The organism is Rossellomorea sp. FS2 (assembly GCF_047915635.1).
GTDB classification, from domain to species: Bacteria; Bacillota; Bacilli; order Bacillales; family Bacillaceae_B; genus Rossellomorea; species Rossellomorea marisflavi_A.
On record NZ_JBLRVS010000004.1, the window covers coordinates 796,550 to 854,220 of the forward strand.

Below are 57,671 nucleotides of genomic sequence, written 5' to 3' on the forward strand. Positions count from 1 at the left end.
ACACGAAAGCCGATGGGCACGCCCCATCGGCTTTTCTTATTCTGCATTCTGATAATAAACGAGCTGATCCTGCCACATCCCCCGCTCATAGATGAACCCCTTCCTCGTGCATTCGTATGTCATGCCGACGCTTTCCACCAGGGAGATGGACGGGATATTGTCAAGGTCGATGTGGGCTTCGATCCGGTGGTAGCCGATTTTGGTAAACGCCAGTCGCAGTGTAGCTGCCACGGATTCTTTCCCGAATCCCTTCTGCCAGTGTTGATTATGGAGCACATAGCCGATCCTTCCCCAATTGAAGTTATACCTCATGAGAGTCGAGACGTCGACGGTTCCGACCATCACTCCCGTCGCTTTCAGGAAAACCCCGAAGATATAGACCTCATCCTTCGCCATCATCTCATCCTGTTTGCCGATCATCTCCGCGAACCACTGCTCCGTGCATCCCGACATATCCTGATACCCGGCATCATACTTATGCTGAGATGGCAGGCGATCGAGATGTGACTGCAGCCAGTTCCCATAATCCCATCGGGTGAAGGGTCGGATCACCAGACGTTCTGTTTCCATCACTAGTTGTGTTCCTGTCATCCTTTTCACCCCTACCCTTTGTTTCTATTATCATATCAATCCGTTTTGAGGAATGGTATCTTCTTTCAACAAAAAATATCATCTTTCCGTAATGAAAAAAAATCCCCCTCATCCGAGAGGGACTGCTACGTTATCAGCATGTGTTTCCATCAACCGTGCCACTCTTCCTGCTCCTCCTCAAGGTCATCTTCTCCAAGGAGCGTATTCTCCTCAAGCCGCTCAAGGATCCGGCTTACTTTGAATAGGATAAGGAACAGCGTAACGACTGCAACGGCGAGCAGCACAACAATCATGATTTCAATATCCATAAGTTGTCCCCCCTTACCAAACTCTATGTCGAGAATGGTAAGAAAAGACGATGATGGAAAAAGAAAAGAAAAATAGGGCGAATGTTCGGGGGGAATTAGTACGCCTTTGCCCAGTACACCATGTCCCGCGCTTCCTTCCCGCAGCACACACAGGTGTCGGCTACCTTCTCCTGTTCGAACGGGATGCAGCGGCTGGTGGCGGTGGTTGCTTCCTTGATCTTGTTCTCGCATGCTTCCTCTCCGCACCACATCGCTTTGATGAATCCACCTTGATCGATTTGAGACTTGAACTCTTCGAAGGTGACCGCTGTGCTCGTTTTTTCTTCACGATGCACAGTGGCTTTTTTGAGCAGGTTCTCCTGGATGTCATGGAGGAGAGCCGTGATGGTCTCTTCGATTCCGTCGATGGATACCGTCACTTTTTCCCCTGTGTCCCTGCGGACCAGGATGACGTGCCCATTTTCGATATCACGAGGTCCGGCTTCCAATCGAAGCGGAATCCCCTTCATTTCATACTCATTGAACTTCCAACCCGGTTTCTTGTCGCTCGCGTCGATCCCCACCCGTGCGACGGAGGATAGGCGCCTCTTCATATCATAGGCGAAATCGAGGACTCCTTCTTTGTGCTGGGCGATCGGCACGATCATCACTTGAGTCGGCGCGATCTTCGGTGGCAGGACGAGCCCCCTGTCGTCTCCGTGCACCATGATCATGGCGCCGATGATCCTTGTCGTGAAGCCCCATGACGTTTGCTGGACGTACTGAAGCTTTCCGTCACGATCGGTGAACTGGATGCCGAATGCTTTGGCAAAGCCGTCGCCGAGATGATGGGAGGTACCGGATTGGAGGGCCTTCCCGTCATGCATGAGGCTTTCGATCGTATAGGTGAATTTTGCACCGGCGAACTTTTCCTTTTCTGTCTTCTGTCCTTTGATGACCGGAATCGCCAGCATGTTCTCGCAGATATCTGCATACACGTCGAGCATCTTGATCGTTTCCTCCAGGGCGTCTTCATCGGTTTCATGACAGGTGTGCCCTTCCTGCCAAAGGAATTCGAGTGTCCTCAGGAACGGACGCGTCGTCTTTTCCCAGCGCACGACATTCGCCCACTGGTTATACAGCTTTGGAAGGTCTCGATACGAGTGGATGATGTTTTTGTAGTGCTCCCCGAAAAGGACCTCCGATGTCGGTCTGACACACAGTCTTTCGGCAAGCTCCTCTTCTCCGCCGTGGGTCACCCAAGCTACTTCTGGAGCGAAGCCTTCGATATGATCCTTTTCCCTCTGGAGCAGACTTTCCGGAATGAAGAGCGGCATATAGACATTCTCATGCCCCGTCTCCTTGATCTTCCCGTCGAGGGCATCCTTGATATTTTCCCAAATGGCATATCCATAGGGGCGGATGATCATGGAGCCCCTTACGCTTGAATAGTCGATGAGTTCAGCCTTGGTCACGACGTCCGTGTACCATTGGGCGAAATCCTCATCCATGCCTGTGACATTTTGTACGAATTGCTTTGCCATAATTGACACCATCCTTATTAAAATGAATTCCAGTGAAACAAAAAAAGCCCCGCTTCTCATTAGGGACCATTCCTGGCGGGACCACCCTAATTCAAAGCAAGGCTTTACTCTCATCATGCATGATAACGGTATCGAACCGCTGGGGTTACCAGAACTCAAGGGCAGGTTCACGAATGTTTTCCATAGGAGCTTCTCACCACGCGGCTCCCTCTCTGAATGGACACGATGTTCACTACTGATCCCCATCAATGTTTCAACATTTAGATATTTTAGATGATTATATAGAGATTCTTCTTGGGTGTCAATGAATTGTTCATCATTCTATCCCGGTCCTGTGGATTTCATACGTGGCCGGGCTGCTTTCCCGACGGATGGACAGGAGGAGCAGGATTGACGTGATGAGCATGATGATAGCACCTGCGCAAACGGCCCACCGGATGGACACGAATTCTGCGCCAATTCCGATGGAGATGGTCATAATCAGTACGAGGGCACCCTCTGCCAGTCCATAGATGCTCGCGATCCTCCCCATCATCTTCACCGGGATCTTCTCTTGGAAAAACGTCTCAAAACCCGTGCTTGCAAATGCGAGGGCGAAGGATAGGAAGGCAAAGCCAGTGGCCGCCCACACCATGGTGTCAGAAGACGCATACAGGAGATACCCTGCAGCGACGGCGACTCCCCCACCTCCCATGAGCTTCATATAGGACAGGCGATGGGCAAATGCCGTATTCACGATGGATCCGAGGATGAAGCCGGCGCCTGCGATGCTGACCATATATCCATACGTGCTGTCGGACAGATGGAGCACCTGCTTCGAGAAAGCCGCTTCCAGGGAATCGACGGCCGCGGTCATGACAAGCAGGCAACTGAACAGGAAGTAAATGAGCATGATCGATGCATGCCGTTTCGTATAAGTGCTCACCAGCTTCCAATCTTCCCGCACAGCCGATAATGAAAAGCGGCCGATGTCGGCATCGGCCAGAGCCTCCCGTTCAAGGTTAGGCAATAGCAGGGTGATAAGACCCGACCCGCACAGGGCTGCTGCCGTGACGAACAGGGATAAGTGAGGCGTTCCGAGCTGAAAGAGCAAGCCTGCGACGGCCGGTCCCATGATGAAGGCTCCCGATCCGATGAGTCCTTTCAGGGCGTTGAAGCGTTGACGGCTGGCCTTCGGGATCAGCTGGATCATATACGTCCTGCTTGCCGGATGAAACACAGCGCTCATCATATTGATGAAGAACACCACCGCATACATGGCAATGGACATTGGCATTAGCACCACTACAATAATTGAAACAGCCCGTGAAAAATCGAGGATGATCATCAGGTTCCGCTTATTCACCCGGTCGATGAGACTTCCCGACCACGCATTCACCACCATGCCGGCCGCCGGCTTCAATAGGTAGAGTAGCACCACGGCCATCGGTGATTGTGTTTCATTGAGGACGATCAGATTCAGGGCGATCAAGTAAATCCAGTCGCCGATATTCGCTATGCCGATTCCCGTTAACAGGATGGCTGGGTATTTCCACTTATTCATCATTCTTCCTCCCGCGATTCGTAGTAAAAACGAAAAAAACCCACCCCCAAGACGTTTGGTCTTGGGGGCGAGTCTGTCATCGCGGTGCCACCCCAGTTCATCGATATGTCGCCATACCGACCTTTTCGGGTACAAGTCTATACCCTAGCTCTATAACAGGAGCTCCTGTCACACCATCCCCGGCTGGTTCCGATGCACTGCTCAGAGGCTTGCTTCACTCCCGTTCCTCCTTCCCCTTTTCAGCTGCCGGGGCTCTCTGTCTGAAGGTCATGGAAGCTACTCTTCTCATCATCGCATGTAATTTCCAGTATCATAGCACGGGTGGAAAAAGAAGTAAACTGTTTTTTCACAGGGTGACGGCTCTTTTCGCTTCGCTGGATCGGTAAGCGACCATGGCGACTTCCACTGCCTTCAAGCCATCAACCCCTGTGATGGACGGCTTTCTTCCTTTCCTGATACAATCCACGAAATCACGGATGAGCGCTTCATCCATATCTTCTCCCACAAACACATGCTGCATCGGCCCGTCACTGAACAAACGGTAATGTTCCTTGAACGCATCGGCCTTGATCGTCTTCTTGGTCCCGATCACTTCAAGGGTGGCGTCCCCCCATGTCGGATAGCGGTCGAACCGCGACCAGCTCGCATCATGGGTCGCCATGATGCCTCCTTCAAACTCCAGGGTCATGATGCCCGCGTCGTCGATCTCGATATCATGAAAGAAAGAATCCACCATGGCATCGACTTCTTTGACTTCCTTACCCGTGAGCCAGCGCATGATATCCACCATATGAACCGTATGATCGAGCACGGCTCCTCCTCCTGAACGGGCGGGGTCAATGAACCATCCTCCGGGATTCTGACCGCGATTGGTTGACCTGAACGCAACGATCTCTCCAATCTCTCCCCGGTCCACCCTCTCCTTCAGTTCCATCATCGGCCTGCTGAAGCGGACGGGGAAGGCCACCTGAAGGATGACGCCATTCTCCTCGCAGGCATCGATCATGGCCTGTGCGTCCTCCAGGGTGGTCGCAATCGGTTTTTCACACAGGATATGCTTCCCTGCCTTTGCTGCATCCAACACCATGTCCTTATGCCGGCTGTTCTCGCTGCATATGATGACGGCCTCCATCTCCTGTGCCAAAAAGTCCGTTTGATCCGGATAATAGACTGTACCGTATGATCCGGCTGCTTTTCTACCCCGGTCTTCGTCCTCATCGAAGACACCGGCGACGGACACACCCTTCATCTTTTGCAGGCTGGAAGCATAGCTGTAAGCATGCATGTGGGCAAAACTCATGATCCCGATTTTCACGCTTCCACACCTCCCTTCACCAAGTCAAGATAGGCCACGTACTTCCCGGCATCCTGCCGATTCTTTGCATGTTCCAGGATCCGCTCCAGTGAATACGTAAGCTTCCCATCCATTCCCGCACAATCAAACTCGACAATCTGCTTGATTCCGCTCCATTCCACCTCGAGGGATTCGGGTGCGTTGGAACGCGTATATTCCAGATGGGACATGACCCCACCGAAACGGACCATGGCAATCTCATGGCTGACACTTCCTAGCTTCCTTGTTTTCAGCCTGACCTCATCCGGCTCCCCGAAAATCCCTGACAGGACGAAGAGATCAGAGGCCATGATCTCACGTTCGTACGGCCCCTTCCTCCTCAGTCGAAAGACACCTTTTTCACTTCCGCCCTTTACCTCTTCGACCATCTTCCCGAAAAAGGACTGCACCTCCAGATCGAAGTAGACTTTCACTTCCCCTTCTGGAAAAGAAGATGCGACCCGTTCGGGAACATACAAGGATCCTGCATTTTCGGGGACCATGCCCCCAATCGCACATAGGACAACATCTTCTTCCCTCAGGAGATTTTCATTGGCAAGGATCCTTCCCGTATCACCATAGACGAGATGTTTCATCATGCCCCCTCCCTGACCAGGAGATGGCGCAGGCGCCTAACCGCTTCCTCATTGGCTTCCCTCGCATCGTCGTGACCTTCGTACTCAATGGATAACCAGCCTTCATATCCTTCCTGTTTCAATCCGTCAACGATGTAGGATAAGTCAACCTGGCCATCACCTGGCACCGTGCCTACGAGCTCAACTCCCTGTGTCGATTTGAATCCCGGTCCGTCCCCCTCTTCCTTTTCCCTGAAGTCCTTGAAATGGACGTGGACGATTTCACGTTTTAGGCGATCGAAGGCAAGCTGCGGCTCTTCATGTACAAGGAGGAAATTCCCTGTATCAAAGGTCGATTTCACCCATGGACTGTCCACATTCTTGATGATGTCTTCCACCTGCCTGCTTTTTCCTGCAAGCAGCCCATGATTCTCGATTGCCAATGTGACACCTGCCGCTTCCGCCTTTGGAGCACAAGCCTTAAGACCGTCAATGATCCATTGTTGCCCATCCTCATACGTAAGTGCTCCGTGAAGGTCACCGCAGAAAACCCGGACGATATCCGTTCCGAACTCCTTCGCGACGGAAATCCCCTTCAGGATCTTTTCCACCTCCGCTGCCCGTTCTTCTTCGGACTCCTTGACGAAATTATTGCTTACATCATAAGCGGAGACCACGAGACCCGTGTCATGGAGAGCTTCCTTCGCTTCTATGATCTCGGATGACGGATCCTCCTCCTTCCAATAGAAGTCGAGGAGTTCCACCCCATCCAGGGAGATCTTTTTGGCATAGTGGATGAAATCGGCGACCGACCATCCCTCCTGCTTGATGGTGGACGCCAGACTGTACATGCTCACGCTTACTTTCATCGCTCATTCCTCCTTATTGTTTGGCCAAGGCCATTCCAGTTCAAATCCATCCTGCCGCAAGACATCCTGAAACTGATCCATCCGATGTTCCCTCAACTGTCGCGGATTCAGATCATGCTTGAGGCAGAATGCGACGGCTGCCCCGCCAGCCTCCCCGATATTCCACTCCACAGGATGCAGTCGAAAGCAACCATTTGTAATATGGGTGGTACCGATGTTCTTGCATCCTGCCAGGAGGTTGTCGGTGTCCTTCGGAATCAGGGCCCCGAAAGGGATATAAAACGGCAGGGCCTGGATATCCAGGTACGTCCTCCCTTTCATGCTCGGGTGCAGGTCGATGCTGTAGGAACCGACCCCGATCCTATCGGGGAACCTCGTTCCTGTCGGCCCTGTGCTAAAGTCCGGTGATACATCCTGCTCCACGACCGTATATTCGGCTTTGATCCTTCTTGATTCCCTGATATAGGGAGCCTTCGCCAGCCCGTCTTCTGTCATGAACAGGTCCTTCCTGAGTTTGAGTCCCGGATACCCTCTCCCCCCATCCTCCCTGGGCGCTTCCGTCTGTAGCCAATACAGGAGGGATAGACTCAGCTGCTTAGCCTGATAAAGGTTTTTTTCCTTTTCCGCTTTGTTCACATCGTATACATTACCGAGAAAATAATCGTTCTGGGGCCAGTTCATCAAGGTGACCTCCCCTATCCCGTCCTTCAACCGGAACAAAGATGGATCCAGGATGCGCCGGTAGGCCCAAAGGGGAAACCCCATCCCTCCGTCAAAGAGGGAGTAGGCACGCTTCTCCTTCGTAATGGGGTGGGGAGCGAAGAAGCTGAGGAGCTTATCCGGCCAGATCCCGGGCTGAAAGTCGCGCCAAAATGTATACATGTCGGGCTCGGGGATAACATGGTACCCGCCTTCCCGGTACTCCATGCCCAGCACGTAGGTGAACGCCTGGATATCCAACGGATCCGCTTCCTCCAACGCATGCGGTTCGCCCGTATCCTCCTTGGATTCAGCACCCGTCACGTACGAAATCTCCGCCAGGGGCAGAAGGTCTCCCGTTTCCGTCGCGTCAATGTAATAAGGGGCTTCAATCCCGGTCAGCCGACCGCCGGAACTTATCCAGACCTTCTCGACCCTCCTTCCCTGCTTCTCGACCTTGACCGGTGTCGCGTTCACCAAAACCGTCAGATGTCCCGTCAGCTGAAAAGGAAGGAGCAACTCCTGAAGGACGTGAAGCGTCACGCGGGGGTCATGGCAAATGGCACTTACGAGGCCGTTGCCGGGGTTAAGGGCCTTATCATCATCCACCACCTTCATGATCCTTCGATATGCGTCTCGTACTTTCCGCCGATATAGCTTGTATCTCCCGGTCGCCCCGAATTCCTCGATCCAGGGATGCTCATCGGGAGGGACTCCCTGGGACGTCACCTGCCCCCCGATCCACTCCGTCTCCTCCGTCAATATGACGGAAAGGCCTTTCTCGCATGCCGCGAGAGCCGCGGCGACACCGCCCAGCCCCCCTCCGATAATGGCCAGATCCACATGATGGCCGTCCATCCTAGAGGATCACTTCCCGGCCGGATTCCGCCGACTCATAGACAGCATTGAGCATCTTCATCACTTGGACACCGTCTGCAACAGGGGCAATCGACTCCTTCCCTTCAAGGCAGCATGAGACAAAGTGATTGATTTCCGTATAAAAAGCCCCTTCGAAATCAAAAGTGAGTTGATCCACTTGGGGGGTGACATTCAGGATCGTTTGATGCTGCTCCGTGACGATTGCGATTTCGGGTTCGAATTCAGCCCCGCCCTTTTCACCGTATAGCTTGACAGAGAGTTCATCTTTCTTCGCCTGCAGGGTGAAGCTGACATCCACCATGAGGGAGGCTCCGTTCTCAAACCGGATGAGGGCGTTGGCAAGGTCCTCCACATCGTTATGGTGTGGATCGTAATCCGCGGCCTGGTAGAATGATAGATTCTCGATATGATGGCGGTTGCCAAGCTTCCGGTACGTATTCCCGCTCACCGACACCGGGCGTGGTTTCCCCATGAAGTACCAGCAAATATCGATCATATGCACGCCGAGATCAATGAGGGGGCCACCCCCCGATTTTGTCCGGTCGCTGAACCATCCGCCAGGATTCCCAAGGCGTCTGAGACAGGTTGCCTTCGCATAGTAAATCTCCCCCAGGTCACCACTGTCGATGAACTTTTTCAGGAGGGCTGTATTGTTTCCGTGCCTCCGCACGAAACCGACCTGAAGGACCTTGCCTGACCTCTTCACGGCTTCCTCGACCCGGAGCGCCTCCTCCACCGTCATGCAGAGCGGCTTCTCAACGAGTACATGTTTTCCGGCATCCAATGCGGCAATGGCAATGTCAGCGTGGGAATTATTCCACGTACAGATGCTGACCGCATCGATGGCATCATCAGTCACCAGCTCATGGTAGTCCCTGTACAATCTGTCGACTCCATACTGCTTTCCCTTTTCCTCCAGGCGCTGTTCATTCACATCACATAGTGCCGTAAGTTCCGCATCAGCATGTGCCAGATACGGTTTGATATGAAACTGTGAAATCGAGCCAAGACCCACTACACCGACCTTCAACATAAGACCCTTCCCCCTTAATCGAAATAGATTTCTCTCCCTCTCCGGGAGGATTCATAGATTCCTTTCAACATCTTCAGTATGTGCATCCCCGCTTCCCCATCGATCAGCGGGTCTTCTCCCGTCCGTACACACTGAATGAAATGACCGACCTCATCCTTGAATGGATCCTCGCCCTTAAAGACGGGAAGGGTTTTGGACAGGACTCCATCCCTTTCCTTAAAGAGCGCCAAGGGCGAAAGCGAAGCCCCTCCCTTCGTCCCGTAAAGCTCTAGGGATATCCCTTCGTCCTGTTCCCCGTCCACCGCCCAGGCGATTTCCAGTGAGAGTGTACAACCGTTCTTGAACTGGACCCAGGCGGCTCCGAAATCCTCGACGTTGAATACTCCTTGCTCATTCAACCGATGATTGGCAGACTGCCAGCTTGATACATGCTTAGTCTCATAGTTTCCGTGAACGTTAAGGGTCTTGCCTGCTATACTCTTCACGTCAGGACATCCGGCGATCCACCAGGCCAGATCCAGGACGTGGACGCCGATGTCCATCATCGCCCCACCTCCTGAGTGCTTTAAGTCTGTGAACCATCCCTTCGGTGTCCCACGCTGCCGGAAAAGCTTCGCCTTCATGTAGTGGATGTCCCCAAGCCCCTGTTCCTCCACCATGCCCTTTAGGATCTTCACGTCCTTCCGGAAGCGGTGGGTCATCCCGACCATCGTCAGAGCCCCATTCTCCTTTGCAAGGGCCAGATATCCTTCCACTTCGGCAAGCTCCGTCCCGATCGGCTTTTCCACAAATACGTGGATGCCCTTCTCCGCCGCTTTCCTGGCAAGGGGGATATGCGAACTGTTTGGAGTACAGATCATGACGGCATCGATCCCTCCGTCAGCGATCATGGCATCCATATCTCCGTAAAATCGCGGAATTCCATGACGTTCCGCGATGGCTTTTGCCCTTTCCACATCCATGTCCACGACCGCCGCAATCGTTGCCGCGGGATGTTCCTTCAGATGGACAAGATGACTGGAGACGGCAATCGCCCCCAGTCCGATCAGCCCAATCGTAATGTTATCCTTCATACCATCCCACCTTACTTCGCGTAATCAATCACTTTCGTCAGCGTGGACGTCTTTTTATCCATCAGCTCCGAGAACACTCCCGTCACCTCGCTGAACCCTACGACCTCCTGGATAAACGGGGTGACATCAATCCTCTTCTCACTTACAAGACGGATGTATTCCGCAAGGTTCCGTCCCTCCGTCCACCTGACGAACCCATACGGATAATCCACCGCATCCGCTTCATAGCTCTGGTCATAGCGACCGGGACCCCCGGCACGTGAAATCAGGAGCTGCGCTTCCTTACTGAACATCGGGTGGCGGGGGAAATCAGGCTCGATGTCTCCTACGATGACCACCTTCCCCTTATTCCGGATCCACTCAAGGCTTTGAGAGGTGAGGGAAGATTTCTTCCCTCCTGCACAGAGAAGGACGGCGTCTGCTCCATGTCCATCGGTACAAGAGGAGATTTCCTCCTCCAGGGCTCCCAGGGATGAAACAGCCCTCACCCTGGGGGACCTTCGCGTCATAGCCGCCCTCTCATCATGAAGATCACAAGCGACCACCCTATATCCAGCTGCATCGGCAATCTGGGCGATCATCTGACCGAGGAGCCCGAGTCCCACGATCACACAGGTTTCCCCGAATCTTAGATCCGCAATGCGAAGGGCATGGATGGCGATGGCCCCGATTCCACCTAATGCCGCTTCCTTTGATTCCACTCTTTCCGGCACCTTCACACAAAGCGTCTTCGGGACATGAAGAATTTCGGCATGTTGTACATACGGGGCACCGTACACCGCGACCCGCTCCCCGATGACAAATCCTTTGACGTCAGCCCCCAATTCTTCAATGACACCCATTGCGCTGTATCCAAGCGTGATGCTTTGATGGTGGCTGTTTTCGATGATGGTAAGCTCCGTTCCTGGGGAAATCACCGAATACAACGTCCTGATTTTAAGATGGGAAGAATGGAGCTCCCCAGTATGATGAGGGGCGATCTCTACTTTTCCTCTGTTCGCAACAATCTTGTTCATCTTGATCCTCCTTATGGTATCTGCCTCCATCTCTCTACATTCGCCTGAACAAAGGCATCATCCTTCAAGTGGGGATACATTCTGGTGACACGATCGATCTCATCCAATTGCCCCGGACTCAGTTCCTCATGCTCCATCAGGCACCAACGTCCCTTCAGGATCCCCTGAGCAGCCAGCACCTGATTGATACCGGCAATGCTTCCCTTGAAACCGTTCCTGGCATCGAAAAACGCCCCATTCGCATCCGTCACCTCCTGGGACAAGGGGAGGAAATGTACCGGGATCACACCCGTTCCCCTTGCTTCCTTGATCTCCCTAAACATAGCCACTGCCCTTTTCGTCCAGACGGACCAGTGACCGAGAAGACCGCCGACAATTTGCTTCTCAACGACGGTTCCGTTGACGTCGAAACGGAATGGCGTCAGAAGATCCATCACGATATTGTCATCATTCCCCGTGTAGAGGGCGATGTCCTCGCTTCTGGTCGAGTGGACAACGGCCCTCACCACATCAAGCGTCAGATAGCGATCGAAGGGAGCGATCTTGATGGCATATACGCCCGGTATCTCCGAGAACTTTTCCCAGAAGCCATAGGAAAGGATCCTTCCACCTACAGCTGGCTGTAAATAGAAGCCGAAGACCGGTATGACAGAAGCAATTTTTTCGGTCCGTTCAAGGAGCTGTTTTTCAGAGAGGTGCCCAAGGCCACCCATGCTGAGGAGGACCAGATCATACCCCAGTTTCTTCGCCACGGTCGCCTCATGGAGCGCTTGTTCCACCGGCCCGCACACCCCGGCTATCCTGATGAAGGAATCCTGCACCTTCGCCGCTTCACATTCTTCAATGGCGAGCTGAAGGACCCTCTCATATAGATTGAACTGCCGATCCCTGATCTCGAACTGTGTCGTGTGCACGCCGACTGCAATCCCTCCGACCCCGGCTTCGATGTAGTAACGCGTGAGGGCCCGCTGCCCCGCTTCATCCAGCGTACGGTCTTCCTGGAGGGCAAGGGGATGAGCCGGGATGAAGGCTCCTTCGCGGAGGGCTTTCCTTGCTGCTTCTTTCATGTTCAAAATGCCCCCTGACGTTCCTGGAAGTGGGTCGGCTTATCGTACGTATGACCGCCTCCCAGCACCCAGTCCGCCGTCATATCGATCATCTGCTGAATCGTGACCTTCGGGTAGCCGAACAGCTTATGCGCCTGGGAAGCATCATTGAGGAGGGCCGTCTTTTGCTCCTCCCCGATGAATACCGGCTCCTTCCCGAAGCGGCGGCCGAACTCACCGGCGAGCCACCTGACGGAAATGGTCTCCGGTCCGGTGACGTTCAGGATCTTCGGAGGCGAATCGACATGAAGGAGGGAGCGGATGGCATATTCATTCGCGTCGCCCTGCCAGATGACATTCACATTTCCCATCGTCAGGTCGATCGGACGTCCTTCCTGCACCTGTCTCGCCACCTCAAGCAGCACACCGTAACGAAGGTCGATGGCATAATTCAAGCGAAAAAAGAGCATCTCCGTTTGATTCTTATGGGCAAAATATGTGAGCACACGTTCCCTCCCCAGGCAAGACTGGGCATACTCCCCAACAGGATTCACCGGATGATGCTCTGAGCAATGGGAGGAGATGACATCGATGAAGGGGTAGACATTGCCCGTCGAAAAGGCAACGATCCGGGAATCAGGGAACCTTTCGGCGAATCGGCCTGGCAGATAGGTGTTCATGGCCCATGTAAAGTGTTCATTGCCGACGGTCCCGAATTTATTGCCTGCCATGAAGATGATGTTCTTCACATCGGGGAGGGACTCCAGGTCAGCCTCATTCAAAAGATCAGCCACGATCGTTTTGATGCCGGCATCTTCAAGTTCCTGCCGCAGGCTTCCTGCGGAGAAGCGGGATACACCGTAGACAACCTTCTCCACCCCGGAACGATCCACCGCCTTTTTCACAAGCTTGGCAAGTGTCGGCCCCATCTTCCCGCCTACTCCTGCTATCATGATGTCACCCTCCAGGCCTGCTATATCCTTTACCAGTCCATCCGATGGTATGGTTAAAAACGCCTCTAACTCCTCTATTGTCTTCATTTATCCGCCCACTCCTTTGTTATAATTTTCTGATAATAACTCCCCTTCATCTTAAAAACTACTTTATTAAAAGACAAGTCTTTAAATAGTCTTTAACTTCCCTCCTTCATAATCCTCATAAATATTTATTTTGACAATTCTGTTAATTGAAATTATCATGTGAATATAAAGACATGTCTGTTAACAAATGAAAAGGAGGCCATCCTATGGATTCCAAGAGAGGAACCAATAATTCTGAAATCAATATCGGGATCATCTGCCCCGAAGCCCTTGTTGACCAAACGAAGGACACGCTGAAGTCCTTTCCGAACTTCAAACCGCATTTCGGCATCATGGGTCCCGGAAGCATGATCAGCGAGGTTGCCCGTGGGCTTATGTACGAAGTCGATGTCCTCATGTTCACCGACTACCACCTGTACAAACTTGCCAAGCCGTTCATCGATTTTCCGATCCCCGTCCACCACGTCCCCCTGATGGGTACAGGCCTCTATCGTTCTCTATTCCTCATCAAGAATCAATTTGGTCTCACCCATCTGTCAGTCGATACCGTCGAGCAGAAATATGTGAAGAAGATCCTCGGCGAACTGTCCGTCAAAGACTATGAGCTCCATGTTTTTCCTTCCTTTGAGAAAAACACTCCCCTGATTGACGACATCGTGACGTTCCATGCCGATAACTTCCACCGCGATGGATCCGTCGGGCTTACCGGCATCGAAGAGGTGTCCAGGCGCCTTCAAGCAATCCATGTTCCATGCCAGTGGGTCACTCCCACCCATCAGGACATGATCGTATCCCTCGAGAGGGCACTCCTTGCCACCGAAACAAGGCGGAATAAGGAGGCCCAGATCGTCTTCGGACTCATCAACATCGATGATTTCAAAAGGGTCGCCGAGAAGTATCAGTCCGAACACGATATACAGATCCTCAAGCTCAACATTCAGCAGATGCTCCTGGACTACATCAAGCAGCTTGATGGCCATCTGATCGCCCTTGGCGGCGAAGAATATTCCTTCATCACGACCAGGGGGATCTTCGAACGGGAAACGCGGGGCTATAAATTCATCCCCCTCCTGCAGGATACAAATCAGGCCATGGGCATCACCCTGAGCATCGGGGTCGGGTTCGGGACAACGGCTGCCGAAGCCGGAAGCCACGCCCGCCTTGCACTCCGTCAAGCAAAGGATTCCGGCGGGGATGTATGCTATATCGTCCGGGAAAACCGGAGCGTCCTCGGCCCCGTCGACATTACGTCGAATATGCACTACGAGCGCTATGACCTCGCCATCACCGATGCGGAACTGCTGGAAAAGGCTGAAAAAGCAGGGATGTCCGCCGCCTATATGACGAAGCTCATGGCACGCGTCGCACGATACGGAATCATTGATTATACGGCCCAGGAGCTAGCCTCCACGCTGAATATCACGGTTCGCAGTGCACACCGCATCCTCTTGAAATGGATGGATGTGGAGCTCGTGGACATTGTCGGAGAAGAAAAATTGACCCATAAAGGGCGGCCGCGGCGGATCTATCGACTGAGCTTCATCCTTGATGAGTCGGGAAAAGAAATGCCGACCAGTTAGAGCATCACCACCCGATCTTCCTTGAGGCTCACATCCAGTGCCTCAAGGAATCGGATGATAGCCACCGTCTCATCCAGCGGCGGTTCTGCCCTCCCCTCATGGACGAAGCGTATGATCGCCTCCAACAGACTCGTGTAAAAGGGGGTGTGATGGCTTCGGATCGCAAACCGCTCCGAGTGATCCTTGTAATGGATCGTCCCACCGAATGAAGCATCACCTTCTCCGATCCCCCTCACCTTTCCGATCCTCCCATCCTTCCATATTCCCTTCAGCATGTAGTCCTTCCCATCGCACTCTGCCCGTACAGACCTCACCCCCGTACCTAATGCCCTAAAGAGCATCTCAACCATGTGAATGCCATACCACGAAAACCCGGGTCGCTCCTTTAAAAAATCCACCGGCCCGAAGACCGACGCCCCGCATACCGCTCCTTTTCCAAGAGCCACGGTCAGTCCTTCTGCAAATCGAAGGGCCGAAGAACTCATCACAGGGAGGCTGCGGGCAAGCTCTTTCATCTCCTCTGCGTCGACACCGGTGAGGGCAAAGGGTTTATCGATAAAAACCGGTTTTCCCCATGGTACGAGCCGCTTCAACTGATCCAGGTGGCAGGCTCCGTCTGCGGACAAAATCAGGACCGCATCCACCCCTTCCACCATCTCTTCGATGGTCTTTGTGACTTTCACCCCGTAAGAGCGGACCTCCTCCGTGAATTGGCCCACCCGATCCATGCTGATCGAAAGGGCTGAAGGTTCAGGAAAAGCCGTCACCATTTTTGCACCTTGGATTTCCCCCCTTCCGTTAGAACCATTCAAAAGCGACGCAAAAGCAGGGCCGTGGGAGGTGTCCACTCCGAGCATCCCAAACTGTAGGTCTCTCATCCCTTCACCCCTACTTCAATCCCGACATCTGGATGCCTTCAGTGAAGTATCGCTGGAAGAACAGGAAGATGAGGAACGTCGGGATGAATGAAAGGGTCGAACCTGCCATCTCTATACCGAAGTTCCCCTCCTTTCCGAGAATCGAGGCGAGCCCGACCGTCACAGGAAACATCTCCTCCTGCGTCATGTAGATCAATGGCTGGAAGAGGTCATTCCAGTTGGATATGAAGGAAAAGGTCCCGACCGTTGCGATGACGGGCACGGATAATGGAAGGATCACTTTGAAGAACACCTTCAGATCGTTCGCTCCGTCGATCCGCGCCGCTTCTTCGAGATCATTCGGGATGCTTTGCAGGAACTGCCTCACAAGGAATACGCCCATTATCCCCCATAATTCAGGGATGATCAGTGCCCAGTACGTGTTGATCCATCCAAAGTCGGCGAACATGATGTACTTCGGAATGATCAGAAGCTGCTGCGGGATCATGATGACGGCCATGAAGACCCAGAAGATCACCTCACGCCCAGGGAATTGCTTTTTCGCAAAGATATAACCCAGGATGGCGCAGAAGAACATCTGCGTGAATACCGGGATGATCGTGATCACCACGGAGTTGAAAATCCATCTGAGGAACATCCCGCTCCCCATCAAATACTTGTAATTGCTGATCGTCGGATCATCCGGGATCCAGAATAGCGGGTCCAACAAGGCAAACTGCATCTCCTTGAATGACCCGAGCGTCATGATGATGAACGGCAGCAGGAAACAGCCAGCAAGAAGGATCAAAGCCAGATACTTAATGAATTTCCCCATCAGTCACTCCCCCAATTCGTTATCATAGTCATCAATAGTACTTAGTCTCCTTGCCCATATACCTGCGCTGAATGAGAGAAATGAACAAGATGATGAAGAATAGTACGTAAGATAGAACGGCTGCATAACTCAAATTCAGGCCGCCGAATCCCTGCTGGTAGAGATAGAATACGATGGTCGTGGTCGCATAATTCGGACCACCGCCCGTCAGGAGGAAGGTGGAATCGAAAATCTGGAACGACCCGATTGTCGTGACGATGGCGACGTAAAAATGGATCGGTTTCAATAAGGGGAACGTGATGGACCAGAAGATCCTCATAGGTGACGCCCCGTCGATCCTGGCCGACTCGTATAACTGCTTATCAACCGACTGAAGTCCGGCAAAATAATAAATCATTGTACTGCCAGCGACCTTGAATACACTGAGGCCGGCAAGGACAAGGAGGGCCTGACTTGAATCGGCCAGAAACAGTTGGGTATCCACTCCGATGAAACTGAGGAGATAATTGATCATTCCCGATTCGGTACCCCTGAACAGCCATCCCCAGATTCCTGCAATGATGACGAATGATGTGACGACTGGCAGGAAAAAGATCCCCTTGAACAGTGCCTTCATCCGCACTCCGGAGTTGATGATCAAGGCAAGGATCAGTCCGAGGGCCATGGTCGGGATGATATAATAGATGGAGAATAATACCGTGTTCCAGATCGACTTCCAGGCAAGCTTATCCTCAAGGAACCGCTGCCAGTTTTTCAATCCTACGAACTCAGGGTCCCCGATGATTTTCCAGTCAAGGAAAGTAAGGACAAAGCTGAAGGCAAACGGGAAGATCTGAAAGATAAAGAAGTGGATGAGGATGGGAATGAGGAACACATACACAATGGCGTTTTTATTCCACTCACGCTTCACCCTTGCCCCGAAAGATCTCTTCTGCGGGACAGCAATGAAGCTTTCCGAATTGGTCTTTGGTTCAATCAGTGTCATCACCCTTTTTCTATGTAGATTGGTATTGGAATCAAGAACAGAGAGTATCAATCTTGTGAAAGATCCATACTCCCTGCCAATTGTCCTTATTGCTTGGAAAGCTCGGTCTTGATTGCCTCTGCTGCCGCATCAGCCGCTTCTTTTGGTGTCTTCTTGCCTGACATCATCGTTTGCACCTCAGCCTGGATGGCAGGCATGATGTTGCGTCCGATCGGATGAATCGTCCCTGGTAGTGCATATTGCGTATACTCCGAAAGTTGCTTCAGGTGTTCCTGATCATCGAAGATATCCTTCGCTGATTCACGCGCCGGGATATACTGGGTAACAGTGTTGAACGTGCGCTGATTTTCAGCATTCGTGACCACTTTGACAAATTCGGCAGCCGCTTCCTTATTGTCACTGTTGGATGGGACAACGAACATGCCTGTTGTTCCATACGTCATCTGTTTCTCATCCTTCAAGGGTGGTGCGATGACAAAGTCCATATCACTCTTCTTCAGATTGGTCAGGGATATACCAGAGCCTTGGACGGCCAGCAGTTTTCCACCGTTCCACAAGGCATCATGCTCCATTGCGGTGACGGAATCTTTCGGGATCCATCCCTTTTCGTACATCGTATTGATGTACTCGAATGCCTTGACTCCCGCATCGTTATTGATTTTCACTTCATCATCTTGGGTGATCACTTCTCCACCTGCCTGCCAGATGAACGGGTAGAGCGTGCCATTCATGGAACCTCCGCCTGGATAACTCAGGGCATAATAGCCTTTGTCCTTGGCTTTTTCCGCCCATTTGGAGAACTCATCCCATGTTGTCGGTAGCTTTTCTGGGTCTTCCCCGATATCTTTGATCACATCGACATTGTAGAAATACGTGTAAGCTTCCTGCAGGATCGGCAGACCGTAAGTCTTGCCCTGCCATTTAGTCGCAACAAGGGACGTGTCGACAAAGTCATCCATATCGTTATCCTTCAAGTACGGATCAAGCTCCATGAGCATTCCTTCATTCGCATATTGCGGCATCTGATCCGGAATGGCATAAAACACATCCGGTCCATTGTTGGCAGCGAGTGCCGTCAGGATCTTCTGATCACGATTGGCCCATGGAATCGTTTCGATTTTTACATCGACATCGAATTTTTCTTTATACGTTTCCACGATCTGATCCCACATTTTTTTCTCCGCATCGGCATCACCCGTATACGGGTGGACCCACACCGTGATCTCACCGGAGATTTTCCCGTCGGATTTCCCACCCGACTTCTCTCCGCTGGAGCTACAGGCTGCCAGAAGACTGAATGTCATCAAAAGCACTAAGAAAAATGACCATTTTTTCTTCATCCGATTTCCCCTTTTCGAAATTTAATGCGATGCAGGCAGTACAGTTCAACATCATTTTTGAAGCGCTATCATTTTGCGGCAAAATTTCATCGACCCCCAGAATTCTCTCCTTCCCGACCGTAATTATTTAAAAATTCAAAACCTTTAAATCAAGTCTAATTTGTTTTCCATTTAGAGACAAGTCTCTTAAAGGTCTTTAAATAAAACACCATTTAAAGCGCTTTAGAAAGGGGTTACACTGTCTTTATAACCACATTAGGAATGGTGGAGTAATAAGACAGTGAAGAAAGGGAGGGGATTGAATGGGTGGATGGGAACGTTTTAATAACCTCGTATGGAAGGTGATTCATCTTGCTTATCTAAATCTGTTGTGGGCGGTTTTCACAGTGGCCGGTCTGGGGATTTTCGGGTTCTTCCCGGCTACCGCTGCTGTACACACCGTTGCCAGGAAACGATTGATGGGAGATGAGGAATTCCCCATGTTCAAGGTATTTTGGGAAAGCTTTCGAAGTGAATTTGTGAGGGCTAATGGCTTCATGATTGTCTTTGCGCTTATCGGATATATCCTTTATTATGATATCCTCTTCATCCAAATGAACAGCGGAAAACTGACCTTCCTTGTACCCGTTTTGCTTTTCATTTCATTAAGCTTCATCTTGGCGGTCCTTTTCTTCTTCCCGGTGTACGTCCACTTCCGGTTGCGTTTTTTCTCCGTGATCAAGCAGGCACTCCTGATCGCTCTGACGTCCCCGGTAGAAGTGGTCATGATGATTGCCGGCTGGATAGCCGTGTACGGTGTCGTGTCCCTCCTTCCTGGTTTGATCCCCCTCTGTTCGGTGAGCGTCCTTGCTTATTTGGGCATGTGGACTGGACTTAGGGCCTTCAGCAAAATCGAAGGAAAAAAGGCAGGTTCACTAGCGAAGGGAATCGACTGATTATCGACCCGGATTCTCATTCTAATTCAAGCATGAACGGCATAAGCGCATAAAAAAAGACAGGTCCCGAGGACACTGTCGATTTGATGATTAGCTACCCATTTTCCGTCGGGTATTGCTTGGCTTTTTCGTTTGTTGACTCTGCATACGCTGGTTCGAAGCAAGACCGTTCTTGGCTTGCTTTCCACCTGCTTGGGCTTCTTTCTTCTTGGCAAGCTGCTGCTTCATGGCCTCTTGAAGGCTGATCTTCTTCGGCTCTTTAGACGAATCCTGATTTGTCATAATGGAATCTCCTTTTGATTCGGGATGACTCCATTATAATACACGGGGTTCATAATTGGCACCTGGTATTTCTTCATAAGGAGCCTTCATGAGAAACGGGGCCCTTAAAAGGCCCCTTTTATGTTCCGCTCTAATGGTATCCGTTTTGACCATTGGCCGAGCCGGATGTTTTGTTTTTCGGCTTTTGATTTTGATTCTGCTTGGTGCCACCGTCTTTTTTGGACTTCTTACTCAAGTTCCTCACTCCCTGATGAAAAGAATGGTGAAACATACTTAGTATGTCCATCCCTCCTCACTCAACCGTTGGTAATTTTTCCGTCCAAAAAAGGGACCCTTCTTGTTTCAAGAGGTCCCTTTTTGTTGATCAGTTATTCGATTGATTTGAACCGTTTGAGCTATTGCCGCCCTTTGCACCAATCTCCTGGTAGAATTCTTTATCATGATTATCGGATGTGGCCTGTCCGCCTTTTTCTCCGATCTCCTGGTAGAATTCCTTGCCGTGATTGTTTGAAGTAGCTTCCCCACCTTTGCGCCCAGCTTCTTCGTAGCTCATCTTATGATTGTTGTTTTGGTTGTTGCTATTTACATTCTGGTTGTTGCTGTTATTGTTGCCGCTGTTGTTGCCACTATTAGTGTTGTTATTATTGCTGTTATTGTTGTTTGCCATGAGAAAATCTCTCCTTTTAGTTGTGATGTTTTTTTATGGATCAGGTTTTGTATTCGGTTTCAATCCTTGGTTTTGTTGTAAGAAATAATGTTGTGTCATGTGATTTTCCGACTTTTCCCGATTTTTTCAGGTTCATGTTTTCCAGGTTGTTCTAAAGGTAAAATCCATCTAATTGCTTTCTTTTACCGAAGATTCAACGACTTGCACCATCAATGAAAATAATTACATAATTTCAATTTCCTCCCTTATTAGTATGATATATTTGCTTATTTACCATCATTTTGGAAAGATAAACATTCGAAAACGCACCGATTTTTCTACATTTTCCAAAAACCTTACAGTGGCGGTGTTTTCTGACTGAAAAATTTTTTATCTGCTAAAATGTCTTGTCGTCTCTTAACAAAAGACCTCTTTCTTATGGAACGTTGATAAAAAAGAGGCACCCACTGAGTCCGTGACTCAGCAGATGCCTTTCATTTTTTTGATGTTACGATGCAGCAGGAACCTTTTCATCCACTTCAATTTCCGTTCCGCCGGCCAGCCGCTTTCTTAACGTGTAGGCGAAAGCGACAATGGCTGCTGTCGTGATGAGCCCGGCTCCCAGATAAGAAAGGTTCATGGAAAGACCGAATCCGATCGGGGCATTCAGGATATAGGTGAAGGTCACCATGGTCATGAAGATCGCAGGCAGCGTCGCGACCCAGTGCGGCTTTCTCTGCAAACCGAGGTACATAGCTCCGACCCAAAGGGCAATCATGGCTGTCGATTGGTTGGCCCAAGAGAAATATCTCCATAAGATATTAAAATCGATCTGGGTCAGTGCGATGGAAACGACGAATAGCGGCAGAGCGATCCAGAGTCGGTTCGTGATCTTAATCTGTTTGACGTTGATATAGTCTGCGATGATCATCCTGGCACTTCTGAAAGATGTATCGCCAGATGTGATCGGCAATACGATGACACCGAGGATGGCAAGGGTTCCGCCAATGGACCCGAGCATGAGCATGGAGACCTCGCTGACAACTCCGGCTGGACCTGATTCAGCCAGGATGCTGTTCAACTCACCCGCCGGGAAGATGCTCATGGCAGCCGCGGCCCAGATCATGGCGATGATCGCTTCGAGGATCATCATGCCGTAAAAAATCTTTCGTCCATTCCGTTCATTTTTTGTCGTCCTGGAAATGATCGGGGACTGGGTGGCATGGAACCCAGACAGCGCTCCGCATGAGATGGTCAGAAACAGGAGCGGAAAGATCGGAATCTGGTCGGGATGTAGATTGGCTAATGTGATCTCAGGAATATCAGCCCCTGTCACGATGAGACCACCACCGATCCCGACTGCACTGATTAATAGCAGGGCACCGAATAGCGGGTAGACCTTGCCGATGATCTTATCAACAGGTAATAGGGTGGCTGCGATATAATACACGAAGATCGCCGCGATGATCACGCCAAGGGAAATCCATGCCGGTGTCAAATCGGCAATCAGGGCAGCCGGGGCCGTCACGAACACGGTCCCAACTAGCAATAAGAGCAGGACGGAGAAGGCATTCACCACATGCTTCATGGTTTTTCCAAGGAAACGTCCTGCTAGCTGAGGGAGATGGGCCCCTCCATTTCGAATCGAGATCATCCCCGTGAGATAATCATGTACTGCTCCGGCAAAGATCGAACCGAGAACAATCCACAGAAAAGCGACTGGACCATAGAGCGCCCCCATGATCGGTCCGAAGATCGGCCCTACTCCCGCTATGTTCAGAAGCTGGATCATGGAGTTCTTCCCTGTACTCATCGGCACGTAATCGACATCATCTTTTTTGGCATAGGCCGGTGTTGGACGCTGTTCCTTTACACCGAAGATCTTTTCAATCAATTTTCCGTACGTGAAATAACCGATGACCAAAATGATGATCGATACAATGAATGTGATCATCTGCTCAACTCCCCTCTAAAATGAATACGGTTTCATTCTATCAGAGATTTCTTTCCCTATCCCTTGCTTCTTTATTTTCAGGATATAGTACCTAGTTCACACGTAGAAAAAAGCCCCTCTTGGTGACGGGGCTTTTTGACGTTCAGCAGGCAGCTTTGTCCTTCTTGGTTCTCATGGCATTGATTTCTCCACCGATCATGATGATGATCCCGGTCAGATAGAACCAGATCATCAGGACGATGATCCCCCCTATACTTCCATACGTGGCGGAATAGTTTCCGAAGTTCCCCACGTAGAAGGAGAAGGCAAGTGAGGCCAGCACCCATCCCACCGTTGCAAAGATTGCACCTGGCAAGGCACTCAGGCACTTGATCTTCATATTTGGGGCAAAGTAGTACAGGACCATGAAAATGACGAAGAGGATGAGGGGACTGATGGCCCAGCGGATCCCGCTCCATAAGGTAAGGAACTGGTCCGAAAAACCAAATTGTGAGAAAAGGAACAGGCCGATCTGCTTCCCGAACACAGGAAGTAGCAGCGCGACGACGAAAACCAGGATCATACCTAGCGTAAGCGCAACGGATGTCAGGCGCTGGACGATGAATGATCTCGTTTCCTCGATATCATACGCACGGTTCAAGCTCTTCACAATGGCATTCATCCCGTTGGATGCCGACCAGATTGTCGCAATGATACTGATGGACAGCAATCCCGAATTGCGGTTCGACATGACGTCCGAAAGGGTTCCTTCAATCATGTTGAGCGTTTCCCCTGGCGCATAGTCTCTTACCACCCCAAGCAGATCCTCCTGCTGTACAGGTAAATAAGGCAGGAGCGTCACGACAAATATGAGCAGCGGGAAAAGCGACAGGAGAAAGTAATAGGCAATCTGAGCTGCCAAGCCTGTCACATCATTGGCGCTGATCTGTTGAAACAGGCCCTTGGAGTACTCTTTTACCTCTTTCTTTCGAGCCATGTGCTCACCTCATTCCATTCATTAATACCCTTTGAATGAAGAATCGATGGGTTGATCCCCATCCTCCAGTTCGTTGGGTGCTTCCTTGAACGCTTCCTTATAGGCCTCAGTAGAGTCTTCGAACGTTTCTTTTGTTTCTTCAATCAGGTCTTTCACCTGAGGGGTCATCCCCTTCAATTCATCCACCTTTTCACTGATGAAGCGGAAATCCCGGGTAACCTGATCCGCCGTGACGGACAGTTTTTCGTACACTTCCTTGGAAGCTTCGACCAATTGCTTCGGATCTTTTGCATAAGTGGAGATGTAGCTGCTTCCATTCTTGAGTGAAGCCCCCACTTCCCTGCGAGTTGTTTTGTCCAATAGGGATAATAATCCCCCGGCCACTGCCCCTAAAAGTACACCCTGGAAGAATTTACTTTTACCCATATGTATGACCCTCTTTCCTAATTAATTGAGAACGTTCAAGGAACTTATCCTTTATTTTCCCATTCCTTAATAGTGTAAAACATTCCCGTGAAAAAATCCTCTGAATATGATTCTGTCTCCCCCGTGTTGACAGGTGCCGTGAATCATGGAAAGATAAGCTTAGTGATTTACGAGGAAAGGGTGCTGATAAAATGGATCTCACACAGAATTCTGCTGAGAACATCGATTATATGGTGACCGCCATCAAAGAGAAACTGAACGTCGTGAATGCAGGTGCCATCAAGTCTGAAGACTTCAATGAACAAATGTATGAAGATCTTCAGGATCTCTATGAAATGGTCATTAAAAAAGACCGCTTCAGTCCAAGCGAAATGAATGCCATCATCGATGAACTGAGAAGTTTGCGCAAATAATGAAGAAAGGGGGCATCCCCGGGCACAAGCCCTGGGGACGCCCCCTTTTCATTCAGGACATTATTTCAAAAGCGCAAGTGCCTCACGGTTGAAGGCAGGGATATCATCTGGTGTACGGCTCGTCACAAGCTGGTTGCCGCAAACAACGACTTCCTTGTCCTCGAAATTAGCTCCTGCGTATTCCATATCCACCTTGATGGACTTGAATCCAGTAGCTTTTCTGCCTTCCAGTGCCTTCGCCGTGATCAACAATTGAGGTCCGTGACAAATGGCAAAGACAGGTTTTTTCTCATCCATGAAATGCTTGGTGAATGTCACAAAACGATCGTCTGCACGAAGCTGATCTGGTGAGAATCCTCCAGGAAGAAGAAGCGCATCGAAATCGGCCGGATTGACATCGTCAATTCCCTGGTCAATGGTTACGCTGGCGTCTCCCTGCTTCCCTTTGACCGTTTTCCCTTTTTCCGATTCAATGGTCACGACTTCATGGCCTGCTTCCTTGAATGCTTTTTCCGGATCTGTAAATTCCACATCTTCGAACATATCGGTGATTAATGTTGCGATTTTAGCCATACAATCAAACACTCCTATTTTAGAATAATGTTGGTAATGGTATATGTTTACCCGGTGCAGGCTCCCTTAAACGTCCTTATTACTTTCGCGAGAATTGGGAGAAAATCGTATTGCTCTGGACTTTATACACATCTTTCCTGCAGATTGCATTGATGATCCGCATATTCCTCTCGACGGAAAGTCCCAGGTTCGTGGCACTGGATCCATGTGAATGCTCCAGATTCGTCACCGTAAAGAAGTAGTGATCACGTTCTGGTTTCTCCTTGAATTGAAGCTGATAATCACGGGAGACTTTGAATTTCTTCTCATCTTCCCACACTATTTTGTCCTCGAATTCTTCAAAAAACCATTCGGGAATATTTGGCTTATATCCAGTAGCGAGGACCACCTTGTCCGCTGCATGCGTAAATGAGTCTTCTTCCTGCCATTGTTCGCAGCTGAGTTCATACTTCCCGTCGATTTCTCGGATTTCCTTTACCTCAGTAAGGGGCTGGATCGTGATATTCAACGGATCACCGCTCGATGAATGGTGGTAAAGAACCTTGTAGATCGCGTCCAGGGTTTCCTGATCGATGCCGTTTCTTAGGCGATCCAAGGTGCCGAGTGCCTTTTCCCGGTCTTCGAATGATAAACCGTGGAAGTAATCCACATAGTCCGGTGCCAGGAGCTCCTGCCCGAGCTTTGACGCTTCAAGCTGGAGGATCCCTTCGGAACGAGTGAACCAATGAAGCTCGTATTCATGGTGCCGCTTTTCTTTCAATAGATCATAGAAAACTTCCGCTGCACTTTGACCCGAGCCGATGACCGTGATGGATTTCCCTTTCATGGTCGATTCCTTATGGAATAAATACTTGCTCGTATGGTGGACATCTTCCTCAGGCAAATCCTCCATCCCCTTAAGGATAAGGGGCTTACTTCCCGTACCGAGGACCACATGATCGGCTTCGTAGATTTCCGCCGCCCCCGTGGTCCGGTTCCTCACATTCACGCGATAGCCGTCCTCTATTTCCTCTACACCCGTCACTTCGCTGTTGAATTGGCAGGTCGGCAGCTGTCCTGCCACCCAGCGGGCGTAATCGTTGTATTCCTGCCTTGGCATCTCGAATGTCTGGAAGAAGAAAAATTTATACAAACGGTTATGAGTATGTAAATAGTTCAGATAGCTGAATTTACTTTGAGGATTTGCGAAGGTCACGAGGTCCGCGATGAACGGTACCTGTAGATCCGTCAAATCGATGAGCATGCCTGGATGCCACATGAATTCAGGAGTTTGATCGAAAAATCTCACCTCGAGATCCGTCCTTTCTTCCATTAAAGCAGCCAATCCGAGATTATAAGGACCGATGCCGATTCCGACACAGTCCAATCGTTGTTTCACCACAAGCTATTCCTCCTTTTCTCTCTTTTCCTTATTTTTACCCATAAACATGCCACCACTACCCTGTTTTCAATAAATCCCCTCAAAAAAAAAAACCGATCCAGGGGATCAGCTTTTTTTGAACGTCATGGCGTACCATCCGCCTTCTTTCACAATGGGTTCGACCGTCTCGCATATAAAGCCTGTTTTCTCCGCGAGGGTTTCCATCTCACCATGGGAGGGGATGGGATACAGATTCTGAAAGCTCATGAAGAAACTGTTGAAGGCACTGGAGAACTGCTGACCGTGCTTCGACTTCTGCATGGGACTCAGGACAAAGAAAACGCCGCCTTCTTCCAGCCACTCCGATGCTTTATGGAAGAAATCCTTTCGTTCGGAAGGATCAATATAGTGGAACAGGTTATTGGCCATGATCATGTCGAAGCCGCTTTCCGGTTCATACGAGTGGAGATCCGCACACACCACATCGATATTCGGATAGGATTCAAGCGCTTCGGCAGCCGTTTTGGCAACGCCTTCATGAATTTCTATGCCGACCATCGTTTTATCAGGATGCCGATCCCCTATTCGTCGGATATAGCCACCTTCTCCGCACCCCAGATCCAGAATCGACGAGACCCTGTGCTTCTTGATTGCTTTCTGGACCTTCGGAAAAGCGAATCGCTCCAGCAATATTGACGTCTTGGCCACGGTTGATCCATGGAGGTCAGAGTTGAAATGCTGTTTTCGCTGATTCCTTAGCAGTTCGGGGTACGAAAGAAGAGCCGGGATGTGGAGCTCCATCATTTCCTTGAGGAGGATCCCCGATGAATGGGGATCACTCTTCGAAGCTGGGAGCTTCCACTTTCCCCTTGTCGACACTTTTGAGTCGTCCTTCCTTTTTAAATGCTTCAGGGATATGCCCACTTCCACCCACTGCTCCAACAGGTCCATCTCAAGATTTTTCTGGATGGCGATTTCCTGTATCGTTGCAGGTCGGGAGAAGCTGTCGAACAGATCGAGCTCATACCCGACATATGCGTGCCAGCTATATAGAAACGGAACGTTCTTCTTCATCCATGACCTTGCTCTCCACACCTTCACGATTTCACCGATCATATCAGTTCCTCCTTTTCCTTCCAAGGATAATCTTGCTCTTCCGTGAATGATGCACCGAGCTTCTCTTCATTTGATAAAAAGGACTTGCGGAGTGGGAGGAGCCCTCCTTGCACCATCCGGTCATACACGGTTTCCCTCCACATACCGAGGCCTGAGATATTCAGCATCTGTTTGAACTGCGAGACCCGGTCCTTCTCCATTCGCTGGAGGCTTTTATTCCGAAGCCAACCCACAGGTCTGTAGGGATAGGAATAGGCGAGTGCTGAAAGGTGACTGAGATGGAGCTGATGGGAAACCCTCCGCTTCCGAACCTTCGGATACCACTCGAGGTTGGCGGGATCCAGCCTGCCCGATGCATACATATCACAAAGCAGTTCCCCAAGTACGCTTCCGTCCTGGATTGCCATGTTCATGCCTTCCCCTGCCATGGGGTGAACCGTATGAGCAGCATCACCGATCAATGCGAGATGGTCTTTGACATAGGTATCAGCATGATATTTCATCGGGACCATAAGCTGGATGAGCTTCCACTCGGTAATCTGATCCACGTATCCCTCCAGATCGGGACAAAGATCTATGTAAAGCTTATGAAATTCCGAGATGGGCTTCTTACGTAATGACTTGTATTCTCCCGCAGGGATGAGATAGACAGAGCGGACTTCCTCGTTTGGAAGCGGGAAAAGTCCGAGAAAAGATTGATACGTCGACACAATACGTCCTTTTGTCATATCGAGCGGTCTGGGGAAGGTGACGGTGAGAAAGTGATGATTGTACTTCTTCTCGCTCACTTCAATACCCATGTAATCACGGGTAACAGAACTCCTGCCTTCTGCTCCAATGATGAATTCGCATTCGATATCAAAGGGTTCTTTTTCACTCCTGTCTTCCACTGTGACCGTCTTGCCGGAGATCTTTTTGCATGCGGTGTTCCCCATATAGTGAAAGCTGGAGTAATCCTCCCCTTTAGCCCGCAGGATGTCTTTCAACTTCTCATGATGGATCATAAGGGAGTAAGGATATTTCCCTGGAAGGATCGAATAGCTCATGGAAGAATGCTCTGCCCGTTTCCCCTTCAGTTCCATCAGCTCCAGTTCCGCTATGCGGTGACCATGGGAAAGCACCGGTTCGATCACGCCCAATGAATCAAAAATCTCCAGGCTCTTTGGTTGGAGAAGCTCCCCCTTATAGACAGGGCTCGGCCCGGGGAGCCTTTCGATGACCGTTACATCGATGCCGCATCTTGCCAACTTAAGTGCCAGGGTCAATCCGCCGATCCCACCGCCGCTAATCAGAACATCCGTCTTCATTTCTTCTCACCTCTTTCCTATTAAGTAACCTCTTTCCATTTCCGTGAAACGTCATAATGTGTTGTTTATTTCCCGGAAAATATCATTTCCTGTCTTCTTCTTGACCAAGTTGCTGTCGAATCAACAAAAAAACCCGCCGAATGGCGAGTTTCTTCTAAAATTATGTGATTGAGGCAAGGGGAAGAAGGATATCAACCGACGTTCCCTCTTCTACATTACTCTGGATGGAGAGCGAGCCATTATGTTCCTTGATGATTTTCTGACAGATCATCAGGCCCAGGCCCGTCCCTTTTTCCTTCGTGCTATAGAAGGGTTCGCCCAGGTGCTTCATCCTCTCAGGAGGGATGCCGCTGCCATTATCCTGTATCGAGATCTTGGCATGGTGGCCGTCATTTTCTAGTTGGACGTTCAGGAGCCCCCCGTCCTGCATCGCTTCGAGTGCATTCTTCATCACGTTGAGGATGACCTGCTTCATCTGATTGGAATCGCAATACACTTGAGCCTCTTCCACGGCGAAGCGGACATCGACTCCCTGTTTGAGGCACTCCATCTTGATGAAATCCACGGAGCTTGTCAGGAGTCTCGTCAATGACGTGAGTGAAAACTGTACCGCCCTCGGGCGTGCGAGAGCAAGGAATTCATTCGTGATGATCTCGATCCTGTCGAGTTCTCCCTTGATGACGGAGAGATAAAAGTCGTCTTCTTCCCTTTCATCCATAAGCTGAAGAAATCCTTTTAGGGTGGTCAATGGATTCCTGATTTCATGGGCGACACCTGCTGCGAGCTGACCGATCATGGCTAGCTGTTCAGATTTCTTCAATAGATTTTCGTGATGCTTTTTCTCGGATAAGTCACGGATGATGGCAGAAATCCCGATCAGGGACCCTTCATTATTCAATATCGGATTCATATTGAATGAAATCTCGATGGATGTCCGGTCCTTTCGGTATCGGAGAGCTTCCTGGTCCTTGATGCGTTTCCCCGATTTCACGACTTTCAGGTTTTTCTGGAACTGGTGGTACTGGTCGGATCGGTGCAGGAAGGTGACCACATCTCCAACGATCTCTTCATTCGACCACCCAAACATATCTTCGAATCGTTGATTCACCTTCAGGACCCTTCCTGTCGGGTCAAGGAGGACAATCCCATCCCCGGAATGTTCGAAGTATGCTTCGAGGAGTTCCTTTGCTTCCATTAGTTCATCTTCCATATTTAATTTTTCCGTCACATCCTGACCAAACCCATAGATGCCGATCACTTGGCCCCTCACCCGGATCGGGATATTGGTAATGGTGACCCGCCTCTCTTTTCCTTTACCGTCTCTCACGATGGCCAGGTAACGGGATGATGTTCCGTTCAGGGCAATCTGGAAATTCTTCACTGCGTCCTCTTGGGACTCCTCAGTGAAGAGAGACGTATAGTGCCGATTGACAAGGTCCGAAAACCCATATCCCCAGTGTTCATACACAGCCGGATTGACGGACTGGATAAAGCCGTACGTATCCACCATCAGAATATGATCCGGGCTGTATTTCACTATGGATTTGTATTTTTCCTCGCTTTCAGCAAGCTGTCTTTGAATATCCTTCATCAGGGAGATATCCGAGATGGAGCAAATCGCTTCGACCACCTCGCCATCCTTTTTGACCGGAACGATGGAGGCGAGATATTCAAGTCCCTTGTAGGCATCTTCGTACGTGTATTCTTCCCCTTTTGCCCAGACCTCTTCAAGTTTGGGGCGGATCTTATTCAGATGGACCCTGTCGAATACTTCCTCGATCCTCTTGCCGTTCATCCTTTGAGGGGTCAGATCCAGCCTGGACAGCATTTTGCCCGAAGCGAGTTCGATGACAAAGTCATGACCATGTCTCACCACTTTGTAGGTGATGGCTTTTTGGAGGCGGAGGATATTTTCCATTTCCGCCTGCAGAAGGAGAAGCTCTGCCTGGGCGTTTTTCTTTTCGGAGATATCATGAAAGATAATCCCGACACTATCAATGCACCCGCCACACTTGTAATCGATGGGTGAAACGGTAATGGTGCAGGTCAGCTCCTTGCCGCCTGCATGGAATGTTACTTCCTCACCGGTGGCGTCATGTCCTTTAAGCCCTTCTCTGACCAGGTGGATGAAAGATGGTTCATGCAGCTCGACCAGGTCGTAGAAAGACTGATGGATGATCCCGTCGGATAGCCCGAATAAGCTTTGGAAGGATGCATTCATCTCCAATACCAGGCCGTTCACATCCAAGATCAGGACACTAGTAGGTGTGTTCTGAATGAGAGACTGATAGATGGCCGATTTAGAATGTTGGCACGGTGAAGGGTTCCTTCCATGATCTATCAAGAGAAGGCATTCTGTACCATCCTCCAAGTGTTTGCGCCTCAATTGACAGTCGTACGCTGCGATCTGTTCAGGTTTCAATAAAGTTTCAGGAGACAGGCCGTGCCCCTTCAACCATCCCTCCATCTCTTCATTCAGCGAGAGGATGGACTGACCGAGGGGATCGACAAGGGCTGCAGGAGCCGGGATGGCATCTGCAGAAAATAGATGGTTCCGTTGCATGTCAGCCATAATACCTTCCTTTAATCATCAGTTTATACCCCTATTCTACTCCACCTTGCAACAGGAGTTAAGGAGCATTCGACTGATTTTTCCGTCTAAATGAAATACCATGGGGTCATCACACAGAAAAGCCTGAGCTGCTGCGGCTCAGGCTGATGGATCAAACGGTTTGCTGCTGGGTTTGGGCTGCATAGTGTACAGCGATCTCCGCACCCACCTCGGCATTGTGCTTCACAAGGGCGATATTGGCTGTAAGGCTCTTGCCTTCAGTAAGCTCTTTTACCTTCCCAAGAAGGAATGGCGTACTGTCTTTACCCTTGATGTGCTGTTCTTCGGCTTCTTTCAACGCATTTTCGATCATAGCCGTGATCTCCGCTTCATCCATGGCATGCTCTTCAGGGATCGGATTGGCAATGACCACCCCTCCGTTCAAGCCGATTTCCCACTTGGCCTTTAATACGCCCGCTGTTTCTTCAGGGGTATCGACCTTGTAGTTTACATCGAACTCACTGGATCGAGTGTAGAATGCAGGTAGCTTGGCAGTGCCAAAGCCCAGTACCGGTACACCTTTTGTCTCAAGGTATTCCATCGTTAATCCGATATCGAGGATCGATTTGGCACCTGCACATACGACTGCCACATTCGTCATGGACAGCTCTTCAAGGTCTGCGGAAATATCCATCGTCGTTTCGGCACCTCGATGGACCCCGCCGATTCCTCCTGTCACGAAGACGGCAATCCCGGCAAGCTCGGCACAGATCATGGTCGCGGCAACCGTAGTCGCTCCATCTTTCTTCGATGCCAGGATATAAGGAAGATCCCTGCGGCTCGCTTTGATGACATCCTTTGCCTGACCAAGATACTCCAATTCCTCATCGGACAGACCAATCTTGATTTTCCCATTCAGGATGGCAATGGTGGCCGGTACGGCACCCTTCTCCCGGATGATATCTTCTACTTCCCTTGCCATCTGCACGTTTTGTGGATACGGCATTCCGTGGGAAATGATCGTGGACTCGAGTGCCACGATTGCTTGTCCTGATTGACGCGCCTCTTGTACTTCTCTAGAAAACTCCAAATATGATGTCAAATCCATGATTTTCATTCCTCCGATTTAATTGAAATAACTGCTGAATTCTTCTTGCAGATTCCCCTGATTCAAGGTCGGGGAGACGGTAAAATGAGAACGGATCGTAATGGTGGAGCAGGAAACGCCGATCCGACAGGAACCGTCTGTATCAGAGCCTTTCAGATAGCCATAAATGATGCCTGCAACTAGTGCGTCCCCTGCCCCCGTCACATCAGCAACATCCACCTTAGGCGGCAGGATCGCACTTGCTTCCTGATAGGCCGTGTAGTAGATCAGACCCATCTCACCTCTCGTGATGACCACCCGTTCGGCTCCGCGCTGCGTGATGGCTTTGGCGGCTTTAAAGAAATCGCCCTCCGTTTCGATTTCCATGCCGAGATACATCTCGGCCTCTCCTTTATTGCAGATGAACCAGGTAACCCCTTCCAATGATTCGGGAAGATGCTTCACTTTGGGAGCAGATACCGGGATGATCGTCAACGGTACCCCTTCTGATGCACATCGTCTGATGATGTATTCAATCACATCAGGCGGGAAGTTCGTATCCAGCATCACCATCTCCGATGACCCGATGACGGCCCACCGCTTTTCAATGAACGGAATATCGATCTTCTCATAGATATTCATGTCTGCGAGGGCAAACATCATCTCCCCGTCTACATCCAGGATGGCCGAATAGGTACCCGTTGCTTCACTCAGCCTCTGGGAAGCGGATATGTCGACATGCGTCTTCGTTTGATCGAGGATCCAGCTTCCTTCCGTGTCCTCCCCGACTACAGTCACAAGGTTGACTTCACTTCCAAGCCTGCCCAGATTCTCAGCGATATTCCTGGCCACGCCGCCTGTCGTTTGTTCTGTTGTTGCGGGGTTGGACGTTTCAGGAATCATCCGGTCGATGAACTGAAATTTCCGGTCTACATTGGCACCTCCGATACAGGTGATACCTTTTCTTCTTGGAAGGACGTAGGCACGTCCAAGAATCTTTCCTTGCTTCATGAGACTCGATATATGACCTGCCACGGCCGATCGGGACATATTGCTCCGCTCGGATATTTCCTGCTGGGTCATGAAAGGATTCTCTTCTATGTAGGTAAGCAAAAGCTTCTCTTTTTCGTTCACTCACTCCACCCCTATAAAAAATGTAACATTTGTTAATATTTTAAACTTTTGTCCAAAAATAAACAAGTCTGAATTTAAATATATTTTTTAAAATATAGAATTAAGGGAATAAAGACACGACTCATGCGTTTATTTCCACAACAAGAAAAGGGGTTTATGTTCTTTATACCGCCCATGATTTCCGTGCAAGACTTCGCTTTCCACGGGTAACCCGTGAGCCTCCTCGGCATGCCTGAGGGGGTCTCCAATCAGCTACCCTTCCCGCAGGAGTCTGCGTCTTGCACTCCAAAATCGTCATGGTCATGGAACAAATAAAAAAGCGAATTCATTTGCCTGATCCTAGGCAAATGAATTCGCTTTTTACTATGACCAAAACACTTATGTCCCAGCCTCTTTGAAAATGGGTTATCATTCTCTATTAAAGTGCTTTTTTCGCATCCTCAATCATATGTTTCATGGATTGAAGACCTCCTCCTGACAGGTACCATTCTGCTCCGTTCAGGTAAATGATATGGTCGTTTTCAAAGGCTTCCGTCTTTTTGACAAGATCATTTTCAAACGATTCCTTGATGCTTGCTTTCGGGTCGAATGCCGCGTCCCGGTCGATGACGAACAGAATACCAGGGTTCTGCTCCTTCACATATTCATAGGTCACCTTTTGACCGTGTGTAGATTTCTCGATTCCATCATCAGCTGGTTTGAATCCGAAGACGTCATGGATGATCCCGAAACGGGACTCCGGTCCGAATGCGCTGATGTCCTCTGAACTTCCCATGATCACAAGGGCGTTGGAATCGAGGGACTCCGTTTCTTCTTGGATGCTTTTCACTTCTTTATCGACCTCTGCAAGCTCCTTCTTCATTTCATCCTGTTTGTTGAAGATCTTCGCAATGGTGTTCATATTGCTTTTGAATGAATTTACATAATCCGTGCTGTCCACAGGGATATACACTGTCGGGGCAATCTCGGCGAATTCATCGTAAAGGTCCGCCTGACGCGCCGAAATGAAGATCACATCGGGCTTCAAGGAATGAATGGCTTCGAAATCGGGTTCCTTCAGACTGCCGACATTGGTGTAATCGGAGTTTTTATAGTCCTCAAGGTACGGAGGGACAGCCGCTTGCGGGACACCATCCACTTTAATGCCAAGTTCATCAAGCGTATCAAGGACACCGAAGTCGAACACGACGACTTTATCCGGATTTTCTTTTACTTTCGCTTCTCCCAGTTCGTGTTTAATGGTGATTGTCTTGTCGTCCGATGCAGCCGAAGAGGAGGATTCTTCTTTCTTTCCGCATGCCCCCAGTAAAAGTAAGATTGCCAGTGTTAAAGCAAGGAATGTCCATTTTTTCATGATTGATTTCTCTCCTTTTATATGTTTTTTTATGAATTGAAGTACACGCAGATCCTGCAGTTGTCCATCTGTTGGACGGGTATGTCCATATCATAGATTTCCTTCAGGGAGTGCGTCTGGATGATCGACTGTGTCGGTCCCTCCTTGACGACTGCCCCTTCCTTCATGGCCACGATCCGGTCGGAATAGACCGAAGCGAAATTAATATCGTGGAGGACGATGAGAACCGTCTTCCCCAGTTCATCCACCAGCTTTCGGAGGATCTTCATGATCTGCACAGAATGCTTCATATCAAGGTTATTAAGCGGCTCATCGAGCAGGATATAATCCGTGTCCTGGGCGATGACCATGGCGATGAACGCCCGCTGTTTCTGACCTCCCGACAATTCCTCGAGATATTGATCCTGAAGCTCTTTCAGATTCATATACTCAATGGATTGCTGAACCACCTTTTCATCTTCTTCCGTCAGCCTCCCCTTTGAATAGGGGAAGCGGCCAAATGAGACGAGCTCTTTGATCGTTAAGCGCACATTCAGGAAATTGGACTGTTTCAGGATGGCCACCCGTTTCGCCATATCATTCGATTTGATCTTTTTACTATCATGCTGATCGATGATGACTTCCCCGCTATCGGAATCCAGGAGTCTGCTCACCATGGAAAGCAGGGTGGATTTCCCGGCACCGTTCGGACCGATGAACGAAGTGATCTGACCCTTTTGAATCGTGACCGACACGTCGGCCACCACTTTTTTCTTCCCATACTTCTTCGACAATCCCCTGATCTCGATCATGATGACTTCGCCTCCTTCAATAATAGATAGATAAAGTAGAGCCCTCCGATAAAGTTCACGATGACACTGAGGGTCGTAGAAAACGTAAAGATCCGTTCCACGAGCCACTGACCGCCCACCAGGGCAATGACGCTGATGATTGCGGCACCTGCGATAAGGATGCCGTGGCGGTACGTCTTGAACATCTGGTAGCTGAGATTGGCCACGATAAGTCCGAAAAAGGTGATGGGACCCACCAGTGCCGTCGAGACGGCAATCAGGATCGATGATAGGACGAGCATACGTCTCACGACTTTGTCGTACGGGATCCCCAGATTGATCGACGTTTCCCTGCCCAGCGACACAACGTCAAGTTCAGCCATTTGCCTCCACCCATAGATCAACACAAGGATAATGACGCCTCCCGCCACCCAAACGAGGTCGGAACTGATATTGTTGAAGCTTGCAAACATCTTATCTTGCACACTCAGGAATTCATTCGGATCGATCAGGACCTGAAGAAATGAGGATATACTCTGGAAAAACGTCCCGAGTATGATACCGATGAGAAGCAGGAAGTAGATCGGCTGCTTGCTCCCTTTGAACATGAGCTGATAGAGCAGCAGAGCAAACACGATCATGGCTGCGATGGATAGAAAGAAATTCGCGTTCTTACTGACCATCAGGTAGTGACTCGATCCCAAGAAGAAGATCATGATCGTCTGTAGCAGCATGTAGAGGGAATCAAGTCCCATGATGCTTGGGGTGAGAATCTTGTTATGGGTGATTGTCTGGAATACCACGGTGGAATAGGCAATGGCTACACCCGTCAGGATCATGGCTAGCGTCTTCATCCCCCTTCGCGGCAGGGCATACTCATAGCTGCCATTCAGCCCGTAAAATAGGTAAGCCCCTATTGCCACAAGGGCAGCGACCGTCAATAGCGTCAGTTTTGTCCGATTACTCATATCCCTTCCTCCTTAAAAGCATGTAGAGGAAGATCCCACTTCCAATGACCCCTACCATCAGACTGATGGAGATTTCATACGGGAAAATAATGACCCTTCCGAGGATATCGCAGACGAGAAGAAAAATCGCTCCCAGGATGGCCGTATGAGGCAGCGTTTTCTGGAGGTGATCCCCCTTGAACAGGGAGACGATATTCGGGACGATGAGCCCGAGGAATGGAATCATCCCCACCGTCAGAATCACGACCACCGTAACGAGTGATGTAAGGATCAACCCGATGTTCACGATGCTCCTGTAGGACATCCCCAGATTCTTCGAAAACTCCTCTCCCATTCCCGCAACCGTAAAGCGATTGGCGAAGAGGTAGGCAAGTAATATGACCGGTACACTTATGTATAGAAGCTCGTATCTTCCCTTCATAATGAGGGAGAAATCTCCTTGCAGCCATGAAGACATATTCTGGATGAGGTTCGCCTTGTAGGCGAAAAAAGTCGTGACCGACGACAGGACATTCCCAAGCATCAGCCCCACCAAGGGAATGAAGACAGCATCCTTGAACTTGATCCGGTCAAGGATCTGCATGAACAGGAATGTGCCCGCCATGGCAAAGGCAAACGCCACAAGAAGCTTCTCCATCGTGGATGCCTCGACGAAAATGATTATCGATACAAGGATCCCGAGCCTTGTCGCATCCATTGTCCCCGCCGTGGTCGGAGATACAAACTTATTCCGGCTCAGGCTCTGCATGATGAGACCGGCAATGCTCATCCCCGCTCCCGCCAGTAGGATCGCCACAAGCCTCGGCAGCCTGCTGACCAGGAACACTTCCACCTCATCGGTCCTTCCGCTGAGTAAATCTGCCGGCGAGATGCTGCTCACTCCGACAAATAAAGAAAGGGCTGAGAGGAGGATCAGTAAAATCAGTAAATATCTTTTTTTCAGTAGCACGATCATGTCATACCCTCAATCTTTCCTTTCACTTAATTGCAATTGAAAATCATTATCATTTGTATAACAACCATATTACAAGAGGGGTTGATAGACTGTCAACGACTAATTGAAAATGATTATCATTATTAGTGGTACTATTTTCTTATTGATATTTTTAATAGAGATTGGCTATTTAGTGGGGATTGATAGAATGGGGATTGTTTCTTTTCGCTGCAGGCGCTTGCTTTCCTGTGTGCAGGACGTCGAGCCTCCTCGTACCTGCGGGGTCTCGCCGCTCTTTTCTGCTGGAGTCAAGCGCCTTCCGCTTCAATACACTCTTCGATTCTTAAGGGGATGGGTGGGTCAGGGTACATATGCAGCTCTTAGTTAATGGGACTTACCTGTGCTATAAGAACTTAAAAGAATGGTAGGAATATACCTGCTGAAACATCAACCCCATAACCCTCTTCCATTCCGCAGCGGAACGGAACGACCCACGTTGCCTATGATCATTGGTCATTGACTCCACACAAACAAGTTGGTGGATCCATCTCCACTGGACCACGAACCCATAGCCCCCTCCCCTATCACAGAGTGAAGTGCAGCGGAGGGAGTCCGACTCCTACGGGAATAGCGCGCAGGTGAGACCCCGCAAGAATGAGGAGGCTCACCGCAAGCCCCGTGGAAAGCGGGCTCCCGCAGCGGAACGGAACGAGCCACATTGCATATGATCATTGGTCAAAAACTCCTTCCATCCGCAGTGGAACAGATAACCGGCATAGAAATCAGAACGCACAAAAAAAGACCCCGTATCAAAACGGGGTCATATCATCAAGAAGCTTTCTTCCCTTTCGTTTTCCCAACATCCTTCAAATAATACTGATCCGACGTAAAGAACTCTGTCGTGAGTCTTCTCACCTCTTTACTCAGAAGAAGCACAGCAATGATATTGGGCAGCAGTACCGCCGCAAGTGCGAGGTCAAGGAACTGCCAGATCGTCTGGGCTGCACCGACCGAACCGAGAATGATCCCGGCCACATACACAACCTTGAACGCCTGTCCGAATTTATGCCCAAACAGGAATTCCGCCTGCTTCGCCCCATAAAAGACGATGACGATGATTGTCGAGAGGACGAAGAAGATCAAGGAAAGTGTCACCAAAATCCCTCCGAAATCCCCAAAGTATTGAGAAAATGCCTGCGTTGTCAAAGCGGATGGATCATCCATGGCATTCTCACCCGTCCACACACCAGATGAAATGACAACAAATGCTGTTGCCGTACAAACAATCATCGTATCGATGACAATCCCGATGATCGACCATAAACCTTGTCTGACCGGGTGATCCGTCTGAGCAGCGGCATGGGCGATGGGAGCTGTTCCGAGTCCTGCTTCATTGGAATAGAGTCCACGGGCAAATCCCCAGCGGATGGTTTCCGCAATGGCTGCACCAGCAAATCCGCCCATCGCGGACATAGGCTGGAACGCATTGGAGAAAATCAGTTTAAAGAATTCAGGTACGGCACCGAGATTCATGAATAAAATCACAATGGCACCACCGACGTAGAAGAGCGCCATGAAGGGTACGAAGATTTCCGTTACCTTCCCGATCCGCTTGATTCCTCCGAATACGATGAGTAGAACGATCGCTGCAACGATGACACCCGTTATCCAGCCGTCTATGTTGAAGGTTTCCTGAACGGTTGAAGACACGGCATTTCCCTGTACCATGACGCTAGGGATCAATTCGATCATCAGGGCAAAAGCAAACCAGGTTCCCAGCCACTTCATGTTGAGTCCCTTTGTCATATAATACATTGGACCTCCGACGAACTCACCCTGTTCATTCTTTTCCCTGTACCGTACGGCAAGGACGCTTTCCGAAAACTTCAGGGCCATTCCGATCATGGCGATGACCCACATCCAGAAGACCGCGCCGGGTCCGCCGAACATGATTGCTGCCGGGACGCCGACGATATTGGCTGCACCGATGGTGGATGACAGGGCCGATGTCAGGGCCTGAAGGGGTGTGACCGTCCCTTCGCCTTTTGGTTTTTTAAATACACTTCCGATTGTTTGCTTGAATATGTAGAGTGGGTGCCGAAACTGGATGAAACCCAACAGAATCGTCAAATACAATCCTGTTAGTCCCAATATGGCTATGAGGGGCGGACCCCACAGCCACTCCGATATCTTCCCTACCCAATCCAGAAAACCTTCCATTCTCATCTCTCCTTTAAGTTAGCCGCGAAAAAAAGTGCTATGAACGTTATGTATAGTGCGGCTTCCTAGTGATGGAACTTTTCCCTGAATTGAACAAGGTAAACATGAAAAGGAATCAATCTTGGTTTTCTTACTCTTTATCCGTGCGCAGATAACCCGGTACGAATAAACCTCCACCCAGGAAGAGGATAACAGAAATCACACGAATGACGTCATAGTATTCGCTGCCTTTAAAAAATGAAACATTGACCACCAGCCCGATTGCCCCGAGTAACACAATGATGAAACCGATCCACCTTTTGAACATGTAATTCCCAGCCTTTCCTATTTTGGATACCTTCGTTTTACCACTTACTTAATGTTACGGTATTGCGTTCTTCCTTTCAATTCCTTGTTCGGTAGCTACCTTCCGAAGGTTATGAACGTGGTTATGATTAGTTAACCAGCGTGCCATTAATTCCTTTTGCCTCTCTTTCAGATCATTGAATGGCTCTTCCACTGCTTCAACTTTGCAAAATTTAGAATCGAATACTTCCGCACCCTGTATTTTTTTATATCCTCCGAACCCCATATCATCATTAAGCAGCCAGACCACCCGGCTAATATTGGAAAATAATATTCCGCCAGTGCACATCGGACAAGGCTCCAAAGAGGTATACATCGTAAAATGTTCGCGATTCACTTTAGCCTTGAATATGGATTCGCCTGCGTTCCGGATCGCCTCCATTTCAGCGTGCGCTGTTGCATCCTTTCGCGTATGGACCCGATTGCGTCCTGTTGCAACGATTTTCCCATCTCCATCCACAATCACTGCACCAACCGGATACGTATTCTCTTCCAATGCTTGTGATGCTTCTTGCAGTGCAAGTTCCAGGGAACATCGATCTTTTTCACTATCCATTTGCCCCGTCCTTTCTTGACTCCCTTTTATAAAAAATGGTAATTTTTATAAAATCAGTTTATCATACCCCAAATACATTTGTTGAATATTTCCTTTTCACAACTCGAATCCCATTCTTCAAACATAAAAACCGCAAGCACCAGGCTTGCGGTTCGAATTCTTATTATTCCTGCGTCACCCTCGGCAACACCAGTACTTCTACGCGACGATTTTTCCCCCGACCCTCTGCTGTCGAGTTGTCGGCAATGGGTTCGAATTCCCCGAACCCTTTGGCGCTGAACCATTCCGGTTCGAGGTTCGGATTTTCCAGGAGGATCTTCATGAAGTTCACGGCGCGCATGACGCTCAGCTCCCAGTTCGAATCATAGTTGGCCGTGCGGATCGGTACGTTATCTGTGTGCCCGCTGATGATGATATTCCGGGGTGGATTCATCACGAGCAAGGAGGAAAGCTCTTTTGCCACATCCTGATCATTCCTCTCCACTTCAGCAGAACCTGAAGAAAAGAGGACGTTATCCCTGATCGTCAACAGCAGACCTTCATCCGTCAGTTTCGTGACAAACTGAAGCTGCAGGTTATTGGTTTTGATGTACTGATTAATCTTTTCCTGTACTTCACGCAGTTCTTCCTGATCTTGAAGAAAGGCTTGTTTCTTGATATCTTCTTTGTCCACCGGTTTTTCTTCTTCCTTCTTGTCAGCAGCAGCTCCCTGCTTTTCCTTCTGATCACTTGAATCTTGAGGGGCGACAGGACTTGGGTAATCCATCATGCCGGTTCCGCCCTTAAAGATTTCGCTGAACACCTGAGATAATTCCTGGAATTTCTGTGCATCCACCGAACTCGAGGCATAGAGAACGATGAAAAGCGCCACAAGCAGGGTCAGAAGATCAGAGTAAGGCAGCAGCCAGGATTCGTCGATATGATCATCTTCCCGCTTTTTCTTACGCCGTCTCATCTTCTTCCTCCTTCATCAGGTTATACCGGTCTTTTGCAGGCAGATAGGAAGCCAGTTTCTGCTCGATGATCCGCGGTGACTCCCCTTCAATGATCGAGAGGATCCCCTCCACCGTCATCATTTTTAATTGGGATTCACGTTTCGATTTGCGCTTCAGTTTATTGGCGAACGGATGCCAAAGCACGTAACCCGTGAAGATCCCGAGGAGGGTCGCCACGAATGCGGCTGAGATTGCATGCCCCAATTCTTCTGTATTGTCCATATGACTGAGTGCGGCAATCAAGCCGATGACGGCTCCGAGAACCCCTAGGGTAGGAGCATATGTGCCTGCTTGTGAGAAAATCTGTGCACCCGCGCTATGACGCTCTTCCATGGCATCGATCTCTTCGTGAAGGACATCCCTTATGTAATCCCCCGTCTGACCGTCTATGGCAAGGGAAAGACCGTCCCTTAAGAACCGGTCATCGAGTTCCTGGATCCTTGCTTCCAATGCAAGCAGGCCTTCCTTCCTGGCAAGGTCCGCCATCTCAGAGAAAAAGGCGATGATTTCTTTCGGGTCCTGGACATTCTGTTCTTTAAAAAGGATCCCGAACAGCTTTGGTACTTTCTTGATTTCATACGTGGGAAAGGCTATGACCACGGAAGCCACGGTCCCCAACAGGATGATAAGGATGGCCGCAGGGTTGATGAGTGCCATGAGGCTTACCCCTTTGAAGACCATTCCGACCCCGATTGCAACCAATCCAAGTATGACACCTATAAATGACGTTTTATCCATCTGATCGCTCCACCTTATTCAACATAGTCTACTCCTAATATCGGACCCGTTTTACTTTTTTTGAGTAGGAATCCACTACTATTCATTTCTTGGCTGAGCGGAAGCGTTCTATGATAAACTAAGGGCAATGAATCAACAAAGGATGTGTCACCTTGAAACGTCGAATCATTACGATCTTGGCCATCATGATCCTTGTCGCCATCGCGGCAAACTGGATGGTCACTACCCAATATTCCGAACTGGCAGGTAGGGAACGTGCCCTGCTCATCGTTGGCGGCGCGCTGCTATCAGGCGTCATCTCCCTTTTCCTGTTCCGCCCCGACGAACCGCGTAAATAAACAAAAAAGCATGAAGGAAAGGGTCCTGTTCCCTTTCCTTCATGCTTTTTCTCAGCTCATCAGCTTATCTTCAATGGAGCGCTGATAGCTCTTGAATACAGATGAATTCGTCTTCACCCGCTTTTTCGACAGCATGGCATTGTACTTGAGTACCTTCTCATTCAGTTCCTTATGGAGCGACTTGGCTTCTACATCGTCCTCACAGGTGCGGATCAAATCCTCGATCCTCATCATCTCACGCTTCAGTCCCGCCTCTTCCGTCGAGTACCCGGCATTCTTCATCATCCGATGGGCCATCTTCAATTCTTCGGGAATTCCGACATCATCATTCAGATCCATCGGTTTCCCGAAACCCGGAAGCTCACTGAACTCCCCATCTTCATAAGCCTTCCTGATCCGCTGCTCTGACATCAACGTTGAAAAATCCATTCCCATCCCTCCTTACTACCAGTATAGTCCAAATCCCCCTGAAGACTCATCCACCATGCGACGATTCCTTGACATATTTCATACCCCTCAAGTAAAAACTATCCTCATCCATCCATAAGGAGTGAAGAATATGTCACGCGGAAAAGCATACGAATCAAAGAAAAAAGGCCATCCCGGGAACTTCCCGAAGGGCGGGGAAGAAAAGCCCCATTCTGAAAAGCCTGCAGGCGATGAAGAATATATCGTGACGCAGGAAGCGTTCAAGAACAGGGTAGATCAGGACGAACATCGTCTCTGATCATGAAGAAAGGGTTCCGGTACCGGAACCCTTTTGTCTTATGAATGCGTTTTTTCTACTTCTTCCACACCCGCGAGATCAAGGCCGGGTCCGAAGAATTCATAATGGATCTTGGCTACTGGTACTCCGAGTTGTTTCAACCTCTCTATTACAGCCTTCATGAACATTACAGGACCGCATACATAATAGTCTGCCCCATCATCCTCCAAGTGCTCTTCCGATAGAGACAGGGTCCCATATACAAAGGAACACTTCGCGTCGGGGTGACCTTGAATCACTCTTTCCACTTCTGCTTTGAAAGGCTGGACCGCTTCATTCCGGGACGCATGGATGAAAGAGACCGTTCTCGACGGCTGATTCCTGAAGGTTGTTTCAAGCATGCTCATCATCGGGGTGATTCCGACTCCGCCGCTTATCAACACAAGAGGGGTGTTCTCGTCATTCAAGACAAAATCTCCTGCCGGCGCGCTTACTTCAAGCACCTCTCCTTCCTTGAACTGATCATGGAGATAGGCAGACACTGTGCCTTTCCCCTCCCTTTTTACTGAGATGCGGAAAAAGTTCGGATGGTGGGAACTTGAAAGGCTGTATTGGCGAATATGGGAATAGGTTTCTCCTGGGATGTTCAGGCGTACGGATATATATTGTCCTGCATCATAGCCCGGCACCTCTCCTCCATCTGCCGGCTCAAGATAGAACGAAGTGATCACGTCGCTTTCCCTCACCTTTTTAGCCACGATGAAAGACTTGAAATCAGCAAATCCGGCTCTCTGATTCCGGACCTGCTCATATAATTCCTTTTCCACTCCTATGAATGCATCAGCTATGACTCCGTAAGCATCCGCCCAGGCCGAGATGATGTCTTCCGTTGCAGCGTCACCAAGGACTTGTTTGATGGCCCGGAGCAGGTGTTCTCCCACAATCGGATAGTGCTCGGCCCTGACGCCGAGGCTCCTATGTTTGTGACCGATCTGCTTGACGACGGAGAGAATGGTGTGAAGCTGATCGATGTTAAGGGCTGCTGCGTAGACGGCGTTCGCCAGGGCGGTTTGCTGACGCCCCTGTTTTTGATTGGTGTGGTTGAAGATATGGAGAAGTTCAGGGTGCTCGGTAAATAGATTTTTATAAAATACAGTGGTGATGTCGATGCCTCTTGCTTCCAGGATCGGTGCGGTTGATTTTACGATGTCAATGGTTCTTTGAGATAACATATCCTTCACCTCTAAAGATATATTTTTAATACATCTTTATGATATGCCTGCGACCCATTAAAAACAATATACAAAATACTCCTTTAACAAAACATTCACATTTAGACAGGCAGGCATTCACTTTTGTATAATGAGTCCAAGGGAACGGAAGGGTGAGAGAGATGAAACTAACTTTATATACAGATTACTCACTGCGCGTGCTGATCTTTTTGGCATCTAAACCATCGGATGAACTTTCAAATATAAAAGAAATCGCAGACGCCTACAGCATTTCAAAAAACCACCTCATGAAGGTGACCTACGAGCTCGGCAAGATGGGCGTCATCGAGACGATCCGCGGACGGAACGGCGGGATCAAGCTTGCCCAATCCCCGCAGGATATCAATATCGGTACAATCGTCCGGAAGACAGAAGAGGACTTCCACCTAGTGGAGTGCTTCGATGCCGCTAACAACTCCTGCATCATTACGCCTGTATGCGGGCTAAAGCATGTACTGGGAAAGGCTTTGAATGCCTATCTCTCGGTTCTCGACGAATATACACTGAATGACATTGTCAGGAATCCGATGGATTATCGCTTCCTCTTCCAGGAGACCAGCGAACCTGATCCGTCTAAATGAAAGATGAGCCATCCCACATCACGTCTGGGAAGGCTCTTTTTCATCATGAAAAGGACGCTTTCCCCCTTTCCATCAGCTTTTCAACTATCCTGCACTCCTTTTGCACATACTATATTCAGTCGAAACATTTGCAAACCGGGACAGCACTGATAAAATAAGAATGTAAGTGAACATTCTGAAAAAAAGGGGATACATACACATGTCAAATTTCAACCAATATCTCGACAAATACGCAAGTCTTGCCGTTGAAGTCGGGGTCAATATCCAAAAAGATCAGACTCTTGTCATCAATACGTCCATTGATGCAGCTGAATTCGTCCGTGTCATCGTCAAGAAGGCATACGAAAAAGGCGCGAAGCATGTCTACGTGGAATGGGGCGATGACGTTGTTGCCCGTACCAAATATGAGCTTGCACCAGATGAAGCATTCAAGGAATTCCCGTTCTGGCGTGCCGGTCAGGTGGAAGGCCTTGCAGAAGGCGGAGCTGCCTTCATGAGCGTTGTTTCATCCAGTCCGGACCTATTGAAAGGCGTGGATCCCGAACGTATCTCCAACTTCCAGCGTGCTGCCGGGGAAGCCATGTCCAAATACCGCCAGTACATCCAGTCGGACAAGGTCAGCTGGTGCGTACTCGCGGCACCTTCCAAGGAATGGGCTGCCAAGGTATTCCCGGATGCTCCTGAAGAGGAGCAGGTCGACCTGCTTTGGAATGCAATCTTCAAGGCTGTCCGTGCCGATCAGGCAGACCCCGTACAAGCATGGAAGGATCACGATGCCAACCTTCATGAGAAGGTCGAATACCTTAACGGGAAGAACTATCACAAGCTTCACTACACAGCTCCAGGCACCGATTTGACCATCGAGCTTCCGAAAGGCCATCTTTGGGTCGGAGCCGGTAGTGTGAATGAAGAAGGACATACGTTCATGGCCAACATGCCGACGGAGGAAGTGTTCACCGTTCCACTGAAAACAGGGGTAAACGGCACAGTGGCAAGCACGAAGCCGTTGAGCTATGGAGGAAATGTCATCGATAAGTTCTCCGTCACCTTTGAAAACGGTCGGATCGTCGATGTGAAAGCTGAAGAAGGTGAAGACATCCTGAAGCGTCTTGTAGACACGGATGAAGGTTCACACTACCTTGGGGAAGTCGCACTGGTTCCTCACCAATCACCGATTTCACAGTCCAATGTACTATTCTACAATACGCTGTTCGATGAGAACGCGTCCAACCACCTTGCCATCGGCAGCGCTTATGCATTCTGTATCGAAGGCGGCAAGAAAATGAGCAAAGAAGAGCTCGAAAAAAATGGATTGAACAACAGCATCACCCACGTCGACTTCATGATCGGATCCGATAAAATGAATATCGACGGAATCAAAGAAGACGGTTCCTCAGAACCGGTCTTCCGCAACGGCGGATGGGCGTTCTGATCTGTTTTCCTCAAGCCTGTGCATCTCACTGATGCACAGGCTTTTTTATGAAAAAGATGAACATTATGGAAATCTTTGTGGTATTATAAAACCGATTGTTCCACAAAGGAGGTTTACTTATGTTTAAACGGGTTTCACTTATGATCCTTACACTTGTAACGGCCGTCGCATGCATCTTGGTCGCTGCTTTACATCCGACAGGCCCGAATACGGTTTCCTATGATGAGCCATTGGGTGTGTGGCTGTCGATCGGCCTGACGGTGTTGCTGTTCATCCCGCTCCTCGCGCTCTCGTTCTTTGGCAACCGGATCGTGAGGATCATCTCATCGATCATCCAGATCCCTGTGGTCATCTCGTTTCTGGGGATCATCCCTATCTCTTTCTTTTTTTCAAAAAGCATCGGGATGGGCCTGCTTGCTCTCTTCGGAGTGATCGTCAGCATCGCAAGCATCGTGGTCACCCTGAAGACCGGTCGATCCAGGGAAATAGCTTCCTAGTTCAACGTAGAAATGAGCACACGTACCGAGTGAACACCTCAGGTTCTTCAATATCGGGAAAATGAGCGCTTTTTGACAGGATGGTCAATGCACTATGCTGCAACCGGTCGTGAATGAGGCTGGCTACAGGAATTCCAGTGTTGCGGTCAAACGCACCAACCAATATGAGAGCAGGATGAGGAATGTCCGATAGGCGCTCTTCAAGCGACGGACGGGAGGTATCATTCTCCAGCGCCCTCATCATAAGGCCGGTGTTGATAAGGGCGCTTTCCTCCCACCACTTCCGATTCATCGCAGCGAGCGATGGATCCTGGAAGAGGAGCTTGTCCACCAGTGTTGTATCCGCATGATCCCAAAGGCCCCGATACGCCTCTTCAATTGTGGCATCAGAACGGATTCCGGGTGCTCCCACCGATACAAACCCTGATATCTGTACAAGCTTCTGAAGAGGGGATTGCATCATGCTCGGCGCAGAAAGAACGAGCCGATTCACGGTATTGGGAAGAGTATAGGCAATCTCCAGTGCAAGCTCTGCACCGAAGGAATAACCGAGCAAATCGACCTTTTCCCATCCGAGCAATCGATGCAGTCCTTTAAAATCCTCCACAAGATCGGCGATTCTGTAGTCTCCATCATCCTCAGGTTTATCCGTCCTTCCGCATCCCCTTTGCTCGTAATAAATAATGGTACGCTCCTTTGCGATCATGAAACCTGCTGTTCGTTCAAACACGTAGTGGTTCCCTCCAGGACCTCCATGGATTACGACTATGGGCATTGTATCTCTCTCGCGCCCCTCCACTTTCACCCAATGGGATAGTCCATTACTCATTACCTTGTACTCACCGTTTTCTTTAAACATCCCCCTGCCTCCATTCTCCCACCATATGTCCTGCCGATTGTGGCATTTCTCATATTCTCCCATATTGTACCATCTCCTTGATTGAACGGGTACGTACGTTTTTTTTCTACCAGAAGTCCCTCTTCTTCATAACGCTTGGTGAGGGCCACGGCAGCCATGACGGCGCCTGCTACCTGGGCATAGCTTCCGAATGTGGTCACGGGCAGTCCTGTCTCTTCGTCCCCTTTGATGATAAGTACCTCCCCGATGCCTTCAATGATACATCCAAGAGCCTGGATCGTATTCCCCGAGACAAGCAGGTCAATATAGGGACCTTCCAATAATGTCGCTCCGTATGCTTCAAGCCCTGCCCCCACCGCCTGGATCACGTCACCCTTCACATCCAGTATGAGGCCCGCTTCCTCTTCACCGGCGTACTGCAATTCTGCCGCCACCACGTTGGCCGCGTTCCCTCCACCTTGAATCCAGTCTCCGGCAATCCGTAACCGTTCCCCTTCCGTACCATCGAACACGCGTAACGATGCAGCCCCCTGGATTCCATTACCTGCTGCCTCAAAGCCATTTCCTATGGAAACAAGCCGGAAGCCCCGTTGTTCCCCTTTCAGGATCGCAGTCTCCCCCACAGCCGCAATGACCGTCCCTGCGACCTGGATCCACGCACCCGTCAAGATATTCTCATAATGGTTCAAACGAGACGCCCCCTCCATGCTCCTATGATAGTATATTCACCCTTTTGAAAAACGACTTTGGACGATTGGAATCCTCAGAAACCGAGCCCCTTCACCAGGTGTTTCAAAAAAGAAAAAATATACAATCAATTCAAAAAATCTATCTTGTTTCTTTCTACGGTGCGGGCTATGATTATCTAGTTCACCCATCCACCTTCATGAGGGGAGGAATCATACATGAGAATCAGGGATTGGGATCGGAATTTAAAAGTTCGTTTATTCGGGGAAGCGGCAATCAACATCACATTTTGGATGTTCTTCCCGTTTCTGACGATATATTTTACGGAAGCATTCGGCAAGCAGACAGCCGGACTGCTCCTCGTGTTGTCCCAGGTGTTTGCCGTAGGGGCCAACTTGATGGGCGGGTACTGCGCAGATCGATTCGGAAGGAAGCGAATGATGGTCATCTCGGCATTCGGCCAAGGGGCCGGTTTCCTCGTCTTCGGCCTTGCCAGTTCACCCTGGCTAGATTCTGCTTTGATCGGATTCATCTGCTTCAGCCTCGTCGGGATCTTCGGTTCCTTTTACTGGCCCGCCAGCCAGGCCATGGTGGCCGATGTCGTGGAAGAGAAAGACCGGAGTCATGTTTTCGCCGTCTTTTATACCTCCATCAATATTGCGGTCGTCGTCGGACCGATCCTCGGCGGGATCTTCTATGTGAATTACCGGTTTGAACTCCTGCTTGCCGCAGGCTTGATATGCGTGATGCTATCCATCCTGCTGGCGAAGATGACAAGGGAAACGGCACCTCGGGATGCCGCCAAGCTGAAGGTCACGGCAGGCAGGAATCAGGCTTGGTATCATGCCATCACCGATCAATTCAAGGATTATGGGGTCATTATGAAAGACAGGACGTTCCTGTTGTTCATCGTGGCCGGTATCCTTGTCGGGCAAACCTTTATGCAGCTTGATCTGCTGCTTCCTGTCTACATAAAGGACGTCGTGGATAATGTGACCCTCTTCTCGATCGGGGATTGGTCATTGACTCTTGTGGGAGAGCAGGTATTCGGTTTGATCCTATCGGAAAACGGGCTCCTCGTCGCACTGTTGACGGTTGTCGTCACCCGGTTCATTACCAGGTTTAAAGAACGGAATGTGTTCATCCTTTCATCCATCGTCTATGCAATCGCCATCTTTATCTTCGGTATGACGAGCTCGGTCTGGGTCTTCATCTTCGCCATGGCCATCTTCACCTTTGCCGAATTGATGACGGCAGGGATCCAGCAGACCTTTGTTTCAAAGTTGGCACCTGATCATATGCGGGGACAATATTTTGCTGCGGCCAGCCTCCGGTATACCATTGCCCGGACGATTGCCCCCTTGTCCATCACCTTGAGCCTTTACATCGGCTATGATTGGACCTTTGCCATCCTCTCCCTGCTCGCACTCGGAAGCGGAGGCATCTTCTACTTCATGTTCAAACGGTTTGATGAAAAGCAGGAAGAAGTTAAGGCTCCCATAGAATAAATCCGTAGGGAATGGTCCTCTGTGATCATTCCTCTTTAGGTTATTTGAGCAGGTCATCCCCATCTTCCCCTTTTATTTTTTCAGAAAATGCCGAATTCCATTTACCCCCTTTTTCACGGAAAACATGGATGTTAGAATAAGCAACTGTAATTAAGAATCACGGCTCAAATCCCGAGCCGGTCCGAGATTCCAACCATACAACGAAAGGATGTTTTTTCAATGCATGTAGGAAGCAAAGGCTGGTACGTGGAAGAACTAAAAAAAGCAGGCGTTCGACGCTACGAGGAACGTAAAGTCGAAGCCTATAAAAAACATGTTCTTGCAAACCTGCTTGAACGCACAAAATAACAACCACCAGACGGAGCCAACAGGGTTCCGTCTTTTTTCATGAAGACGCCGTACGAACCCTTTCGACAAGGTCGTGATATACTCTTCTATAGGGGAGCCTTTTCCCAGTAAACCATGTTTCAAAAAGCAGGTTTTGAGGAAACATAATAGAATGGCAATCCATACCAAGAGGTGAACTTCATTGAGAGAGAAAAAAACGATGAAAGAAACAAAAACAATCAAGACGGCCCATGTCCTCCCGCCCGATACGAACCATCACGGGACGATGTTCGGCGGTAAATTAATGGCCTATATAGACGACGTGGCTTCCATAGCGGCCGCCAAGCATGCCAGGAAACCGGTTGTCACGGCATCGACGGATTCCGTCGACTTCCTTCAGCCGATCAAGGTCGGTGACGCTGTCACGTTGGAAGCGATGGTCACCTATACCGGGAAGAGCTCCATGGAAATCTGCGTGAAGGTGACATCGGAAGAACTCCTTACAGGCAAAACGAACGTCGCAGCCATCTCCTTCCTTACCTTCGTCGCAATCGAAGGCGGTAAGCCTGCCGTCATTCCTGAAGTCGTACCTGAATCAGAAGAAGAAATATGGCTCAACGAAACCGCCCAGAACCGCGCAGAGCACCGAAAAGCACGAAAAATGCACAGCCAGGAGCTTGCCGAGTTCTTCAGAAAAGCATATTAAAATTAAAAGATGCCAAGATTCGGCATCTTTTTTTATTTTCCTCAAGAGCCCTTCAAAATCCCCTCCCCTTCTCCGATAATACTGTGGGACACATTGTCCGAGCACTAATACGATATGGAGGGACCATTCCTTGAAAAAAATCATCATGATTCTTCTTACCCTTGTGGTGATGTCCGGCTGTTCAGCCGTTACGAAAAGCACTTCATCACCAGAGCCTTACAGCGTTGGAATCCTTTTATCCGACAGCGGTCTCGGTGACGATTCATTCAACGACCTTGCATTCAACGGCCTTGAGCGTGCACGCGATGAACTCGGGATTATTTTTGATTATGCCGAGGCACCAGATGGCAATATGGAAGGGGCACTCGAAGAACTCATCAACCAGAAACATGATTTGATCATCGGTCTCGGGTTTTCTGTCCAAGAAGCGCTCGAAATCGAGGCAAAAAAACATCCAAAACAGGCATTCCTTTTGATTGACGCCACTTCAGATCTTGAAAATGTCACATCAGTCACATTTAAAGAACACGAGGGCAGCTTCCTGGTCGGGATGGTCGCAGCCATGACGTCCAAAACAGGCACAGTGAGCTTCATCGGGGGCGAAGATGCGCCGGTCATCCATAAATTCCAATCTGGATTCGAGCAGGGTGCCCGCTACGCAAAATCTGACATTAACATCCTTACAGGTTACACGAACAGCTTCAATGATCTCAACGCCGGGGAAAAACTCGCAGGGGATCAAATCAAAAAGAAAAGCGATTTTATCTATGCAGCAGCTGGAATGTCTGGAATCGGTTCTTTAAAGACCGCACAAGCGAAAGGGGTCTTTTCAGCCGGTGTAGATGCCGATCAGTTCTTTATAGCTGAAAAATCCGTCGCTACATCCATGATGAAAAATGTCGATATCGCCATTTTCAGTTTCATCGACGATACACTTAATGAAAAAAAGCAGACATCATCTGCGTACGAACTCGGTCTCAGTGAGAATGGTGTCGGCCTCGCTCAAATCAGGATCGTCAACCTAAAGCCTGATCAAATGAAGAAGCTGGATGAAGCAAAGGAAAAAATCATCTCAGGAGACATCGATGTTGAAGCTCCATAACCAACAGCTAAGGAGAGCACGTTATCATGAGAATTAAAAATCGTTTAACCATCATAGGGCTCATCCCTCTCATCTTATCCATGTTGATCATCGGCTACATCGTGTCCCAGCTGATCGACATGCATACGTCTGCGAAGGATGACGTCAACACCCTCGTCCGGACAGAGCAATTAAAAGGCGATATGGTCGCCCTCCAGCAGACCCTGTCCTATTACGCCTCCACCCCATCTGAAGAAAATCGTCAAATCCTTGAGAATGCCATGAAGACGACTACGACCCGGGTGGATACGTTAAAGAAGAGAATGGTCACTACCGAGCAGAAACGCTATATGAATACCCTGGAAATCAAGTACACACAGCTGAAAAACAAAACGGAAAAAGCCATCGAGGAGCGGAACCCGGCTGAAATCAGACGGCAATCCTCCAGGATATCAGGGCCGCTAAATGACCTCTACCTCTTGAACATCGAAACCAACAAGTGGTATGACGGCATCCTTGAAGCCAACAAGCAAACAATCACGTTCACGATCTGGACGACCGTGATCGGCTTCGTCATTGTCGTCATTGTTTCCCTTACAAGTTCTGCGATCCTCACAAGAAGGATCACGAGGCCGATCAACAAAATGGTCCGGAATGCCCAGCGCATGGCCGAAGGGGATCTGACTGGAAACATCGGAGAAATACAAGATAAAAAGAGTAAGTTCGAGGTCGATCAGCTGCAAACGGCCTTCCATCATATGATGCTGAACCTGAGGGAAACGGTGCAATCGGTGCAGGTAGCCGGGGACAATCTGGAATCCTTCACCCACGAGGTACGCTCTCAGATGACGAACCTTGCCGAAAGTGCCAGTCAAGTGGCCGTATCCACAGAAGAACTGGCAAAAGGCAGCCAGTCCATTTCAGAAGATATCCAATCGACCGCTTCCCTTATGGCAACCATGGGGGATGAATTCAGTAAAAACGTGAAGCAGAGCACAGCTTCTGCAGCGGATGGACGCTTGGCCCTTGCCTCAGTTGATCACGGCAGAGAATCACTTCAGAAACAACAAGGGTACGCAAGATCCATATCAGAATCATCCGATGTGATCCTGCAAGCTGTGGAATCCTTCGCCACCTACACGGCCAAGATCGAACAGGCGTCCCACGCCGTCAGGGACATTGCAGAACAGACCAACCTCCTTGCCCTGAATGCCGCCATTGAAGCAGCAAGGGCCGGGGAAGCGGGCAGGGGCTTCTCCGTAGTGGCAGAAGAAGTCCGGAAGCTCGCGGAGGATTCAGCCGTCGCAACGGATGGAATCAACCGCATGGTCGGCAATATCCAAAAAGGCGTCACGGGCATCATGGAAGCCTCGCGCAAAGGACAGGAACTTTCCAATCAGCAGGTCACTTCCATGACGGTCACCGAGGATGCCTTCCAGGAAATTTCCCTGAAAGTAACCGCCATCCACGAGAGCCTCGAAGTCTTGGAGAATGATATGAACGCCTCCCATGAACGGACGGAGGAAGTCGCCTCCGCCATTGAAAACATTTCGGCAATCACGGAAGAAACGGCAGCCGGTACAGAAGAGATCTCTTCCTCCACCGAAGAGCAGCTCCGGTACTTCGAACACATGACAAAACGCATCGAACAACTGAATGAAATGACGGAAGAAATGAAGAGAAAACTGGAACGATTCACTCTATGATTCTTTCATGCCGGTATGAGGTTGGCACAAAACAAAAAATACGAACATGATCAGTATAGAATCTTTATACCGCTCATGATTTCCGTGCAAGACTTCGCTTTCCGCGGGTAGCCCGTGAGCCTCCTCGGCTGGCCTTCTCACATCAGCTACTCTTCCCGCAGGAGTCTTCGTCTTGCACTCCAATCAACCGCTAGTCATGGTCCTGAAACAAATTAAAAACCCGATTTCTTTTGCCTTATCCTAGGTAAAGGAATTCGGGTTTCACTATGACGAAAACACTTTTGTCCCAGCCTCTCTCTTTTTTCATTTATCCCCCCTACGAAACGACCAGGAAGGATTCCCCACGTCTGAAAACCCTTTAAACTACCTGTTTTTCCCTCATCTTCCTCTCAAAAATTATTACAGAACGTTTAAATTTTCATAACGCAGGGAATAAACCTTACCACTTCTACATACCCCAATAGGTAATTAAAATCCTCGTAATTAAAGCTTTTCATTAAATGACAAACCCGTCCCCTTTGTCATCCTTTGTAACAATTTGTCGGTGGTAAATATCTCCACCGACAAAACCCCCGAAAATCTCCTATACTGTATAGAAGGTTATACTGTGTAGAATTCTTATAGTTGGAGGAATACGACAATGCTATCAAACTCTGAAATCGGAATCGACTTAGGTACTGCAAATATACTAGTCTATAGTAAAAATAAAGGAATTATCCTGAACGAACCATCCGTTGTTGCCATCGACACAGAAACGAAATCTGTCTTGGCGGTAGGAGCAGAAGCGAAGAATATGATCGGGAAGACACCAGGTAAAATCGTGGCCGTACGTCCATTGAAAGATGGCGTCATCGCAGATTTTGACGTCACCACTGAAATGCTAAAGCAAGTGATGAGAAAGGCCAGCAAAAAACTGGGCTTCTCCATCCGAAAACCTACCGTTGTCGTTTGTACCCCGTCTGGTGCAACATCCGTTGAACGCAGGGCGATCCAAGATGCCGTACGTGGCAGTGGAGCAAAATCCGTCACCCTCATTGAAGAGCCTGTAGCAGCTGCCATCGGAGCAGATCTTCCAGTCGGAGAACCAGTGGCGAACGTAATCGTCGATATCGGTGGAGGAACAACAGAAGTCGCCATCATCTCTTACGGTGGCGTCGTTTCCTGCAACACGATCCGCATCGGTGGAGATCAAATGGATGAAGACATCATCCAATATGTACGCAAACGCTACAATCTCCTGATCGGTGAAAGGACAGCGGAACAAGTGAAGATCGAAGTCGGTCAGGCTCTCATCGAACACGATGAACGCAAAATGGAAATCCGCGGTCGTGACCTCGTCACAGGACTTCCAAAGACCATCGAACTTACGTCACTGCAAATCCAGGAAGCACTTAAAGAGTCTCTCTTACATATCCTTGAGACCATCCGCGCCACGCTTGAAAACTGCCCGCCTGAACTGAGCGGAGATATCGTCGATCGCGGTGTGATCCTGACTGGTGGAGGTTCCCTTCTCAACGGCCTTCAAGACTGGCTGAGCCAGGAAATCGTCGTACCGGTCCACCTGGCACCGAACCCGCTTGAATCTGTAGCCATCGGAACAGGGCGCTCCCTCACGGTCATTGACAAACTACAAAAAGTAAAATAATCATCCGCCTCCCTTGTTCCATATGGGGAGGCTTTTTTTGTCTGCAATCTTAGGGGAGTGCGCGTTGGAAAACCAGTTAAAAACAAAATTGTCCTAAGTGAAGTGTGAAGCTGGAAACTAGTCCGTTCCTTTGCGCTGCAGGGGGTTGCTTTCCTGTGCTGTGGGGTCTCGAGCCCACTTTATGATGATGAGAATTGAAGACAAAATCGCCCTAAATGAAGTGTGAGATGGAAAACTAGTCCGTTCCTTTGCGCTGCAGGGATTTGCTTTCCGCGGCGAGCATGTCGAGCCTCCTCGTGCCTGCGGGGTCTCGATCATCCCCCTTTTCCGCAGGAGTCAAATCCCTTCCGCTTCAATCCACTCAGTGGTATTGGACATGGTGAGGTGGTCGTTCATAAATGGGGTTAGAAAGTCATACTAAAAAAGAAACCAGGCATGTGATGGCCTGTTTCGAATTATCCGATTACCCTTCCTGCGCACAAAGTGAAACGAACGGAACGGTCTCTTCTCCTCTATATACTCATAAAAAACAGGATGGCGATCCCCTGTTCCGAACCAGCACTCTCCCCCTTCTCCGCACAGAGTGCAGTGCAGCGGAGGCCACCCGACTCCTATGGGAGAAGCGGGCAGGGTGAGACCCTGCAGGCTTGCCGAAGCGGCTCACCGCACGCCCCATGGAAAGCGGGGGGCCGCAGCGGAACGGAACGGTCTCTTCACCTCTACATACTCACAAAAAACAGGATGGCGTTAGCATGTTTCGAATCAGCACTCTCCCACAACTACGCACAGAGCGCAGCGGAACGGAACAATCTGATCTCCACCACATACTAATTACAAATCAGGATGGCGACTAGGAAAAAACCATATTTTTTACCCTAAACCCAACTTTTTCAAACATATAGTGATCCAAAACCAAAACTTTTTCGTTAGCTTAGTAGAACTTTGAGTTCAGCACCGTTATTTAGTATCCTTATGATAACTACGTCAAAGGTTAGGAGCGAGTTATGTCCCATGATCTAAAGGATATTGAATTGTATCACCGCATCATCCATCAAAAGGATTCATCCGCCCTGCGGGAGCTCTACAGACAATACGAAAAACTCATCTACTCCTTTTCATATAAAATGACAGGAAACCGCGAGCTTGCCGAAGAAGTCATACAGGAGGTCTTCATGAAACTCTGGAAGACCCACGCACACTATGAAGAATCGAAAGGGAAATTTTCTTCCTGGTTGCTCACCATGACCCGGAACACCTGCCTGGATGCCATCCGGAAAGGAAAGAAACATGAGACCGTGGAATATATAGAAAAAGACACCCTCCAGGTTGACCATGAAACGCCCCATGACCTCCTGGAATGGAAGGAAAAAGGGGCCGCCATACGCGACTGCATCAGCGGATTGAAGGAAGATCAGCAAACGATGGTCCAGCTCTTTTACTTCAAGGGTAAGACACAGCAGTCCATCTCAGAAGCTACCGACACCCCCCTCGGAACGGTCAAAGGCAGGATCCGGCTTGCATTGAAACATCTGCATACTTGTCTGAAAGGGAAAGGAGGTCAA

Annotated in this window: 56 protein-coding genes, 1 pseudogene and 1 other annotated feature (1 of these 58 cut by a window edge); of the genes and pseudogenes, 15 read left to right on the plus strand and 42 right to left on the minus strand. The window is 49.6% G+C overall.

The window, feature by feature from the left end:
* Nucleotides 1-36: 36 nt before the first annotated feature.
* The 13 genes from ACNA6I_RS15180 to ACNA6I_RS15240 all read right to left on the minus strand — a co-directional run bounded on the left by ACNA6I_RS15180 (nucleotide 37) and on the right by ACNA6I_RS15240 (nucleotide 13,528).
* Nucleotides 37-591, minus strand: coding sequence for a GNAT family N-acetyltransferase (locus tag ACNA6I_RS15180; RefSeq protein WP_048012254.1), 555 nt, complete (start codon nucleotides 589-591; stop codon nucleotides 37-39).
* A 149-nt stretch (nucleotides 592-740) separates the two neighbouring features.
* Nucleotides 741-899 (minus strand): hypothetical protein, encoded by a 159-nt coding sequence (locus ACNA6I_RS15185; RefSeq protein WP_156183302.1) that lies wholly within the window; start codon nucleotides 897-899, stop codon nucleotides 741-743.
* 95 nt (nucleotides 900-994) lie between these two features.
* On the minus strand, nucleotides 995-2,422 hold the full coding sequence (gene proS / locus ACNA6I_RS15190; protein ID WP_048014782.1) for a proline--tRNA ligase: 1,428 nt from the start codon (nucleotides 2,420-2,422) through the stop codon (nucleotides 995-997).
* Between the two features lie 316 nt (nucleotides 2,423-2,738).
* Nucleotides 2,739-3,968 carry an MFS transporter gene (locus ACNA6I_RS15195; RefSeq protein WP_416313728.1) on the minus strand — a complete coding sequence of 410 codons (1,230 nt, stop codon included), beginning with the start codon at nucleotides 3,966-3,968 and terminating at the stop codon, nucleotides 2,739-2,741.
* Nucleotides 3,969-4,025: 57 nt separating this feature from the next.
* Nucleotides 4,026-4,266, minus strand: a binding site (T-box leader).
* A 45-nt stretch (nucleotides 4,267-4,311) separates the two neighbouring features.
* Entirely contained in the window at nucleotides 4,312-5,280 is a 969-nt protein-coding gene (locus tag ACNA6I_RS15200; protein WP_416313729.1) for a Gfo/Idh/MocA family protein, read from the minus strand.
* Nucleotides 5,277-5,897 (minus strand): hypothetical protein, encoded by a 621-nt coding sequence (locus tag ACNA6I_RS15205; protein ID WP_416313730.1) that lies wholly within the window; start codon nucleotides 5,895-5,897, stop codon nucleotides 5,277-5,279. The genes ACNA6I_RS15200 and ACNA6I_RS15205 overlap by 4 nt, the downstream gene beginning before the upstream one ends.
* Nucleotides 5,894-6,742: a sugar phosphate isomerase/epimerase family protein gene (locus tag ACNA6I_RS15210; protein ID WP_048006843.1), complete on the minus strand. Its 849-nt coding sequence runs from the start codon at nucleotides 6,740-6,742 to the stop codon at nucleotides 5,894-5,896. Before ACNA6I_RS15210 ends, ACNA6I_RS15205 begins: the two co-directional genes overlap by 4 nt.
* Nucleotides 6,743-6,745: 3 nt before the next feature.
* Complete coding sequence (locus ACNA6I_RS15215; RefSeq protein WP_048012249.1) at nucleotides 6,746-8,299, minus strand: FAD-dependent oxidoreductase; 1,554 nt, start codon at nucleotides 8,297-8,299, stop codon at nucleotides 6,746-6,748.
* Nucleotide 8,300: 1 nt separating this feature from the next.
* On the minus strand, nucleotides 8,301-9,353 hold the full coding sequence (locus ACNA6I_RS15220) for a Gfo/Idh/MocA family protein (protein WP_048006841.1): 1,053 nt from the start codon (nucleotides 9,351-9,353) through the stop codon (nucleotides 8,301-8,303).
* Nucleotides 9,354-9,367: 14 nt separating this feature from the next.
* Entirely contained in the window at nucleotides 9,368-10,426 is a 1,059-nt protein-coding gene (locus ACNA6I_RS15225) for a Gfo/Idh/MocA family protein (protein ID WP_048006840.1), read from the minus strand.
* Nucleotides 10,427-10,437: 11 nt separating this feature from the next.
* Complete coding sequence (locus ACNA6I_RS15230; RefSeq protein ID WP_159645358.1) at nucleotides 10,438-11,442, minus strand: zinc-dependent alcohol dehydrogenase; 1,005 nt, start codon at nucleotides 11,440-11,442, stop codon at nucleotides 10,438-10,440.
* Between the two features lie 11 nt (nucleotides 11,443-11,453).
* On the minus strand, nucleotides 11,454-12,509 hold the full coding sequence (locus ACNA6I_RS15235; RefSeq protein ID WP_416313731.1) for a dihydrodipicolinate synthase family protein: 1,056 nt from the start codon (nucleotides 12,507-12,509) through the stop codon (nucleotides 11,454-11,456).
* Between the two features lie 2 nt (nucleotides 12,510-12,511).
* The gene (locus ACNA6I_RS15240) at nucleotides 12,512-13,528 is read right to left on the minus strand and encodes an NAD-dependent epimerase/dehydratase family protein (protein WP_048014773.1); all 1,017 of its coding nucleotides are present in this window, start codon (nucleotides 13,526-13,528) and stop codon (nucleotides 12,512-12,514) included.
* Between the two features lie 206 nt (nucleotides 13,529-13,734).
* Here ACNA6I_RS15240 and ACNA6I_RS15245 point away from each other — a divergent pair, with 206 nt between their 5' ends.
* Complete coding sequence (locus ACNA6I_RS15245) at nucleotides 13,735-15,108, plus strand: hypothetical protein (protein WP_347321296.1); 1,374 nt, start codon at nucleotides 13,735-13,737, stop codon at nucleotides 15,106-15,108.
* Here ACNA6I_RS15245 and ACNA6I_RS15250 read toward each other — a convergent pair.
* The 4 genes from ACNA6I_RS15250 to ACNA6I_RS15265 form a co-directional block, all read right to left on the minus strand.
* Nucleotides 15,105-15,986: a Gfo/Idh/MocA family protein gene (locus ACNA6I_RS15250; protein ID WP_416313732.1), complete on the minus strand. Its 882-nt coding sequence runs from the start codon at nucleotides 15,984-15,986 to the stop codon at nucleotides 15,105-15,107. The two genes, ACNA6I_RS15245 and ACNA6I_RS15250, sit on opposite strands and share 4 nt — an antisense overlap.
* Before the next feature lie 10 nt (nucleotides 15,987-15,996).
* Nucleotides 15,997-16,800, minus strand: coding sequence for a carbohydrate ABC transporter permease (locus ACNA6I_RS15255; protein WP_048006834.1), 804 nt, complete (start codon nucleotides 16,798-16,800; stop codon nucleotides 15,997-15,999).
* 31 nt (nucleotides 16,801-16,831) lie between these two features.
* On the minus strand, nucleotides 16,832-17,785 hold the full coding sequence (locus tag ACNA6I_RS15260) for a carbohydrate ABC transporter permease (RefSeq protein WP_416313733.1): 954 nt from the start codon (nucleotides 17,783-17,785) through the stop codon (nucleotides 16,832-16,834).
* Between the two features lie 86 nt (nucleotides 17,786-17,871).
* The gene (locus tag ACNA6I_RS15265; RefSeq protein ID WP_048006832.1) at nucleotides 17,872-19,125 is read right to left on the minus strand and encodes a sugar ABC transporter substrate-binding protein; all 1,254 of its coding nucleotides are present in this window, start codon (nucleotides 19,123-19,125) and stop codon (nucleotides 17,872-17,874) included.
* A gap of 302 nt (nucleotides 19,126-19,427) precedes the next feature.
* Between ACNA6I_RS15265 and ACNA6I_RS15270 the strand changes: the two genes are divergently transcribed.
* Nucleotides 19,428-20,060 (plus strand): YesL family protein, encoded by a 633-nt coding sequence (locus ACNA6I_RS15270; protein ID WP_416313734.1) that lies wholly within the window; start codon nucleotides 19,428-19,430, stop codon nucleotides 20,058-20,060.
* Between the two features lie 90 nt (nucleotides 20,061-20,150).
* On the opposite strand, the gene ACNA6I_RS15275 is transcribed toward ACNA6I_RS15270, so the two are convergent.
* The 5 genes and pseudogenes from ACNA6I_RS15275 to ACNA6I_RS15295 form a co-directional block, all read right to left on the minus strand.
* Entirely contained in the window at nucleotides 20,151-20,342 is a 192-nt protein-coding gene (locus ACNA6I_RS15275) for a hypothetical protein (protein WP_048006830.1), read from the minus strand.
* A gap of 388 nt (nucleotides 20,343-20,730) precedes the next feature.
* Nucleotides 20,731-20,895 (minus strand): annotated as a pseudogene (locus ACNA6I_RS15280) (KGG domain-containing protein); the annotation flags it as partial.
* Between the two features lie 601 nt (nucleotides 20,896-21,496).
* Nucleotides 21,497-22,942 (minus strand): carbon starvation protein A, encoded by a 1,446-nt coding sequence (locus ACNA6I_RS15285; protein ID WP_416313735.1) that lies wholly within the window; start codon nucleotides 22,940-22,942, stop codon nucleotides 21,497-21,499.
* A 142-nt stretch (nucleotides 22,943-23,084) separates the two neighbouring features.
* Nucleotides 23,085-23,918 (minus strand): YihY/virulence factor BrkB family protein, encoded by an 834-nt coding sequence (locus ACNA6I_RS15290; RefSeq protein WP_048006828.1) that lies wholly within the window; start codon nucleotides 23,916-23,918, stop codon nucleotides 23,085-23,087.
* 21 nt (nucleotides 23,919-23,939) lie between these two features.
* Complete coding sequence (locus ACNA6I_RS15295) at nucleotides 23,940-24,344, minus strand: hypothetical protein (RefSeq protein WP_048006827.1); 405 nt, start codon at nucleotides 24,342-24,344, stop codon at nucleotides 23,940-23,942.
* A gap of 191 nt (nucleotides 24,345-24,535) precedes the next feature.
* Between ACNA6I_RS15295 and ACNA6I_RS15300 the strand changes: the two genes are divergently transcribed.
* Nucleotides 24,536-24,757 (plus strand): DUF1128 domain-containing protein, encoded by a 222-nt coding sequence (locus ACNA6I_RS15300; protein WP_048006826.1) that lies wholly within the window; start codon nucleotides 24,536-24,538, stop codon nucleotides 24,755-24,757.
* Between the two features lie 60 nt (nucleotides 24,758-24,817).
* Here ACNA6I_RS15300 and ACNA6I_RS15305 read toward each other — a convergent pair whose 3' ends face one another.
* The 16 genes from ACNA6I_RS15305 to motA form a co-directional block, all read right to left on the minus strand.
* Complete coding sequence (locus tag ACNA6I_RS15305; protein WP_048006825.1) at nucleotides 24,818-25,330, minus strand: type 1 glutamine amidotransferase domain-containing protein; 513 nt, start codon at nucleotides 25,328-25,330, stop codon at nucleotides 24,818-24,820.
* Nucleotides 25,331-25,409: 79 nt separating this feature from the next.
* Nucleotides 25,410-26,711, minus strand: coding sequence for a lysine N(6)-hydroxylase/L-ornithine N(5)-oxygenase family protein (locus ACNA6I_RS15310; protein WP_414130504.1), 1,302 nt, complete (start codon nucleotides 26,709-26,711; stop codon nucleotides 25,410-25,412).
* Nucleotides 26,712-26,816: 105 nt separating this feature from the next.
* Nucleotides 26,817-27,806 (minus strand): class I SAM-dependent methyltransferase, encoded by a 990-nt coding sequence (locus tag ACNA6I_RS15315; protein ID WP_048012245.1) that lies wholly within the window; start codon nucleotides 27,804-27,806, stop codon nucleotides 26,817-26,819.
* Complete coding sequence (locus ACNA6I_RS15320) at nucleotides 27,803-29,113, minus strand: FAD-dependent oxidoreductase (RefSeq protein ID WP_416313736.1); 1,311 nt, start codon at nucleotides 29,111-29,113, stop codon at nucleotides 27,803-27,805. Before ACNA6I_RS15320 ends, ACNA6I_RS15315 begins: the two co-directional genes overlap by 4 nt.
* A 160-nt stretch (nucleotides 29,114-29,273) precedes the next feature.
* Nucleotides 29,274-31,685 carry a PAS domain S-box protein gene (locus ACNA6I_RS15325; protein WP_053072000.1) on the minus strand — a complete coding sequence of 804 codons (2,412 nt, stop codon included), beginning with the start codon at nucleotides 31,683-31,685 and terminating at the stop codon, nucleotides 29,274-29,276.
* A 151-nt stretch (nucleotides 31,686-31,836) separates the two neighbouring features.
* Nucleotides 31,837-32,772 (minus strand): pseudouridine-5'-phosphate glycosidase, encoded by a 936-nt coding sequence (locus ACNA6I_RS15330; protein ID WP_048006822.1) that lies wholly within the window; start codon nucleotides 32,770-32,772, stop codon nucleotides 31,837-31,839.
* A gap of 18 nt (nucleotides 32,773-32,790) precedes the next feature.
* On the minus strand, nucleotides 32,791-33,885 hold the full coding sequence (locus ACNA6I_RS15335) for a carbohydrate kinase (RefSeq protein WP_053071998.1): 1,095 nt from the start codon (nucleotides 33,883-33,885) through the stop codon (nucleotides 32,791-32,793).
* 418 nt (nucleotides 33,886-34,303) lie between these two features.
* Nucleotides 34,304-35,239 (minus strand): siderophore ABC transporter substrate-binding protein, encoded by a 936-nt coding sequence (locus ACNA6I_RS15340; protein ID WP_048012243.1) that lies wholly within the window; start codon nucleotides 35,237-35,239, stop codon nucleotides 34,304-34,306.
* Nucleotides 35,240-35,268: 29 nt separating this feature from the next.
* Entirely contained in the window at nucleotides 35,269-36,030 is a 762-nt protein-coding gene (locus ACNA6I_RS15345) for an ABC transporter ATP-binding protein (RefSeq protein ID WP_048006820.1), read from the minus strand.
* Complete coding sequence (locus tag ACNA6I_RS15350) at nucleotides 36,027-36,977, minus strand: iron chelate uptake ABC transporter family permease subunit (RefSeq protein ID WP_048006819.1); 951 nt, start codon at nucleotides 36,975-36,977, stop codon at nucleotides 36,027-36,029. Before ACNA6I_RS15350 ends, ACNA6I_RS15345 begins: the two co-directional genes overlap by 4 nt.
* Nucleotides 36,970-37,920 carry an ABC transporter permease gene (locus ACNA6I_RS15355; protein WP_416313778.1) on the minus strand — a complete coding sequence of 317 codons (951 nt, stop codon included), beginning with the start codon at nucleotides 37,918-37,920 and terminating at the stop codon, nucleotides 36,970-36,972. The genes ACNA6I_RS15350 and ACNA6I_RS15355 overlap by 8 nt, the downstream gene beginning before the upstream one ends.
* 819 nt (nucleotides 37,921-38,739) lie before the next feature.
* On the minus strand, nucleotides 38,740-40,131 hold the full coding sequence (locus tag ACNA6I_RS15360) for an alanine/glycine:cation symporter family protein (RefSeq protein WP_048006818.1): 1,392 nt from the start codon (nucleotides 40,129-40,131) through the stop codon (nucleotides 38,740-38,742).
* A gap of 130 nt (nucleotides 40,132-40,261) precedes the next feature.
* A complete protein-coding gene (locus ACNA6I_RS15365; protein ID WP_159129160.1) occupies nucleotides 40,262-40,438 on the minus strand; it encodes a hypothetical protein in 177 nt (58 codons plus the stop codon).
* Between the two features lie 54 nt (nucleotides 40,439-40,492).
* The gene (locus ACNA6I_RS15370) at nucleotides 40,493-41,032 is read right to left on the minus strand and encodes a nucleoside deaminase (RefSeq protein WP_148797134.1); all 540 of its coding nucleotides are present in this window, start codon (nucleotides 41,030-41,032) and stop codon (nucleotides 40,493-40,495) included.
* Nucleotides 41,033-41,195: 163 nt separating this feature from the next.
* Nucleotides 41,196-41,987: a flagellar motor protein MotB gene (gene motB / locus ACNA6I_RS15375; RefSeq protein ID WP_048012240.1), complete on the minus strand. Its 792-nt coding sequence runs from the start codon at nucleotides 41,985-41,987 to the stop codon at nucleotides 41,196-41,198.
* Nucleotides 41,974-42,765: a flagellar motor stator protein MotA gene (gene motA / locus ACNA6I_RS15380; RefSeq protein ID WP_048006816.1), complete on the minus strand. Its 792-nt coding sequence runs from the start codon at nucleotides 42,763-42,765 to the stop codon at nucleotides 41,974-41,976. Before motA ends, motB begins: the two co-directional genes overlap by 14 nt.
* 152 nt (nucleotides 42,766-42,917) lie before the next feature.
* Between motA and ACNA6I_RS15385 the strand changes: the two genes are divergently transcribed.
* A complete protein-coding gene (locus ACNA6I_RS15385) occupies nucleotides 42,918-43,103 on the plus strand; it encodes a hypothetical protein (protein ID WP_048012239.1) in 186 nt (61 codons plus the stop codon).
* Nucleotides 43,104-43,154: 51 nt separating this feature from the next.
* On the opposite strand, the gene ACNA6I_RS15390 is transcribed toward ACNA6I_RS15385, so the two are convergent.
* Complete coding sequence (locus ACNA6I_RS15390; protein WP_048012238.1) at nucleotides 43,155-43,532, minus strand: DUF1992 domain-containing protein; 378 nt, start codon at nucleotides 43,530-43,532, stop codon at nucleotides 43,155-43,157.
* A gap of 130 nt (nucleotides 43,533-43,662) precedes the next feature.
* Between ACNA6I_RS15390 and ACNA6I_RS15395 the strand changes: the two genes are divergently transcribed.
* Nucleotides 43,663-43,830 carry a hypothetical protein gene (locus ACNA6I_RS15395; RefSeq protein ID WP_187427184.1) on the plus strand — a complete coding sequence of 56 codons (168 nt, stop codon included), beginning with the start codon at nucleotides 43,663-43,665 and terminating at the stop codon, nucleotides 43,828-43,830.
* Nucleotides 43,831-43,868: 38 nt separating this feature from the next.
* On the opposite strand, the gene hmpA is transcribed toward ACNA6I_RS15395, so the two are convergent.
* Nucleotides 43,869-45,041, minus strand: a complete 1,173-nt coding sequence (gene hmpA, locus ACNA6I_RS15400; protein ID WP_048012237.1) for an NO-inducible flavohemoprotein — start codon at nucleotides 45,039-45,041, stop codon at nucleotides 43,869-43,871.
* 161 nt (nucleotides 45,042-45,202) lie between these two features.
* Between hmpA and ACNA6I_RS15405 the strand changes: the two genes are divergently transcribed.
* The 3 genes from ACNA6I_RS15405 to ACNA6I_RS15415 all read left to right on the plus strand — a co-directional run bounded on the left by ACNA6I_RS15405 (nucleotide 45,203) and on the right by ACNA6I_RS15415 (nucleotide 47,590).
* Entirely contained in the window at nucleotides 45,203-45,661 is a 459-nt protein-coding gene (locus ACNA6I_RS15405) for an RrF2 family transcriptional regulator (protein WP_048006812.1), read from the plus strand.
* A 199-nt stretch (nucleotides 45,662-45,860) separates the two neighbouring features.
* Nucleotides 45,861-47,093 carry an aminopeptidase gene (locus ACNA6I_RS15410; RefSeq protein ID WP_048012236.1) on the plus strand — a complete coding sequence of 411 codons (1,233 nt, stop codon included), beginning with the start codon at nucleotides 45,861-45,863 and terminating at the stop codon, nucleotides 47,091-47,093.
* Nucleotides 47,094-47,212: 119 nt separating this feature from the next.
* Entirely contained in the window at nucleotides 47,213-47,590 is a 378-nt protein-coding gene (locus tag ACNA6I_RS15415; RefSeq protein WP_048006810.1) for a hypothetical protein, read from the plus strand.
* A 1-nt stretch (nucleotide 47,591) separates the two neighbouring features.
* On the opposite strand, the gene ACNA6I_RS15420 is transcribed toward ACNA6I_RS15415, so the two are convergent.
* Nucleotides 47,592-48,419: an alpha/beta fold hydrolase gene (locus ACNA6I_RS15420; RefSeq protein WP_416313737.1), complete on the minus strand. Its 828-nt coding sequence runs from the start codon at nucleotides 48,417-48,419 to the stop codon at nucleotides 47,592-47,594.
* Nucleotides 48,419-49,138 (minus strand): DUF6944 family repetitive protein, encoded by a 720-nt coding sequence (locus tag ACNA6I_RS15425; protein WP_148797144.1) that lies wholly within the window; start codon nucleotides 49,136-49,138, stop codon nucleotides 48,419-48,421. Before ACNA6I_RS15425 ends, ACNA6I_RS15420 begins: the two co-directional genes overlap by 1 nt.
* Before the next feature lie 216 nt (nucleotides 49,139-49,354).
* On the opposite strand from ACNA6I_RS15425, the gene ACNA6I_RS15430 reads away from it, so the two are divergent.
* The 7 genes from ACNA6I_RS15430 to ACNA6I_RS15460 all read left to right on the plus strand — a co-directional run.
* Nucleotides 49,355-50,644, plus strand: a complete 1,290-nt coding sequence (locus tag ACNA6I_RS15430) for an MDR family MFS transporter (RefSeq protein ID WP_048012234.1) — start codon at nucleotides 49,355-49,357, stop codon at nucleotides 50,642-50,644.
* Nucleotides 50,645-50,863: 219 nt separating this feature from the next.
* Entirely contained in the window at nucleotides 50,864-50,992 is a 129-nt protein-coding gene (locus tag ACNA6I_RS15435; protein ID WP_082139377.1) for a YflJ family protein, read from the plus strand.
* 181 nt (nucleotides 50,993-51,173) lie between these two features.
* Nucleotides 51,174-51,677, plus strand: coding sequence for an acyl-CoA thioesterase (locus ACNA6I_RS15440; protein ID WP_082139677.1), 504 nt, complete (start codon nucleotides 51,174-51,176; stop codon nucleotides 51,675-51,677).
* 130 nt (nucleotides 51,678-51,807) lie between these two features.
* Nucleotides 51,808-52,779, plus strand: a complete 972-nt coding sequence (locus ACNA6I_RS15445) for a BMP family lipoprotein (RefSeq protein ID WP_048012233.1) — start codon at nucleotides 51,808-51,810, stop codon at nucleotides 52,777-52,779.
* Between the two features lie 26 nt (nucleotides 52,780-52,805).
* Entirely contained in the window at nucleotides 52,806-54,464 is a 1,659-nt protein-coding gene (locus ACNA6I_RS15450; RefSeq protein ID WP_048012232.1) for a methyl-accepting chemotaxis protein, read from the plus strand.
* A 640-nt stretch (nucleotides 54,465-55,104) separates the two neighbouring features.
* Nucleotides 55,105-56,109 carry a rod-share determining protein MreBH gene (mreBH, locus tag ACNA6I_RS15455; protein ID WP_048006804.1) on the plus strand — a complete coding sequence of 335 codons (1,005 nt, stop codon included), beginning with the start codon at nucleotides 55,105-55,107 and terminating at the stop codon, nucleotides 56,107-56,109.
* Nucleotides 56,110-57,113: 1,004 nt separating this feature from the next.
* On the plus strand, nucleotides 57,114-57,671 hold the 5' portion of the coding sequence (locus tag ACNA6I_RS15460) for an RNA polymerase sigma factor (RefSeq protein WP_048006803.1). Its footprint extends 9 nt past the window's final position; 558 of the gene's 567 nt are visible here — the first part of the coding sequence; the start codon lies at nucleotides 57,114-57,116; its stop codon lies beyond the right edge, outside the window.

Excerpts from the sequence above, each read along its gene's own strand:
- ACNA6I_RS15180 (WP_048012254.1), bottom strand. The coding sequence starts at position 591 with ATGACAGGAACACAACTAGTGATGGAAACAGAACGTCTGGTGATCCGA.
- ACNA6I_RS15185 (WP_156183302.1), bottom strand. The coding sequence starts at position 899 with ATGGATATTGAAATCATGATTGTTGTGCTGCTCGCCGTTGCAGTCGTT.
- proS (WP_048014782.1), bottom strand. The coding sequence starts at position 2,422 with ATGGCAAAGCAATTCGTACAAAATGTCACAGGCATGGATGAGGATTTC.
- ACNA6I_RS15195 (WP_416313728.1), bottom strand. The coding sequence starts at position 3,968 with ATGATGAATAAGTGGAAATACCCAGCCATCCTGTTAACGGGAATCGGC.
- ACNA6I_RS15205 (WP_416313730.1), bottom strand. The coding sequence starts at position 5,897 with ATGATGAAACATCTCGTCTATGGTGATACGGGAAGGATCCTTGCCAAT.
- ACNA6I_RS15210 (WP_048006843.1), bottom strand. The coding sequence starts at position 6,742 with ATGAAAGTAAGCGTGAGCATGTACAGTCTGGCGTCCACCATCAAGCAG.
- ACNA6I_RS15215 (WP_048012249.1), bottom strand. The coding sequence starts at position 8,299 with ATGGACGGCCATCATGTGGATCTGGCCATTATCGGAGGGGGGCTGGGC.
- ACNA6I_RS15220 (WP_048006841.1), bottom strand. The coding sequence starts at position 9,353 with ATGTTGAAGGTCGGTGTAGTGGGTCTTGGCTCGATTTCACAGTTTCAT.
- ACNA6I_RS15225 (WP_048006840.1), bottom strand. The coding sequence starts at position 10,426 with ATGAAGGATAACATTACGATTGGGCTGATCGGACTGGGGGCGATTGCC.
- ACNA6I_RS15230 (WP_159645358.1), bottom strand. The coding sequence starts at position 11,442 with ATGAACAAGATTGTTGCGAACAGAGGAAAAGTAGAGATCGCCCCTCAT.
- ACNA6I_RS15235 (WP_416313731.1), bottom strand. The coding sequence starts at position 12,509 with ATGAAAGAAGCAGCAAGGAAAGCCCTCCGCGAAGGAGCCTTCATCCCG.
- ACNA6I_RS15240 (WP_048014773.1), bottom strand. The coding sequence starts at position 13,528 with ATGAAGACAATAGAGGAGTTAGAGGCGTTTTTAACCATACCATCGGAT.
- ACNA6I_RS15245 (WP_347321296.1), top strand. The coding sequence starts at position 13,735 with ATGGATTCCAAGAGAGGAACCAATAATTCTGAAATCAATATCGGGATC.
- ACNA6I_RS15250 (WP_416313732.1), bottom strand. The coding sequence starts at position 15,986 with ATGAGAGACCTACAGTTTGGGATGCTCGGAGTGGACACCTCCCACGGC.
- ACNA6I_RS15255 (WP_048006834.1), bottom strand. The coding sequence starts at position 16,800 with ATGGGGAAATTCATTAAGTATCTGGCTTTGATCCTTCTTGCTGGCTGT.
- ACNA6I_RS15260 (WP_416313733.1), bottom strand. The coding sequence starts at position 17,785 with ATGACACTGATTGAACCAAAGACCAATTCGGAAAGCTTCATTGCTGTC.
- ACNA6I_RS15265 (WP_048006832.1), bottom strand. The coding sequence starts at position 19,125 with ATGAAGAAAAAATGGTCATTTTTCTTAGTGCTTTTGATGACATTCAGT.
- ACNA6I_RS15270 (WP_416313734.1), top strand. The coding sequence starts at position 19,428 with ATGGGTGGATGGGAACGTTTTAATAACCTCGTATGGAAGGTGATTCAT.
- ACNA6I_RS15275 (WP_048006830.1), bottom strand. The coding sequence starts at position 20,342 with ATGACAAATCAGGATTCGTCTAAAGAGCCGAAGAAGATCAGCCTTCAA.
- ACNA6I_RS15285 (WP_416313735.1), bottom strand. The coding sequence starts at position 22,942 with ATGATCACATTCATTGTATCGATCATCATTTTGGTCATCGGTTATTTC.
- ACNA6I_RS15290 (WP_048006828.1), bottom strand. The coding sequence starts at position 23,918 with ATGGCTCGAAAGAAAGAGGTAAAAGAGTACTCCAAGGGCCTGTTTCAA.
- ACNA6I_RS15295 (WP_048006827.1), bottom strand. The coding sequence starts at position 24,344 with ATGGGTAAAAGTAAATTCTTCCAGGGTGTACTTTTAGGGGCAGTGGCC.
- ACNA6I_RS15300 (WP_048006826.1), top strand. The coding sequence starts at position 24,536 with ATGGATCTCACACAGAATTCTGCTGAGAACATCGATTATATGGTGACC.
- ACNA6I_RS15305 (WP_048006825.1), bottom strand. The coding sequence starts at position 25,330 with ATGGCTAAAATCGCAACATTAATCACCGATATGTTCGAAGATGTGGAA.
- ACNA6I_RS15315 (WP_048012245.1), bottom strand. The coding sequence starts at position 27,806 with ATGATCGGTGAAATCGTGAAGGTGTGGAGAGCAAGGTCATGGATGAAG.
- ACNA6I_RS15320 (WP_416313736.1), bottom strand. The coding sequence starts at position 29,113 with ATGAAGACGGATGTTCTGATTAGCGGCGGTGGGATCGGCGGATTGACC.
- ACNA6I_RS15325 (WP_053072000.1), bottom strand. The coding sequence starts at position 31,685 with ATGGCTGACATGCAACGGAACCATCTATTTTCTGCAGATGCCATCCCG.
- ACNA6I_RS15330 (WP_048006822.1), bottom strand. The coding sequence starts at position 32,772 with ATGGATTTGACATCATATTTGGAGTTTTCTAGAGAAGTACAAGAGGCG.
- ACNA6I_RS15340 (WP_048012243.1), bottom strand. The coding sequence starts at position 35,239 with ATGAAAAAATGGACATTCCTTGCTTTAACACTGGCAATCTTACTTTTA.
- ACNA6I_RS15345 (WP_048006820.1), bottom strand. The coding sequence starts at position 36,030 with ATGATCGAGATCAGGGGATTGTCGAAGAAGTATGGGAAGAAAAAAGTG.
- ACNA6I_RS15350 (WP_048006819.1), bottom strand. The coding sequence starts at position 36,977 with ATGAGTAATCGGACAAAACTGACGCTATTGACGGTCGCTGCCCTTGTG.
- ACNA6I_RS15360 (WP_048006818.1), bottom strand. The coding sequence starts at position 40,131 with ATGGAAGGTTTTCTGGATTGGGTAGGGAAGATATCGGAGTGGCTGTGG.
- ACNA6I_RS15365 (WP_159129160.1), bottom strand. The coding sequence starts at position 40,438 with ATGTTCAAAAGGTGGATCGGTTTCATCATTGTGTTACTCGGGGCAATC.
- ACNA6I_RS15370 (WP_148797134.1), bottom strand. The coding sequence starts at position 41,032 with ATGGATAGTGAAAAAGATCGATGTTCCCTGGAACTTGCACTGCAAGAA.
- motB (WP_048012240.1), bottom strand. The coding sequence starts at position 41,987 with ATGAGACGGCGTAAGAAAAAGCGGGAAGATGATCATATCGACGAATCC.
- motA (WP_048006816.1), bottom strand. The coding sequence starts at position 42,765 with ATGGATAAAACGTCATTTATAGGTGTCATACTTGGATTGGTTGCAATC.
- ACNA6I_RS15390 (WP_048012238.1), bottom strand. The coding sequence starts at position 43,532 with ATGGATTTTTCAACGTTGATGTCAGAGCAGCGGATCAGGAAGGCTTAT.
- ACNA6I_RS15395 (WP_187427184.1), top strand. The coding sequence starts at position 43,663 with ATGTCACGCGGAAAAGCATACGAATCAAAGAAAAAAGGCCATCCCGGG.
- hmpA (WP_048012237.1), bottom strand. The coding sequence starts at position 45,041 with ATGTTATCTCAAAGAACCATTGACATCGTAAAATCAACCGCACCGATC.
- ACNA6I_RS15405 (WP_048006812.1), top strand. The coding sequence starts at position 45,203 with ATGAAACTAACTTTATATACAGATTACTCACTGCGCGTGCTGATCTTT.
- ACNA6I_RS15410 (WP_048012236.1), top strand. The coding sequence starts at position 45,861 with ATGTCAAATTTCAACCAATATCTCGACAAATACGCAAGTCTTGCCGTT.
- ACNA6I_RS15415 (WP_048006810.1), top strand. The coding sequence starts at position 47,213 with ATGTTTAAACGGGTTTCACTTATGATCCTTACACTTGTAACGGCCGTC.
- ACNA6I_RS15420 (WP_416313737.1), bottom strand. The coding sequence starts at position 48,419 with ATGAGTAATGGACTATCCCATTGGGTGAAAGTGGAGGGGCGCGAGAGA.
- ACNA6I_RS15430 (WP_048012234.1), top strand. The coding sequence starts at position 49,355 with ATGAGAATCAGGGATTGGGATCGGAATTTAAAAGTTCGTTTATTCGGG.
- ACNA6I_RS15435 (WP_082139377.1), top strand. The coding sequence starts at position 50,864 with ATGCATGTAGGAAGCAAAGGCTGGTACGTGGAAGAACTAAAAAAAGCA.
- ACNA6I_RS15450 (WP_048012232.1), top strand. The coding sequence starts at position 52,806 with ATGAGAATTAAAAATCGTTTAACCATCATAGGGCTCATCCCTCTCATC.
- mreBH (WP_048006804.1), top strand. The coding sequence starts at position 55,105 with ATGCTATCAAACTCTGAAATCGGAATCGACTTAGGTACTGCAAATATA.